The following is a 57,671-nucleotide window of genomic DNA, read 5'->3' as shown; positions in this document are numbered from 1 at the left end:
ACGTGGCGCCGGCGGCCACACCTCCCCCTTGAGCAGGGCTCGTCGCTCGTCGAGGTCAGACCCGTCCGTCGAACGGCGGCCCCAGCAGCACCTGGGCCCAGCGTGCCGGCCCCGGGCCGGGGCCGCTGACGCAGAACCAGAGCGTGCATTCACCCGCCGGGTCCTCAAGCGTGGTGAACTCACCGGCGCGGCCGTTCCTGGGGAGTCCGGGCCCGCGCCTCAGCTCGCTGACCACGACCGCCTCGGGCGTCGTCGGCGTGGTCGGGCCGAGGCGGTCGACCTTGCGGGGAAGGAGCCGCAATTGGGCTCCCTTCTCCGACTCGAACACCCCGCCATTGCCGGTCTCGGCGCCGAGACCGAAGACGCCGGGAGACCCTTCCCCGTGGACGCCGGTGGACCGCTCGCTCGTACCGCCCGTACCCCACCGTCGTCGCCCTTGCCACGAACGCCGATGCCTGTGGCGCGTCCGCACACGGCCGACGGGTCCGCCGTCTCCCAGGCGGCGTCCCTGGCCGCGTCCTGCGAGTAGCCGACCACGCCGGGAGCGCCGCGCCCGAAGACGCCGGGCGCGGCCGCGGTCCCCACACCCAGGACGCCCGCGTGCGCCTGCTGCTCCTGCGGCTTGTCACGGGGCGCGTCGTGTACGTAGCCGACTATGCCGTTCGCTCCCGTGGCGACAAGTCCGTTGCCCGGCGGGATGGTTCCTATCGCTCCGCCGGTGGGCAGGGCGACGGTGCCCGCCGCGTGAATCGCGTCGACGCCCTCCGCTGCTCGCTCTCGTTCGTCCGGCCCACGACCATGTCGTCACCGGCGCTGTCGGCTCCCGCACCCATGGGGTCCCCCTCCTCAGGATGGCCTGGACTCAGATGGTCCCACTCATCGCCGGGCGGGGCGGGCCCATCGAGCCGATCAGAGCTGAGCCGGCTATTTCGCTTTCCCCTGGTCCACGCCCGGCCAGTTGTCCGCCACCACCGACTTGCCGAACCCGGGCGTGTTCTCGTACTGCTCGGCGATGGCACCGGCCGGGATCGAGGGAACGCCGTCGAATCGCGCCACCCAGTAGTCCGGCTCGAAGACGCCCGGGCAGTGGCCGGACACCTTGGTTGTCCCGCGGCATCGCGGAGGCAGCCTGCCTCTTGGGTGTTCGCCCTCTGCTTCCAGGATCCGTCCTTGTCAGGGTCCTGCAACTTCCGGGCCGGTCCGGGCCGGTCCGGACCGGCCTACGACGACATCCGGGCACCCGGTGGTCATCGGGTGGCGGGGTCGTGGGGCGGCCGGTCGAGGATGATGCCGGCGGCACGGGCGATGACTTGATCGCGGGTGCGGCCGGGGTGGTCGGCGGCGAGGAAGGGGCTGCCGATGGCCAGGCAGAAGGCGAGCAGGGCGAGGGCCTCGACCTCGTCGGGGTCGGTGCGGAAGGAGCCGATCGTCTCGCGCGCCAGTCGCATCCGCTTGTTGTCCACGCGGCGCAGGCGCTCGGCGACGGCCGGGTCGCGGCGGGCCCAGTCGCGGAGCGCCAGGTCGACCGGGCGCACGCGGGCGGCGGACCGGAGGAACCGGTCGACCAGCTGATCCTTGTCCCGCGCGTCGCCGCCCACCCGCTCCGCCTGGTCGATCTCCGCGTCGACGTTCTCGCGCTCCCAGGTGTCCAGCATCTCCTCCAGCAGGGCCTCCCGGTCGGCGAAGTACCCGTAGAACCCGCCCTTGGTGACCCGCAGCGCCTTGGCCAGGGACTCGACGCGCACCGCGTCCACCCCGCCCTCGGCCAGCGCCCGCAGGCCCGCCTCGACCCACTTCTCGCGCGGTGTGCGCAACGCGCCCATGACGTTCCTCGCCTCGACCTCTCAACGGGTTGTACGGATCCGTACAACGGGCCTAGCCTCGCATGTATACGGCCTCGTATAACGCGAGGAACGGTGTCGGCGCGTAGCCAACTGCCGCACCGCCGATATGAAGGGGGAATCGAAATGATCAAGTGGGCCGGCTGGATCATCACGTTGTACGGAGCCGCGCACACGCTCGGCGCCCTGACGGTGGAGAAGGCCGGGAGCCACGTCGGCGCGTGGTTCGGCGGGGCGCTGTGGAGGGACGACCTCGCCGGCATGAGCCCGGCGAACAGCGCCTACTGGCTGAGCCTGGCCAGCTTCGGCCCGCCGCTCATCCTGCTGGGCCTGACCGTGCTGTGGATGGACCGCCGCGGCATCACCCCACCGTCGTTCATCGCCTGGGCGCTCCTGGCTCTGACCCTGGTCGGCGCCGTGGTCCTCTTCCTCACGCCCTGGCCGGTCATCCTGTTCGCGAGCGTCCTGTTGCTGGTCGGGGTCCGTCGCGCCGCCCGTCGCGGCGACCCGGTGCCACACGCCGGTACGACACAGACTCCGCGGGGGCCCGCGTACTGACCTGGCCTCCCGGCCCGTCGCCCGGCCCGTTCGGGCCCGCACGGGCCGGATGGGCAGGGTGGTCCGGATGTTCTTGTCGCCGCCGCCGGTGTCCGCGGCGCCGCTGACGGTGCCCCTCGATACTCTGTCTGCCGCACGGTCCCGCCGGCCGGGGCCTGCCCAGTGGCCGCGCTCACGGCTTATGCGGGCACGGCCAATACGTCATGTAGCGAATTGAAGAACTTTGCAATTTGCGTGCACGCCGCCTGTGACCTTGGGGAGCCGGGTCGGGCCGGGGAAGCGAGGCCGCGATGCCGGGTCACTGGTACTGCGGGCGCCATTCGAAGAGGAGGATGGTGACGTCGTCGCGTAGTTGGTTGCGCTGGTAGTCGAGGATGGCGTGGATGAGCAGCCGGAGGACCTCGGCCGGGCGCTGGCCGGCCGAGGAGGAGCGGATGATGAAGTCGGTGAACCGGTCGAGGCCGAATTCCGCGCCGTCCGCGTCGCGGGCCTCCACGACGCCGTCCGTGTAGAGCAGGACGCAGTCGCCCGGTTCCAGTGTCGTCTCGTGGACCTGCCGGACCGCCGGGGCGAGTTGGTCGGCCAGGCCGATCGGCGGCTGCGGGGAGCTGTCCAGCGCCCCCTCGAGGACCCGCTCGGCGCGGATCAGCAGCGGCGGGGGGTGGCCGCAGTTGACCCAGCGCAGTGTTCCGGTGATCGCGTCGAGCCGGCACAGCACGCCGGTGCAGAAGTGGTCGGGCAGCCACTGGGCGAGTGCCTGGTCGATGGAGCCGACGATGTCGGCCAGGCCGCCGCCGCCGCGGCGGGCGTTGCGCGCCGCCGCCATGGCGACGGACGTGGCGAGGCCGGCGGCCAGATCGTGTCCCATGGAGTCGAGGATCATGGTGTGGAGTACGTCTTTGACCACCGAGTGGTCGAAGGCGTCGCCGGCGATGTCGTACGCGGGTTCCAGGACCGCGGTAGAGACGCATCTGCGGGTGCCGATGGTGTGGGACGGCAGGAAGGCCCGCAGCATCTCGGTGGGCAGGCGCATGGTCGCGGTGCGGGCGCGGGCGGCGAGCCAGTCGCTGTAGGCGCGCTTGGAAGTGATCAGCATGGCGAACAGGTAGGCCAGCATGCGGCTGCGGCGCATCCGCACCCCGTCGAGCGAGGCGGTCCGTACCGCCATCACGCCCAGCCGCTCCGCGCCGTCGACCAGAGGCATCCAGACGATCACGTCGTCGCCGGCGTCCTCCACGCGCGGGGTGACCGTGCGGTATGCCCAGCCGGCCAGCGAGCGGTCCACCGGCAGTGGCTTCAGGGCCTCGTCGAGGGGGATGAGCAGCTGTTGTTGCAGGTCGACGAGGTAGATCAGCGTGGTGCCCAGGCCGAGGGCCGCCGCGCACCGGTTCGCCAGGTCGGGCAGTTCGAACGGCAGGGCCGCCTGCGCCTCGATGATCAGCTCTTCCAGCTGATTCTCGTCGACGGCGCTGTCGGGACCGGCGGGCGCGTGCGGAGGGTCCGGCACGGGGATCACCCCTTCCGCTCCCAGTCTCACACCGATCCCGGCCTCTCTCATGTCGGGAACGATCGCGTGGGTGCGGCCGTCCGGCGCCTTCTCCGTCGCACGGGCGGAGGGTGTGCGTCCGCTGTGCCGGGCAGGGTGGAGCCCGCGCCGGGCGGTATCAGCCGGACCCGCCGCGCCGACCGTGGTCCGTGTCCCGGCGTGGATACGTCGCGCCACGGGTGACGTCTTCAGCCGCAGGGGCCGGCGTACAGACGGCGAGCTGGTCCGCCCCCGTGCGGCACGGGACGGACCAGCGGTGTTCATCGGCCTGCACGTTGGTCCGTGAACAGCTCCATGAACAGCTCCACGAGCAGCTCGACGGGCAGTCGGTGCTCTCCTCGAATTCCTCGTCCATCGGCAGCAGCTGCAGTGTGTCGACGTCGTTCGCCATGTCCGGTCACTTCCTCTTGGATTCGGCGGGCCCCCGCATGGGCGGGGAAGCGTGTTCACCGGTCGCGGCGCGGCCCGGTGAGAGTGGTGGGCAGCCACGGTCGCGGGCTGCTGTGCCGTAGGCGCAGCAGGAAGGCCAGTACGTCGGCGAGTCCCGTGTTGTAGTCGAGGGATACGGAGACGCCGGTCTCGTCCGGGGCGAGGACGCGGCCGTCGTGCACGGCGTGGCTGGCGTACACACTGGCGGCGAGCTCACCGGCCTACACCCGGTACTGGTCCTCTCCTGACGCCTCGGCGAGGTCGAGCAGGAACGCCCCGACCCCCGCGACGCCATGGGCGAAGCCGTAGTGCACGAGACCGGCCAGGTGGGAGGGTCAGCCGTGTGCGATCGGCCAGGCGGAGAGGTTCTCCCGGCGTTCGCGTGCCGCCGTGATCGCCTCGGCGGCCTCCTGGGTCCGGCGCGGGAAGTGGTCGCTGCCCGTGTCCTCCCAGAACCGCGGCTGGGTCATGCCCACTCCGGACATGCCGTGACAGACGTGGGGGTTGGGCCAGCGCAACGGTACGCGCTCGGCGAGTTCCCGTGCGTGGGCGACCAGTCCCTCGTCGCCAAGGGCACGGCCGGCGTCCAGTAGCGCCCATGCCGTGCCGGAGCGGCCGAACACGCCCGCGCCGGGTGCGACACCGTGCACCACATACACCCGTCGGGGTGCCTTGACCGCCGGAACGCCGGGTAGGACAGCCGAACCGGAACGCAGCCCTCACCACAAGGGGTCATCGATGGATCGAACGACCGCGCAGCGGCTCATCTTCACGATGCTGGACGCGGACGGGGACGGGACCGTCTCCAAGGACGAATACCTGGCACGCACGAGGAACGCCGCATCGGCGACGGGGCGCGAGGAGGACGACCCGCTGGTCGCCACCGCACGCACACTCGGCGAGCGGGCATGGGCGTCGATGGACGCCAACAGCGACGGAAAGCTGACGTTCGACGAGTACGCGGCATGGGCGGGCGCCGCAGCGTTCGACACCGTCTGCGCACCCGTCCTCGGCGCGCTCTTCGACCTCGCCGACACCGACCTGGACGGCACTCTCGACCTGCCCGAGTTCACGGCGCTGCGCACCGCACTGAACAACCCGGCCCACAACGCCGAAGCGGCGTTCGCTGCCCTGGACGCCGACGGCGACGGACGTGTCGACCGTGACGACTACATCGCGTCGATCCGGGCCCATGTCGTCGGGGAGAGTTCCCCCATGGGCGAGGCGCTGTACAGCGGTGTCGCGGTCTGACGGCGGGGGGCGGAGGTTCTGGTCCCGGTCGGGGATGCCCCGGATGCCGTTGGGCCGGGAGTGCCCGTTGCCGACGACCGGTAGGCCGACGAGTCTGCCCAGCTCGACGGTGAAGCCACCCACCGGCTCGAGGCGGAAGAGCCCCTCGCGGGCTGAGGGCTGTCCCTCGCACGGCGGCCGCGTGCCTCCGTGCGCGGTGGGTGTGCGCTCCACGCGCCCGCGACGGCGCGGGGCGGGGCGGGTTCACTAGGACCCATGGAGACACTTGCCGTCTGTGATGCGGCATCACGGAGCACGCCGGTGAGTGGGTGCGCGGGGGAGCCTTGCCAGGCCACTTCGATCGGCTCCGATGATGTCTTCACCGACCTCTGCGTCGCTCCGGCCGCCTGTCCGGCACCCGTGGCGTTCTGCCTGCCGGAGGGGGCCGAGTGCCTGCCCGGCATCGATGTCTGCTGCTCGGGGTTCTGCTTCAAAGCCCCCGGCGAGGTGACGGCGCACTGCCACGGGTGACAGGAGCAGGCGCCCCGGCGGTGCGGCTGCTCGCCGAAACCGCCCTGCGGCTGACGTCCGGCACCGTCCTGCTCGAGACCGGCGGCGACGGAATGCTGCTGAGCTGTCACGCGCCCATCGCCGCCTATGTTCCCCCGGCGGTGATGAACTGGGCAGCCCACGGTGCGACGGTACCGGCCGAGCACGAAGCGGCGTACGCGCGGTGTCTGGAGGCTTGGCGTTCGGCCGGTCTTCAGCGGGACGAAGCCCCGGAAAACGTCCCCCTCCCCGGGCAAGGTCCCACGGCCGAGATGGGCAGGAGCCGCCTCCGCCGGACCGTTGGCCGTCCCGTTCTGGTCATCGCGTCATCTCCCGGCTGCGGATACTGCCGGCACCTGCGAGCCGATCTTCAAGCCAACCGCAAAGCTCTCGCCCGCATGGACGCCTCAGTGCTCATCACGGGTGACGGCCGCCCCGAGGTGTGGGGTGGCCGGCCGGTCCCGGGGTATATCGAGGAACTGGCCGATGCCTGGGCGGACGTGGCGAGACTGGGCACACCCTCGGCCGTCCTGCTGACCCCCGATGACAGCCCCCGGTTCCTGCGTGGGTTCGACGCCGTGACCACGGCCTTGATCGAACTCGGTGGGGAAGAGCCCGGACAGGTGGTCTGCGAGACGCCCACGTCCTGCTCGGTCACAGTGGGCGCCGAACCCGTCGACGCAGTGGTGACGGCGCGTGCCCGGGGGAAGGCCGTGGGGATCGCCGCGCGAGGAGCCGAGCCCGTAAAAGTGGCCGGCCTGGTGGCCGGGAAACCCGCACCGAACGGGGACGCCGGCTACGTACCGGTCACCTTGCGCGTGAGGCGCCCCCGGAACCTGTGGTTGATCTTCCGCGGCGGCGAACTGCTGGCCCGCTCCCGCAGCGAAGAAGAGGCCCTGTCACTGCTGAAACGGGTCGTCGCCGGGTTCGGCCCGCCGGAGGCCCACCAGACGCGGCTGCTGTGCGGGGCACTCGTCCACACCCAGGGGCGGGCCATGCTCTTCCCACGGAGCTGGCTCACGTACTTCGTCGAACGGTCCTCCCTGCTGGCGCGGTCCGGCTGGCGACCGTCTCCCGACCCGTTCGTAATCCTGGAGACGAACCCGGTTGGCGCGCCCGTCCTCGTCCACCCGTCACCTGCCGGGATGCCACGGCATATGCCCGTCTCGGGGGTGCTGGCACAGCCTCCGGACCACGCGCGACCCGCGGCGCACATGAGGGGAAGGACGCTTGCCTCGATCGTCAACTGGCACACCCGTCCCGCGTCCCCGCAACAGCTTCACGCGGCGTGCACCTCGCTTTCCGCCCTGCCCATCCACCTCGGCACCCGGCAGGAGTCACTGACCTTCCTCGTACGGATGCCGACTCCCGGAGGGTGAGAGGGAACCGGAGATAACGCCTCAGGCCAGCGGCTCGCTGAAGCGGAAGGCCACGATGGCCATCCGCTCGCGCAGGTAGAAACAGTGGGCGTCGGTGCGGTGGGTGCCGGAGTGCTCGCCGCCGCCGTGGCCACTGGCACCCGGCAACTGGTGGTCCTCGGTGCCGGCCTGGGCACCCTCGCGTACCGCAACCCCCACGCCGGGCTGAGGGTGTTCGAAGTCGATCACCCGGCTACCCAGGCGTGGAAGCGGCAACGGCCGGCGGCGGCCGGGATCGGCATCCCCCGGTCGGTGACCTTCGCCCCCGTCGATTTCGAATACGACCTCCTGGCCGACGTGTGTGATCCTTCGTGCCCTGGCGGGCGAGGTCGGGCACCGGCGGGAGGAGGCGCTCATCACCGGCGCGGCAGCCGTCGGCCGGGGGATGCTGATCCTGCAGCTGGCGCATCTGGCGATGAACCAGGCCGGATGGGGTGCACTCGTGCAGTCGGCAGTCGTGGGCGCGCTGTCGGCGCTTACGCTCGGTCAGGCCGTCGGCATGGTGCGGCACGGCCCGACAACCGATCTCACCATCGCCTCCCTGCGGGAGGAGACCACCGCGTCGCCTGACGGACGTAGCCTGTCGCAGACCGGCCGTTATGCGATAAGAGCCTGATGGCTCTCCCAAAGGGACCTGTCATCGTTCGGCAACCGCCGTGACCACCACGCCGACCGGCCACTGCGGCCGAGCCCCCGGCCGGACGGCACCGCACGCGTCGGGCGCTGCTCCGCCGTCCGGTGGAGGGCCCTTCGTGGCGGCGGTACCCGGGCGTGACGCGAACGCCGCGTTCATGGGCACGAACCGCCGTCGTAGGCGCCGCGGCCGGCTGCCAGCTCGGCCGCCGGGTTTCCCCGCCAGCGTGTATGAGCCGGTACGTGTTCGCCTTTCATCAAGAAGGAGTCGGCGTCGACATGGGCGTTGTCGTCGATGACGACGCCGTAGTGGACGAACGCGCTGGTGCCGATGGCGCAGTCGTCGCCGATCGTGATGTGGCGGGACTTGAAGACACCGTCCTCCAGGGAGTGGCCCTGGAGGGTGCTGCCCGCGTTGAGTGCGCAGTTGTCGCCGACCCGGGTGAGGGTGCGCTCGATGATGTGGCATCCGTCGTCGAGGACCCGGTGGCCCATGCGGACACCGAGAAGCCGCCAGATGACCGGCTTGAGCGGCGTTCCGTTGAAGATGGCGAGGTAGACCGTGGCCGGTACCTTCCAGTACCGCTCGTGTCTCCAGAAGTCCTTCTCGTAGATGGAGCAGAAACGGGGCCGCAGTCCGTGCGGGCCCACCACAGCCCGTTCGACCAGCACGAACCAGCCGACGGTGAAGGCGAGTCCGAGCACGGTGGAGCCGGCCGTGCCCAGCCAGGGCGACACGTCGTCGTCTCCCGGGGGGAGCATGGCGATCAGCACCAGGCCGAAGACGTACAGACAACGGACGGTCAGGAACAGGGCGACGGTGACGGCGTTGTGGCGGTTCTTGGCCGCGATCCTCCTCCGGCGATCGGATCCTGTGCCCAGGTGGCCGAAGCGGTGGTCGCGTTCGACCGAGCGCGGGATCTCGAAGGGCGGTGAGCCCAGCAGCCCCGTGGCCTCCTTGACCGGGCCGCTGACCGGGATCATGGTCTTGGTCGCCAGCAGACAGCCGTCGCCGGTCCTGCCGCCGGCGGGGTAGGCGATGTTGTTGCCCAGGAAGTTGTTCCGGCCGATGACGGCCGGGACGGCACGGAAGGAGGTGCTGGAGAATTCGGCGTTCATGAAGGACAGCCCGTCCGAGACCATGGTCCCGGTGCCGACGCGGCTGAGGGTGGGGACTTCGTGCTTGACGACCATGCCGAAGTTGGACCCGGTCTGCTCGACCGGCTTCAGCCGGTAACCGAGGGCGCTCAGGTAGCGCACGACGGCCGAGCTGTCGCCGAACAAGGCGTTGTAGAAGCCGATGTTGGTGAGCCGGGCGGTGGCGTGTTGCAGTGCGAACTGTGCACCGTAGAGCGGATGGACCACGTTCGGCCTGATCAGACGGCACAGCAATCTCGACAGGAGTGCGATCAGGGTCGGTCCGAGGACGGCGAGGCCGAGCACCGCCGCCGCGGAGATCCGCAAGCCGTCGGCGTAGTACGCCCAGCTGTCCGGGCCGACCGCCCCGGTGACCGTACCGGCCAGCAGGGAGGGCCGGGACTCCAGCAGCGCGGCGACGGTCACACCGCCCACTCCGGTGGTGGCCACCACGGTCAGCAGCCGGACGATGCTGTGGCAGGCGCGACGGACATCGCCGCAACGGGCCGGCGGGACCGTGAGGTACCGGCATCCGGCCGGCGCCGGTACGGCCGGTGAGCCGTGCCAGCACTGCCCGGCCGGTACGGACTGGCCGGAGTGGAGCGAGGAGGCATGGCCGAGCTGGGCGGCGTCCCCGAGGCGTACGCCGATGTCGAGGGTGCTGTGCTCGCCGACGAACGCGCCGTCACCGATGGTGACGCGGCCGGTCTCGATGACACCGTCGTGGGCCCGGTAGCCGTTGAGATAGGTGTCCTTGCGGATCACACTGTCGGCTCCGATGGTGAGCAGGTCGGTGCACACCGGCACCCGGAGGGTGAGGATCAGGACGTGGGGTCCGATCCTGGCGCCCAGAGCCCTCAGGTAGAGCGTGTACAGCGGCGTGCCCACGGACAGCAGGGCGAGCGGGTTGGTGGTGACCAGGGTCTTGACGCACCAGAAGCGGGCGTAGGCCATGCTCCACAGGGGGATGCGCCGCTCCGACCACCGGCCGACGAGAATCCACTTCGCGGCGATCGGCACCAGACCCGTCGAGCCCAGCATCGCGGCGGCGAAGACGATCGCGCGCCCGTAGACGGCGGGCCACCCGACGCCCTGCCTCACCCAGGCGGTTCCGGCGTCCAGCGCCACCGAGCCCAGGCATACGTAGGTCAGGAACATCAGGAGTTGCGTCGCCGAGCACAAGGCGTACCGAGGAGTGCTCACCGCCGGCGTCGGTACCGGGCGCCCTGCCGGTGTGTGGTGCGGCGGTGGCACGGCGGGCGCCGTCCGGTCCAGGGTCGCGGCGAGGGCGCGTACGGTGGGGTGGAGGTAGACGTCCTTCATCGACACGTTGGGCAGGCCCGGGAGTTCGCGGACCGCCGCGTTGAAGCGCGCCATCAGCAGGGAGTTGGCGCCGAGTTCGTCGAAGAAGTGGCTGTCCGCGGAGACCCGTTCGACCCGCAGGGTGCGGGCCAGCAGCTCGGCCAGCGTCCGTTCGGTGCCGGTCGTCGGCGCCGCGAAGTCGCGCCGCGCCGTGATTCGGCGCGGTCCGGTCGGCGCGGGCAGACGGCCGCGGTCGGCCTTGCCGCTGGGCAGTACCGGTATCGACGCGATGGGTTCCAGATAGGCGGGGACCATGTAGGCCGGCAGTCGCTCCCGTAGCTGTACGACGACGTGGTCGGGGTCCACGACGGCGCCTTCCCGGGTGGTGTAGAACGCACACAGCTCCACGACGTTCGGGGCGGGCTCGTGCCGGGTCACCACGGCCTGGGCGATGCCGGGCACGCGGAGCAACACCGATTCGATCTCGGCCAGTTCCACACGGTAGCCGCGGATCTTGACCTGGGTGTCGATGCGGCCGTGGTGCTCGATCTCGCCGTGGGCGTTGATCCTTCCCAGATCCCCGGTGCGGTAGATCCTGCCGGAGGGGTTGCCGGGAATGCCGATGAAGTCCGGGACGAAAGCGCGTTCGGTCAGGTCCGGCCTGTTGAGGTAGCCGCTGGCGAGCCCCATGCCGGCGATGGCGATCTCGCCCATGGTGCCGGGTGGCGGAGTGGTGTTCGCCCCGGGGTCGAGCAGGACCACCGCGTACGTCGGCAGCGGGACGCCGATCGTCACCGGACGGTCCGGATCCAGCAGGGCCCAGGTCGCGGTGACGGTCGCCTCGGTCGGGCCGTAGACGTTGAGGAAACGGCGGCCGGGCCGGTGCCAGCGGCGAATGAGGTCCTGCGGGCACGACTCCCCGGACACCAGCAGGAACCGCAGCCCGGAACGGCTTGCGTCGAGCGTGGCCAGCAACGTGGGAACGCAGCACAGGGCGGTGACCCGCCGGTCCCGCAGGAAGGCGTCCAGCTCGGCCCCGAGCAGACCGGGGCCGGTCGGCCGGGGCACCAGCGTCGCACCGGCCGCCCAGGGCACCCACGTCTCCTCGACGGAGAAGTCGAAGGCGAGGGTCATCCCCTGGTACACCCGGTCCTCGGCGGTGATGCCGTAGACCTCCGCCGCCACGTGTACGAAGTTGCAGATGGCCGGGTGACCGATGGCCACACCCTTGGGGCGGCCGGTGGTGCCCGAGGTGTAGATGACGTAGCAGAGATCGTCGGTCGGCTGTGCCGCGGTGATGGTGCCGAGGCGGCGGTGGGGCCGCTTCGCTATTTCGGCGCGCATCCGGTCCAGGTACAACAGCTCGGGTCCGTCCGGTCCGTCAGGGAGGCGGTCCGCCTGGTCGCGGAGACGGGAGAGTGTCAGGACCGTCCGCACGGCGGCGTCGGAAACCATGTACGACAGCCGGTCCGCCGGGTAGCCGGTGTCCAGCGGGACGTACACGGCGTGCGCCTTGAGCACGCCCAGCATGCCGGTGTAGGCGTCCACCGCGTCGTCGAGCAGCAGCCCGACGCGGTCGCCGGGGCGTGTGCCCCGGTCCAGCAGGAGGCGGGCGAGCTGGTTGGCTCTGTCGTCGAGCTGCGCGTAGGTCAGCGTGACGGCACCGGCGTCGACCGCGAGGTGATTTTCCCGCCCTTGGGCCCGCAGCCGGTCGCACCGTTCTTCGAACAGATGCTCCAGTCGCTCGCCGTCCCGCCACCGGGCCGACCCGTCGTCCCCGGCGCAGGTCAACAGCCCGCCCGGTCGGCTCGACGACCGCGGCACCCACTGGCGCGGTGGATGCCGACCGGGGGCTCCTCTTTCTCTTCGCTTGTCGTCCGACGTCATCGTTCGCCACGCAAGCCCGCGCCCCGGCCTTCGGACACTGAGGCGGTGGAGCGGTGCTCCTGTGATTCGCGGGCGAAAGCCGAAGCATTTAAGGGAAATAAAGGGAAATAGTGGACCACTCAGGTCCCTACATTTTACCGCCCAACGCGCACCACCACTGTTCGCGGGCCCGATCGCCGCCCAACCGCTTGAGCCGTCCAGGTGAGCTGTCGCCGGGGACGGGGCTCTCGGCGTGCGCCGACAGGTGGCGAGCCCTTGACTGGGGAGGACGTCATCGAGGGCACGGCTGGAGGGAAAATGACTCGACGCTGGACACGCGCGACGGGCGCGGCGCTGGCCGGTCTCATCACATTCACAGGTGTCGGCTGCTCCAACAATCCGAGCAGTCCGTCCGGCCCGGGGAGCAAGGCGGCCTCCGTCGCCTCCCAGGCTTCCGCGGCGGCGTCGTCCCTCGGTTCGCAGGCTTCCGGCGCCCTCGCGTCGGCCAGCGCGGAGGCGAGGCGGAAGCTGGACGAGATCAAGGGCGGGGTCGACGTCAAGGGCGACGTGAAGCTCGGCAAAGTGACCACCGACGGTGACGGGAGTGCCTCGGCCCAGCTGACCGCCGACAACAAGGCGAGCTCGGCCAAGTCCTTCGCCGCCCAGGTCAACTTCACGGATCCGGGAGGCAACCTCCTGGACACCGCGGTCGTGACCGTGCCCGATGTCCCCGCCGGTAAGTCCGGCACGGCCACGGCGCGCAGCAACCGCAAGCTGTCCGGCGACGTGCGGGCGGAAGTCGCCAGGGCGGTGCGGCACTGAGCCCTGCGCGTCATGTGTCGGCAGTGTGATTCGGCAGTGTGATTCGGGCACCGGAGCGACGCTGAGGAACCACGCACCCCGTACACCCGTCAGGGGTGCAGGAATGCCGGGAGGCGCTGTCCGGTGTCGTAGTAGCGATGGAAAACGGGTGTGGCGGCGCCCGAGAGGGGCGGTACGATCCACGACCAGTCGGCCCCGACCTGCCGCCCGGTACGCTCCTCGCGCGCGATGCGGGGGTCCCAGTAGTACTCGCCGAAAAAACAACGAAGTAGCTCCTGACCTGGCCCGTCGCTGCGGAGCCGGTGGCTCGTTGGGCTGAACGAGTGAATCCGGTGGCGAGAGGGGCGGCAGATGGCAACGCGGGTGTTCTCCGATGAGGAGTTGGAGGCCCTGCGCTCGTTCCCGGCGATCGGGAAGGACGAGTTGATCCGCTGCTTCACCCTCACCTCGGCGAAGTCGCTGGAGCTGAAGGAGCTGGACGAGTTCTTGCTGGCCCGCGCGATGGAGCATGATTCGCCGTCGCTGTTGTTCCGTCTGGGGTGTGAATACCTGCGGTCGGCGAAGGTGATCCGGCCTGGCGTGGTCACGCTGCTGGAGAAGGTCGGCACCGCCCGTCAGGCCGCCGAGGGGGAGACCCACGCCCGTGTGGCCCACCTGCTGACCGGCGAGCGCGCGCCGGGCCTGGACGGGCTGCTGGTCTTCGATGCGAAGCTGAAGTCCTCGCGCCTGACTGGATGGTCACCGGGCCGGTGCAGGCATCGCCCAACAGCGTGGGCGGCGAGGTGGAGAAGCTGAAGTTCCTGCGCGGCCTGGACGCGCACACGCTCGACATGTCCGTGCTGCCCGCCGAACGGCGCCGTCACCTCGCCCAGATCGGACGCCGTCTGACCGCGCAGGCCCTGGTGCGGCGCGAGCCGAACCGGCGCCACCCGATCCTGCTCACCCTGCTGGCACAGTCCGCTGTCGAAGTCCTCGACTCTGTCGTGCAACTCTTCGACCAGACCCTGTCGGGTTCGGAGTCCCGGGCCCGGATCAAGCTGCGCGACGCGCTCGCGGAGCGGGCGAAGGCGTCGGAGGACCGGCTCGCGCTGCTGGACGAGATCCTGCCCGTCCTTGCAGACGTGGGGATCCCGGACGAGGACGTCGGGATGCTGCTGCGCGAGAAGATCGGCATGGACCGCATCCGGGGTGCGCACGCCAGCACGAACCTGCGGCTGCCGCGGGACCACGGGCACCTGCGCATGCTGGACGGCTCCTACACCTACATCCGCCAGTTCGCACCGAAGGTGCTGGAGACCGTGCGGTTTGCCGGCGGTACCGAGGCACAGCGGCTGATCGAGGCCCTGGGCATCTTGCGGGAGCTGAACGCGAGTGGCTCCCGCAACGTGCCGGGCAACGCTCCCACCACGTTCGTGCCGGCCCGCTGGCAGGGCTACCTCGATGAGGCTGCGGCGAAGGGGACGCGACCGCGTACCGGCACTACTGGGAGCTGTGCACGCTGCTCGCGCTGCGCGAGGGGCTGCGCTCGGGGGACGTGTACGTGCCGGGCTCACGCCGCTACGACAACCCGGCCGCTTACCTGTTCAAGCCCGCCCAATGGGAGGACCACAGGGCGGAGTTCTGCCGCCTGGTCGGCAAGAGCTCGGACTTCTCCGAGGCCCTGCCACTGGTCATGGACGAACTCGACGACGCCCTCGGCGATCTGGAGGACACCCTCAAGTCCGGGGACGGGCCGGTCCGCCTCAACGACGACGGCGAGCTGGTCATCTCCCCGCTGACCGCGGAGGACATCCCCGCCGAGGCCGAGGACCTGCACGCCGAGCTGGAGCGGATGCTGCCGAACGTGCCGATCGCCTCGCTGCTGGTAGAGATGGACCGGCACACCGGATTCCTGGACTGCTTCACCCATGCCGGGGGTAAGCAGGCCCGCTCCCCGGCGCTGAAGAGGAACTTGATCGCCTGCCTGATCGGGCTCTCCACGAATCTGGGGTTGCACGGTATGGCCGCCTCCTGCGGCATCCCGTACGACGTGCTGGCCCGGACCGCGGAGTGGTACATCCGGGAGGAGACGTTGCGGGAGGCGAACATCTGCCTGGTCAGCTACCACCACCAGTTGCCCATGACGAGCATGTTCGGCTCGGGCGCGCTGTCGTCCTCGGACGGGCAGAGGTTCCCTACCCGGGGCAAGTCGATCACCGCGAGGCACCTGAACAAGTACTTCGTCTCCGAGGGCATCTCTACCTACACCCACGTGAGCGATCAGCACTCGACGTTCGGCACGAAGGTCATCGTCGCCACCCACCGCGAGGCGCACTATGTGCTGGACGAGATCCTGGGCAACGCCACCGATCTGCCGATCACCGAACACGCTACCGACACGCATGGCGTGACCTTGGTCAACTTCGGTCTGTTCGCCCTCGTGGGCAAGCAGCTTTCGCCCCGCATCCGCGACCTGGGCAAGATCACTCTGTACCGGATGGGGGCCAAGGCCGACAACGAACTCGCCCAGCTGGATGAGCAGGGCCACCGCCCGCTGCGGCTGCTGGCCGTGGACGAGCCCGGAACCGGGCAGTGACGGCAGGCGGCCCCTGTCGAGCAGCCGACGATATGGGAGAGAAGGGAAGACCAGCATGACCGACGGCAGCGACACCGAGCAGTGGTACTGCCCGCAAGACGAGCACTGGTCCGAGGCGACGGCCTGGGAGATCGAGGTCGAGGACGAGCCCGGTTTCAAGCAGACATGGCACACCTGCCCGAACGGGCACGGCTTCCCCGGGCGCGCCCCGTACGCCTTCCGCGACTCCGAGACCAAGGCCCGCACCGCCGACGGCACACCGATCGAGCACCAGCAGTGACCGAGCACGACGCCGGAGGCATACGACCCCAAGCTCGACGTCGACTTCACCCAGCTCCGCGAACAGGAACCGGCCGCCTGAGCACCGAAGGACCCACACCATGCCCGCTGAACAGCACGGGGCGAACCTGGTGACGGCGGCGGGAGATTCCCCGTACCGAGGCGCACACCGGTGGTGTGGTGCGGTTCCTTCTCATCGTCCAATACCGTAGGTTCGGCGAGCAGTACCGGCGAAGAGGGATTCACGCTCGGCGATCGAGTAGGGTGCAGCGATCAATTTGAACGCGTTCCATAGGGTGGCGTAGTCACACAGCCTTCTGTCTACCGGGAAGTTACTTTCGAACATGCACCGTTCGGGGCTCAGGGTCTCGATGCAGTAGCGGATTTGCAGGCCCCAGTAGTCGGCGACCCTGGTGGATGTCATGGGGGTCGACTCGATGAATTCAACCGGGGTAAATGCGGGCATGCCGATCCCGCCGAGCTTCATTACCACATTAGGAACGCGTGCCAGCGACTTAATGCCGGCGCGCCATTCTTCGAGCACTTCGTTTCTCTGCTGGGCGTACGGGCCGGTCGCTGCGGGGCCGCCGAGATGGTTCAGTACCACCACGAGGCTCGGGTGCGATCGTGCGAAGTCGCACAGCTCCGGGAGTTGGTGAAAGTACGTCCAGGTCTCATAAACGAGCCCGCGGCGCGCAAGTTCGGATGCCCCTCTCCTGAAGATGCTGTCGAGAAGGAGCCCCGAGGGCGGTCTGCGGATGGAAGTAAACACACCCGGATTCGCATCCCAGGCCACTGTGTGGCGGACCCCTTTGAATATGCCGTTCCCTGCTCCGGTATGCGCATCCAGGGTTTCGGCGATTTCAGACGGTTCCCCCATCAGGTTTGCGTAGCCGACGATGCCGCTGAGTAATCCGTCGGAGACGGACTGGCTCGCGACCCAGTCCGTCTCTCCCACGGGCCGTAGATGTTGCGGCCCCTCGGTGTAGTAGTTGGTGGAGCACTCCACGAAAACGGTGGCAACGACGTTGTGCCCGGACCCGGTATCGGCACGCAGGTCCTGCACCGAGTAGGGCGTGGCGTTGGCGTTCCGCTCTCCGGGGACGGCCGCGAAGCTCGTCGGGCTGTCCGGCCACAGGTGATGGTGCGGGTCCACAATCGGTAGATCCGGATCCTGAATCGGCTCGGACCTGATCTCACCGCAGGCCGGTGTCCTCCGGCTCCGTCCGCTCAAGGTCGCTCGGCGGGCGTCCAGAACCGCTGGTAGGCGGATGGTATCGCCAGTGCCGGAGGTTCGTCGTGGTGCACGTACAGGGAATCCCGCATGGAATTGACATCACCTCGTGAGTCAATCCAGTATACGGGGACGCCCGCTTCCTCCATAGTTCGCCGCGACAGTACAGCAAGCGGCGAATAATATATCTCCTCCTCGAAGACACACTTGTCGCCGGGGAACGGCACGTAGAAAGCCACCGCGTCGTACGAGGATGCAATATCGCCAGGCTCAAGCGCCGGGACCGATACGATCCATTCCTGACCGGCGGCTGAAATGGCCTCAGCCACTGCCGTGCCGTCAGATACAGCTACACGGGCTTCCGGATTGTCCTGCACGATATCAAGAAGCAGCTCGCTCTTACTTGCCGGCAGCTCGCCCGGCACAACCAAGAGCCGCGTCCGGGGCAACTTCCGAATGTTCCACACGTAGGGAATGAGACTCTGCCCGACGAGTGCGTCTGTCTTGTCGGTGAAGAGCCGATCCCCGATGACGATCGCATCGAGTTCAGAATTCACATAGAGCCGAAGTGCCTGCTCGCATGTCTGGACGAGCGGTTCGCCCCGGCCATTGAGTGAGGTGTTCAAGAGCACTCCGATTCCAGTCCGGCTCTTGAACTCCTGCAGTAATCGATAGAAGAGAGGATTACTCTTTTCCGTCACCGTTTGAACACGCGCCGTGCCATCGATGTGACCGATCGAGTCCAGGGGGTGGCGCCACTCATCCCTGATGCGTGCGACCGTAGTCATGTACGGCAGATCGCAGTCGGCCTCGAAGTAGGTGCTCACGTCCTCTCGAAGGACGGACGGCGCGAAGGGGCGCCACGGCTCTCGGTGCTTGACGCCATTGACCTTGTCTTTGATGCCGGGCACGAGGGGGTTTGCCAGGATCGAGCGATTCCCGAGCGCCCTCGGACCGATTTCAGACCTGCCTTGTACCCATCCCGTGACATGGCCGGCTGCCAGTGTTTCTGCCGCGTCCGCGGCAATGTCGCCTGATTGGCTGCCGCGTACCTGGTAGGTCTTGCTCGCTGCGTCCAGGTTCTCCAGGTCGATGCCCTGTCCCCAGTATGCGTGCGTCATGTGCCACCGGCGGGGCTGCTCGGGTGCGCTGATGTTGTGATATGCATACATTGCTCCGCCGAGCGCGGTCCCCGCATCGCTTGCCTGTGGATAAGCGATGACGTCGTCGAATCCGCTTTCGGCCGCAAGGATTCCGTTGGTCACCGAGTTGAGACCCACGCCGCCCGCGAGAAGGAGAGTCTTCGAGCCGGTTTCTCGTTTGAGAAATCTTGCCTGCTTCAGCATGATCTCTTCGCATATCGCCTGGACGGCCGCCGCGACGTCCCGGTGCGTCTGCGATATTTCCTCGCCGTCCTGCCGGCCCGGCCCGACCAGCTGCGGCAGGACGATGCGCCCGATTTCCGTCGACGCATACCGAAGTGGTCCAGGGCGAAGGGCCGGGAGGTAGCGAAACTGACCATCGTCGTCAACATGAATGAACGAGTCCAACTGTCGCCTGAAACGTTGAGGGTCACCGTAGGCCGCAAGGGCCATCGTCTTCCCTTCCTCGCCGTATCCCCACCCGAGCCAGATCGTGACACCTTGATAGAGGTGCCCGAGCGAGTGCGGGTGCGGAGTGGTCCCGAGGATGGAGATCCGGCCGTCTCGACCGTGCGCGAGCATCGAGGTCTCCGCCTCGCCGCTGCCGTCGACGCTGAGGATTGCCGCGTCAGTACTCGGCCCCGAGTAGTAGACGCCGGACACATGGCACAGATGGTGGCGAATGTTTACGATCCGGCCGACCGGAAAGCCCCCCTCGCGTAGCAGCAAGTACCACGACGGAAGATGCCAGTCGAGAAAGCGATGTATACTGCCGACTTTGTCTGGAGTGATGTATTCCGACATCTGCGCCTTGCGTTTCCCCAGTTCGCCGGGGTCCATGCAGTTTGTTACGAGGTCTACGTCAGCAGGGGATATCGAGTACTCCGCGAGCCCTTCGAACAACACCGAGAGATCTATGGAGGTCGCGCGCTTAACCCGATTGAAACGCTCTACCTCGTAGACAAAGAGAGGTTCCCCGTCCCGTATCAGTGCGAAGCACGCATCATGCTGGCCCGGCTTGGTTCCCAGAACAATCATTTGGCGCCTGCCTCGTATCCGGAGGGAATGTCGCCCTCAGTGGTCGTGCGATGCATCACCCGGACCAGTGGAGCAGTGAAATCCGATCGATGGAGAGCCCTGGCGTTGTCCCAGACCACCACGTCACCGGGCGCCCATTGATGGCGGTACACGAACTGGTTTTGGGTGGCGTGAGCGATCAGGTCCGCCACACTCAGTTCAACAGGGGATCCGTCTCCGGACTCGATCCGGGCAAGGCAGAGTTCGTTCACGAAGAGAACGGGGGCCCCGGTATCGGGGTGCGCTCTGATGATCGGGTGACGGACCGGTGCGGGGGTTGAACCAGCTGCCAGCACTGCCGGGTTGTTATGAGCTTCGGCCCGCTTGGCCGCAATGCGATCGTAGGTGTGCAAGCCCATCGCGCCAGCGAGCGCATCTCGCCACTGCGAGGGCATCCTTTCGTACGCGGTCTGCAAGTCGGCGTACAAGGTGTCGCCGCCTGACGGCGGCAGCGAAACCGCTCTCAGCATGGTGTACCTGACGGGCTGGCGTAAAAATGAGCCATCGGTGTGCCAGTCGTTATTGCCGACCACCGGCGTGTCACCGAAGTTGTCCACGACAAAGAGTTCGGGATTGTCTGGGTGCCTGTTGTACGTGTCCGGGTCCACCTGTGGTTCACCCAGGCCGCGTGTCAGCTCGACCTGCTCAACTGGAGTCAGCATCATCTCCCGCAAAACAACCACTGCGAACGTCCGCAACAACGTCAGAAGCGCCTTGGGGTCGTACCGTCTGTCGTCATCAGCTGAAAGTTCTGCCACAAAGCCCGGGGAGTCCGGTAGGACCGTCATTCGGCATCCTCTCTCGCTGGCATCACTCAGGGGCATGCACGCTGACACCGCTGCCGGGCATCAGGGCGAGGCGCCAGGCCGGCCCTCCTCGGCACTGGTAGCCCGGGCTCGCCACGACGAGGTGATCAGAGGGTTCTGTCCGGCACATACCCGGCGGCCGGGCGGGGCGGAAGGCTTGCTGTGGTGGTGCGGTGCAGGACGCGCGGCAGCTTCCACAGCCGCAGGTCCGCCCGGTGCATCACCCTGGCGTTGTCCCAGATCACGACGTCGCCCACACGCCAGCGATGCCGGTAGACGAACCTGTCCTCGGTGGCATGCGCGTGGAGCTTGTCCAGCGGAACGACGACGGGGCCCCCGTTTGCGGATTCGATGTGGGTCAGGCACAAGTCGCTCAGATAAAGCGCAGGAGTACCGCTTTCCGGATGGGCCCGCACCACAGGATGGCGCACCGGCGGATACAGCTTCTCGTAACCCTCTTCGATGGGCTTGCGGTGGATCTCTGAGCGCAGCTGGGCAATCTTGTCGTAGGAGTGCACGCCGACCGCGTCGGAGAGCGATTCCTTCCAGGATGCCGGGGACTGGGCATAAGCCTCCACCATGTCGGCGAACAGAGTGTCCCCGCCTTGCGGCGGAACAACTTCCGCTCGCAACATCGTGTAGCGCGTCGGTTCGGGCAAGAAGGATCGGTCCGAGTGCCAACACCGGTTTCCGACCACGGGGGTGGCGCTCGAATTATTGACCACCAAGATGTCCCGGCTTTCGGGGTGATGGTTGCGCAGGTCCGTGACTTCCTCGGGTTTCCCGAGCAACCGGGTCAGCGCCACCTGCTCCGCCGGGACCAACTCCAGACCTCGGATCACGACGACCGAATAGGTGATGAGCGCCTCTTTGATGGCATCTCCGTCGCGACCGGTCAGAAACTTACCGGTCCCCCCAGTAACCTCCATCACAAATTGTCCGCGGAGGGATGCAAATTCCAGCGCCACGTTCTCTCCTTACGCCGTCGGCCGAACCAATGTCGCACTGAGACCAGTGAACGTTAACGTGGTGAACTGGTAGAGGCAGAAAAGTCGATTGCGCGAACCATGTCAATGGTCGCTCGGTGGCAGCGGCAGTTCCTGGCCAAGGCCAGCAGCGCCGGGAGCATGGGCGAGGTCTTCGGCGCGCCGACGCCCCTGGCACGATCGCCCCTGTGGTCACCCGGGCAGCGCGGAACCCTGGGCGAGATCACCGAGCTGGTGCGCGCGGATCTCCCCCCGTAACAGTCGCCGGGTTCGACGAGTCCGGATTTAGGGTCGGGGGCACGCTTGTAGTGGGGGCTGGCCTGTTCAGTGACGCTGCCCTCGCGGCGCGGGACCCTGGCCATGGACATGATGGGGATCCTGCTGTGCATCGGTCACTGCAAGCGGCACCGCCGGGCTCCGGGGCACAGGGCTACAGCGAGCCGGCCATCGACGGACACGCCAACGCCCTGCTCGCCGAGCACCACTGTTCACCCGGATCCACCTGCGGTTCGTCCAGGGCTCCGGGTGTCGTTCGACGACAGTGGTCATCGAGCCAACTACCGGGAACCGCCACCGTCATGCGCCTGCCGCGCCGGCTCGATCAGGTCCCCGACCTGGCAGTCCAAGATGTCGCACAGCGCCACCAGGAGGTTGGGGTTGAGTCGTTCCGGGACTCCGGTGAACAGCCGATGGACCTGCTCACGGGACAACATCACGCCCCGCTCGGCCAACAGCGGCGCCAACTCGGTGGTCTCGAACATCTTCCGTCCGGCCATCACCCTGCGCAGATGCCACCGGTACCCGAGGGTGGCAGGCATCGCCGCTCTCTCGGCCAGCACCTCATCGAGTCGAGCAGCGCTGCGTGCTCCGACCCACATGTCGTCGCCGATGAACCGAGAGGCCGGGTAACGGGCCAGCGGGGGGTGATAGTGCGGGTGCCGGGCATCGTGCAGCATGACAACTGTGTCGGTTTCCATGAAGTCCGCAGCCGCCAGTAGGCAGCGGCACCGCTTGCGCCCGTCCACGAGAATTACGTCGAAGCCGTGGCCCGTTGCGGCGGGATAATTCACATAGTCATCGAGATCTGCCTCACGGTCCGCTGATCGCTCCGATGGGCGCAATGCGGTTCTGTTCCAGCACACCGCTTCGATATGAGCGCGTCCGTCTCCGACCGGTCCGTGCAGGCTCCTGTCGTCGTCTGGATAGCGCAGAACGGTATCGGCCCGATAAAGCAGCGTGGGCGCCAAAAATGTGTCGAAGTACTCGCGGTCGTATTCAAGACTGAGCCAGTGAAAGGGAAGGTCGTGTGCGGCCAGAATTTGGGCAAAGGATAATGTGCTTTGCCCCGAACCCCATTCCAGAACGCGCAGCCGCCGCGCCGATCCCTCGGCTGCGTTGAGCAGGACCGTCTTGATTAAGTCTCCATCGCGCGGACTCATCCAAGCGTACGGGCTCTCTATTTCCCTGACCATTCGGCTGCCTCGCTAAGAGATCGTCACCTAGTGGAAAATGCAGGAGAGCATGAGAATCGCTCTAGGGCCATACCATCCCGCACGGGCAACGCGTCCGCAACAGCCCCGGGCCTGCTCAAGCGCCCGCCCGTGCCGTGCCCCCTCCGCGCTGGGAGCCGGTCAGATCCCCCAGCGCCGCGCGGCCGGCGGCCGGTGTCGCCATGTCCACCAGCGTGCCGCCTGGCCGGGGCGCCCCTCACCGGCGCCGAGCGCGCAAAACCAGCGCCTGCCAACTCCCCGCCCCCACATAGGGTTCCGCGGCCCCCGGCTTCCCCACACCGCTGGATGGTGTTCGCAAACGAACCTTTGCCGACAGACGTGGCGGGCGTCCAATGAACCCGGATTTTTCGGGGCCTCGCGGCGACGCGAATCCCATCGGATCCGATGGCCAATGATGACAGGGTTTGCTGACAGCTAGGGTCGAATGCGACCACCGACACGGGGAGCGGCATGGCCAACCTGGTCTACAAACGGGTGTCGACCGACCAGCAGTCGACCGACCGTCAGAACCTCGTCCTGGGCGAGGCCGGGATCGAGGACCCGGTCGTCTTCGAGGAGACCGCGGGCACTTCCAGCCGTCTCCACCCGCTGGAGCGGCCGAAGTTCGGCGAACTGCTCGCCTACGCGCGGCCGGGCGACACGGTGCACATCTCCGAGATGTTCCGCCTGGTGCGCGGCACCGGGCACATCCTCGACGTCCTCCACCGTGACCGCCTCGCCCTCCGTATCCACGACGGCGCGTTCTCCGCCATGGACCTCCCTGCCCGCCACCCGCGCACCGGAGAGCTGCTGTCCACCGTGAAGTTCATGGTGCAGACCCTCGCAGCCGCCGGCCAACTCCAACGCGACCTCCAGCGCGAGTTGACCTACGACGGGCTGCGGGCCGCCGAGGCCAAGGGCAACAAGGGCGGACGCCGCCCCGCAGTCCCGGCCGACAAGACCGACGCCGTGCGCACCGCATACCTGGAAGGCCGGTCAATCGCCGCCCTCGCCCGCGACCACGACGTCAGCCGCGGCGCCATCCGCACCGCCGTCGCCGACCTCCTGCCCGAGCACACGGCCGCCGACCCGGGCACCCTGGCCCCTGAGCTGCCGGTCGTCCTCGACATGGCGGGCAAGGTCGCCGACTTCCTCCGCACCGCCGAGCTGGACGACGCCGAACGCGCCACGCTCGACCAGGGCATCACCGTACGGCGCGGCCAGGGCTACACCCTGCGCGTTACCGCCGTGCCCACGGTCCACCGCCAGCTCCTCGACCGCTGCCAGCCCCTCACCGGCACTGCATCGGTCCCGGCCCAGCGCAAGGACTGCCGCGAGTACGCAAACCCCGTCAACACCCTCGGCAGCGACATCTGAAGGGGAGTGGGTAGTACCCGCAGGTCAGGGGCTACTCCGTTGCTTTTCGGCGAGTACTGCTGGGACCCCGACTCCTCGCACAGGCCGACGCCGAGGCCGTCGCCATCGAACAGCGGATCGCCGACGGCTTCAGCCCCGGGGAACGCGCGCTACTGATCGACCTGCTGGCCCGCGCATCGGGCCAACTGGCCGTCACGCCGGAGCAGGACTGACACCGCTGCCCACCGTGGCGCCGCTATGACGTGGCCGCGACTTTGATGAGGGTGCGGTAGTAGTCGGCCGGGAAAGGCTCTCCGACCGGGCGGCCTTCCGCTTCGACCCACGCATGGGCGCGGAACGGCGCGGTACGCACACCGGTACACCAGTCGGGCCAGGTGCCGCGCGTCCTGCACAGCAGGGCGGTCGCCACCGACCGTTGCAGGCATGCTTCCCCGGCACACCGCGCGCTCATGGCGACGACTGCTCGGCGGGCGGTGAGAGCCTGCTCGCCGGTGGCGGGAGCAGCGCCCCGGCGGGCCAGTGAGAGCACTTGGCGGATACGGCGCGGGGGGAGCAGGGCGATCAGCCGGGCAGCGGTGATGGCCAGCAGGACGGCTGGGCGCCGGACGAGAGGGGCGGCTTGCCGGTTGGATGGGACGTGGGACTGGTTCATGCGACCGTTGCCCCGAGGTGAGCGGCCGACAGCGCGCGGATGACGGACGCCACGTCGCCGGCTGCCTGCTCGGTGGGGAGGGTGGGGTGGCGTTCGCGGAGCCGGTGGGCGGCTTCCTGGGTGCTGGCACCCTCGATGAGGGTGTTCAGAATGAAGGCCGCCGTGGTGTTGAGCTGCCAGTAGCGGCCGGTGGTCTCATCGAGCAGGACGGTTCCGTTCTCGGTCCGTGCCGTGGAGACGTGGGGGCGGAGAGCGAAGGTCACGGTGCTCCTTTGGCGGAAGAACAGCCGCGCAACCACATCTCGCAGGCCACGGTGTTGTCCAGAGCGCGCATCGCCTCGGGAAGGAGTTCGGGTCTTGCGAGATGGGCCCGCAGGGTGGTGGTGTCCACGAGTCCGGCGCGGGCGAGGTGGGAGTCGTCGAGGAGGCGGTGGAGGGCGGCCTTGTTGAGGCGGAGCGCCTGATGGAAATCGGCGGTGTACTCGCCTTTCGTGGCCCGGGCGAGGAGCTTGCCGGGCACGACGGGGCGCACTGCCGTGGTGAGAAGGGGCTTGCAGCGATCGAGTGCGCCGCGCTCGGTGATGCGCACCGACAGCGCCGCTTCGAGGACGTCATCGTCGAGGTAAGGGGCGGCCGAGGGCAGTCCCAGGGCGGCGGTCACCTGCTCTGTCACACGGAAAGCGCGGCCGCAGGTGCGGGCCGCGGAGAGGGCGGCGTGCTGGCCGCGTTGGGCGGCAAGTGGCTCATGCGTGCCGGATGATTCCTCCCGCAAGAGGGTTCGCACGGCGTCCACGGCTTCCGGGCGGGCCCATGGGGGTACCTGGGGAATCGTGTCCCATGCCGTGGACGGAACCCGGCCGGCTCGGGGGCGCGCCGGGGGCGGGGGGTCGGTGGCGCGGTGCGCTGTGGTGGCCAGCCAGGCCGAATATGAGGTGCGGTCCGACAGCTCGGCCAGTAGTGGCCGCAGAGGCCAGCGTTGCATGGATCGTGTCCTGTTCACCTGGCGCAGGGCCGAAAGCGATCGGCTGCGAACGTGAGCGTGCAGGTACGGGGGCAGGAAGCCGAACAGCTCGTCTCCGCCACCGCCTGTCAGATGCAATCGTGAGCCGCGCCGGGTCATGAGGCGAGTGAGAAGGAGCAGCCGCGCGCTGTCGCGGGCCCACAAGCCCGGCTCGTCGGTCGCCGTCGGCACCTCGCCCAAGCCGCTGAACCACAGTGCCGCGTCGGAGGGTTGAGGTGCCACGTGCTCGGCGTGGGGTAGCAGGGCGGCCGCTTTCCGGGCCCAGGCGGTGTCGTCGTTCCCGGGGTCCAGGCTCCCCCAGTGGAAGGTGATCAGCTGGGCCGGGCCGCGAGCGGCGAGGAAGCACAGACTGGTGGAGTCCAGGCCGCCGGAGAGGTCCGCGCTGATGACTGTGCGGTCGGACGTGCGGTCGACCGTACATGAGGACACTGCCAGTGACAGCGCCTGCCGCACGTTTTCCACTCCTTCGGCAAGGGGCAGGGCCGGCTCCGGGGGTTTCCACCAGGGCCGGACGATTGCCCTGCCGTCCGGACCGATCAGCAGGGCGTGTCCGGGCCGGACGGCCTGGACACCGCGCCACAACGAACGGTGTTCACCGAACGGGTACGCGGGAGGCGACGACAGCAGATGAAGCGCCAGCTGCTCTTCATCCACTGCGGCACCGAGGGCGTGCGCCAACGTATCGGCACGGCTTGCCGCCACCGTTACGCCGTCCGACTCGGCGTAGAACACCCGCCGTACGGTGGAAGCGGTGCCGCGTACCCGGAGTCGGCCACCGACGGAGGCCACTACGTGGAAACTCCCCGGTAGCCCAGCGACCACCTGTTCGGTATCGCCGAGTTCCCGCATCCCTCGCAGTCGGACGGCGAGTTCCTCGGCGTTGACCGGACAGCGTCCGATCAACGCCAGGAGCGAACTCCCCGCCTTCGCGACGACCACCTCGCCGGTCGGCCATTCACCCAGCAGCCACGGACGACCGGAGGGGTACCGCACCACGTCAACCGGCCGGGGACAGACCTTCCGCGCGAAGCCGACAGCCGCTTCGGAATCGGGGAAGACAGCGAACCATGGACCGCCGGTCAAGAAGAGTCGGACTGCGGCCGGACGTACCAGGGAGCGTAGCCCCCCTCGAAGTAGGTGCCTTCACGCCCGCCCCGCGTCAGCTCGGCGAAGGCTCCCACCTCCTCCACGACGGGCGGCTCGTAAGTCTCCTGCTGCTCCATGGTCTTCCCCTTCCTGCGGTACCGGGTGACAGGTCCCTATGAGGAGGTGCTCCTCTTTTGCTCGGTTATGCACGAGGGATGCATCATTCACCCGAACGTGGTTGTCTCCGCTGGGTGGCGGTCACCGCCTGACGCACCGCATCGAAGGCCCGTTCGTTCGGGCCGATCCCGCACGTGGTCTTCCACGGGGTTTCTAGTGGCGGCCGGTTCCCCGAGGAGCGGTACTCGAAGCGCCGAGATATCTGGCGATGGGGAGTACATGGGCGCCGATGACCAGCGGTCTGCCCGTTGGGGTGGTGGTTTCGATCCTCAGCCTTCCACCGTCGAAGTCGGCCTTGTTGGTGACGCCGTCGCCGGTCGGAACGAAGAACGGCCACAGACCGGCAGCCGCTTTGGCCTTGATGACCTGCTGGTCCTCGGGGGAGAACGCGGCGTCCGAGGTGACCACACTCGTCAGCCTTTCCACCATGATCAGTGAGGCGATCGCCCGCTGGAGCTTCCCGGACTTCTCGCCGAAGGCCATGTCCCAGTGCAGGCGAGGATTCGAGGCCCAGGGGGGAATCGTCTGCTTCGTGTATGCCACGTGAAGTTGACTCGAATCGTACCAACAGGGGTCAGGATTGACCGTCCAGAGCGCATACGCACCCAGATCGGCCTTGACCGTCACCACACTCCGAGCAAATCTGGCGGTCGTTGTGTCGAGCTGACCGGCGCCGGCCCACAGGCCCGAGAAGTCCTTGTTCACGCCTCTGGTCCAAGTGCCGGAAACATCACCGCTCGTTGTCGTGCTGTCAAAGGAAATCGTCGTGGACGAGGAGTTCTTGAGCACGCTCAGCAACCCCCTGATACCGCCCAGATACTCGGCGATTTTCGGGGGAGGCCCCTGATATGAGCGGAGAAGCCTCTGCAGGGCCCTCAGGCGTGTGATGTCCCGCAGCGCGGACACGCCCTCGTCGGCGATATCCGGGTGATGTGACATGGCCCAGGCGTAGAAGACATCGGGCAGCCTGTCCTCGTCCGGCTGGGGCGTCAGCCCTCTCACGTACACGAGCCATTCCTGATGGACACCCGAGCCGATCACTGCCACGAAGGTGCTCTCCGGGACGGACAGTGCCTGAATCACGGTGGTGTACTCGTCGAAGAAGGTCGTGCTCTCCACCAGTTGACGGTTGAACGTGAGAGATGCGGGCGGAACGACGTTCTCCCGGGCCCACAGCGCGGTGTCGGACAGTTCCACCGGGGGCGCGGGCTGGATGAGCTGGGTGGTCGAGGGGGAAGCGGGCAAGCTCCTCAATACGGCGTTGTACCAGCGGTTCTGGAGCTCGGCCATCGGGTCGGGCGGCGGCACGGTTGGCATGGCGCTGACCTTCCGTCGGTTTTCCCTGGGCATTCCTGAACGGCCAGTGAGCCGGCGGTCGGCCGCCGGCTCACTGGCCGGCCCGGTCACCGGCGTCGACGCTGACCCGGGGTGCTACTGCTCGCGCGCTGCCGACGTGTAGCCGAGGAAACGGCCGATCGGCAGGACGTTGACCCCGATCAGCACCGGGACGCCCGGAGAGGACGCGGTGGTGATCGTGGTCCCGCCTGACTCGCTGAACTGTATGTTCGTCGTTATTCCGTACTCTCCGCGGCCGTTGTAGAACGGCCAGAGCCCGAAGCCCGCGTTTCCCCGGATGATCTGCTGGTCCTGCTGGCTGAATGAACTTCTGGCCACCACAGTGATTTCCATGGTGTCGGCCACCATCAGATTGATCGCGACCCGCTGGATGTTTCCCGAGGTCCCGAACGTGTTGTCCCATGCGATCGCGCTGCCGCTCCGCCACGGCGGGTCGCCCTTCTTGGTGTAGGCGGTTCCGAGGGCGGACGAGCCGTACCAAGCCCCTGCGTTGGTCTGGAAGTTCAGCAGGTGCCCGAAGGAGGCTCTGACGGTGAGCTCGCTCTGCGAGAAGTGCTCACTCAGACGCTCGGTGCTCTCGCTGCTTCTCCACAGGCCGAACAGCACGGAGCGGCGCCCGGAGCACCATGTCCTGCTCACGTCCGAGCTCGTGGTGGTGCTGCGCATCTCGAAAGCCCGCCGGGGCGCTTGCGAAAGGTCCTGCACCAGGGCGTCATAGCCCCGGACCCAGTCCGGGGGCGCGGGCGGTCTTTGCATGTAGGGCATCAGAGCCTGCTGCGCGCCGCCGATCGGGTCGAGGATGATCGCCGCGTACGCCGACGCTCCCTGCTGCGCGACGTCGGGCGCGTTCACCATCGCCCAGTTGAAGAATATGTCAGGGAACTGGTTCGCCGGAGGTATCGGCCTCAGTGACTGCAGGTATCTCACGAAGTTTTCGAAGTTCTCCTGGCCGATCTCCTGCTTGATGTCGACCCTGGTCGCCGGCCGCAGTGCGGACAGGACCCCCTTGTAGTCGGAGAAGAGTTGATTTCCGCCGCTCTGCGTGTAGTTCTGGTCCAGTGAAAGCGGTGGGATGTTGTTGAGGAAGGACCAGAGGAATCTGTCCCCGCCCTCCGAAGTGATAGGGGCCGCCGGCTGGAGGAGCTGGAAGGTTTGATTCGACTGGCCCAGTCCTTCGAGCAGCGCGTTGTAGAGCTGGTTCTGAACCGTGATGAACGGCATGGGGCAACTCCCTTTGATGGGTGCCGGAAGGGCCGATGGGCGGAAAAGTTCCTTTTGCTGACCATGGTCGGTTCTTTGCCGCCGTGAGAATCGGCTCGGACATGATGCTCGCGCGCGTGACGGATAACAACCATTGGTTTTCGGGATCAGTGCATACTGGCCATGACCGCTTGATACCGCAACAGCAGTTGGTGTGTGGTCCTTTCGCCGGTGGGCGCCCTCGCACGCGAGGGCGCCCTGTCTTTGAGGCGGTGGTTCTTCGCGCGTTCGAGGGATCAGCTGATCTCGCAGTTCAGGGGCGGATTGCCGCTGACGTGACAGGTGTCGGTCCCGGCACCGCCGTCGACGGTTCCCTTGTTGTGCGCGACGGTGATCGTGTCGTCGCCGTCGTCGCCGTGCACCCTGCCGTCGGAGCCCACGGTGTCGATCGTGATCGTGTCGTTGGCCTCGTTGCCCTCGACCAGGCCCTCGACGTCGACCCCGGCGTCGATCGTGATCTTGTCGGCCTCCTTGGCGCCCCGGATGTCGCCGCTCTGCGACAGGGCCGCGCCCCGGTACAGGTGGATGTCGTCCTGCCCCTGGCCGCCTCGGACGGCACCGGCAACGGAACCGCTGACGTCAAAGGTGTCGATGCCCGCCTGCCCGTCGAGTGAACCGGTCCCGCCCACCGATCCGGTGCTCTCGACCGTGAAGTGGTCGTCCCCATCGCCGCCGCGGATACTGCCGTTCACCGGGCCGTTGATGGTGATGGCGTCGTTTCCCCCGAGCGCGTCGACGACACTGCCGGCGTCGACGGACGTGCAGACGATGGTGTCGGCGCCGTCCGTTCCCTTGATGTCCGGGCCCGTCATGGCAACGCCGTTGACCGTGCAGGAAGTCTCCGCGTAGGCGGGAGCGGCGAGGCCGAGAGAGGCCAGGAAGAGGGCCGCCGTGAGGGCGGTGCCGGTGAGATGTCTGGGCGTGCGGCGTGTCACGATTGCACTCCTTCGTGATTTTCGCTAATGAATCAGGACTCCTTCGGGTTCTTCCAGAACTGCGACATGCGAAACGGGGCAAAGGTGACACGAACGGGTGAACCGGCGACGCGGCGGTCTCCTGCTCGGTATGTGAGCACGCACCGCGGCGCGCGACAGCGGTGGCGCGCTTGACCAGGCCCTCTCGGCTGGACCCGGCCGGTCTTCTGGATGAGGCCCTGGTCCGGGCTGTGCACCGCGCGGGGGCGGCATGCGGCGGCATCTACCTGCTGGACGAGCAGGAGCAGGTGCTGAGCCTGGCGGTGATGTGCGGTGTGCCCAAAGAGGTCACCGAACCATGGTGGCGGGTGCCCGTTGCCCGGCGCGGTCCGCCGTCGACAGCGGTGCGCGAGGACCGCTTGGTGTGGGTGGGCTCTCAAGAGGACATGGCCCGCTTGTCCCCAGCCAGCGCGGCGGCTCTTCCCCACAGGATGGCGGTGGCAACCGTCCCGATCCGAGGTGCGCACCGCTGCTGGGGCGCACTGAATCTGGTGTGGGCGGCCAGGCGGTCGCCGCAGCTCAGCCGGCGTGAGCGCGCGCAGGTCCTGTTCGGCGCCCGTGACGTCGCCCGTGTCCTGGACACGGCCGTCCACCTTCCGGACCCGCCGGAGACGCCGCGAGTCGTCCCGGTGCACCCCGGCGCCGCGAGGCCGGGGCAGCCCGCGCTCGCGGCCGCTGACCTGGTCGAACGGCTGCCCGCAGGTGCCTTGGCCCTGGACCGCGAAGGGCACGTCACCTTCGTCGACAACGCCGCCGTCGAGCTGCTGGGCCGCACTCCCGGGCAACTACTGGGCTCCGTGCTGTGGGAAACGGTTCCCTGGCTGTGGAATGCCTCCTGCGCGGAGTCGTACCGTGCCGCCTGGCTCGGCGGCGCGCCCGCAGCCCTCGGCGTGGTGCGTCCACCGGACCGGCCGCTGAACCTTCGGCTGTACCCCGACGCCGGCGGCATCAGCGTCCTCATCACCCCCGGCCGCGCGGCTGAACAGCACCCCCAGCCGCACGACGCGAACACGCCAGGCCCGGCCTCAGCGGTCTCCGCCGCAGCCGCGGGCCGGATCCACCAGCTGATGCACCTGGCGGCCTCGCTGACCGAGACCGTCGGCGTCCAGGACGTCGTCGACCTGATCGCCGAGCTGATCATGCCCACCTTCGGAGCCGACAGCATGGTCGTGTCCACCGCCGAAGCCGGCCGACTGAAAGCGATCGGACACCGCGGCTACGACCCGGACGTCATCGAACGCCTGGAAGGACTGCCGGTGGACGCCGACCTGACCCCCGTCGGCCGCGCCCTGGCCACCGGCATTCCCTCGTTCTTCGCCGACCGCCCCGAACTGGCCCGCAGCCACCCCGAAAGCCCGCTCAGCGACAACCAGGCATGGGCGTTCCTGCCGCTGATCGCCTCCGGGCGGCCCGTCGGCTGCTGCGTCCTCGCCTACAGCCGTCCCCACGTCTTCACCGTCGACGAACGCGCCACCCTCATCCCGCTCGCGAGCCTCATCGCACAGGCCCTGGACCGTGCCCTCCTCTACGATGCCAAACACACCCTCAACCACGCCCTCCAGCAGCGGCTCCTGCCCCGTGCCCTGCCCGGCGTGAACGGGTTGAACGTTGCCGCCCGCTACCTGCCGGCCAGCTTCGGCATGGACATCGGCGGCGATTTTTACGACCTCATCCGCCTCACCGACACCACCGTCGCCGCCGTCATCGGCGACGTCCAGGGCCACGACGTGACAGCAGCCGCCCTCATGGGCCAGGTCCGCACCGCCATCCACTCCCACGCCACCGCCGGCGCATCTCCCGACAAGGTCCTCACGCAGACCAACCGCGACCTCGCCGACCTGGACCCGGGCCGTTTCATCACCTGCCTCTACGCCCACCTCGATCTTGCCCGTCAGCAGGTCACCATCGCCAGCGCCGGACACCCGCCCCCGTTGCTGTACCACCCGGACCGCCATGTACGGGTCGTGGACGTCGACCCCGGCCCCCCTTTGGGCATCGGCATCGAGGTCCCTCAACCGCTCACCACCCTGCCCCTGCCGACCGGCGCCATCCTCACGCTCTACACCGACGGACTCGTCGAAACCCCTGGCGCCGACATCGGCCAGACCACCGACGACCTCGCGCGGCACCTTGCGAGATCAAGCGACCTCCCCCTGCACCACATGATCGACAGCCTTGTCCAGCACGCCTGCCCCACCGGCCAACGCACCGACGACATCGCCCTGCTCCTTCTCCAGCCCACCACCTGAAGGGCCGGCACCACCCGAGCAGGTACGTTCCACCGAAGCCATGCGCGCCGGCGTAGACCGAGGACGATGGAACCGCCGCGCTGTTGGGGCGTGCCCGTGGGCCCGGCCGTGGCCGACGCGGTCGTGGTGGCGAACAAGCCGTCGTGACGTTCGCATGTCGTTCCCCTCTGCTCGGCGCCTGGGCGGCGACGTGATGGGTGCAGAGCGGACACGCGTGTACGGCCGGTTCGCCGTGCCCCCTAGCAGAGCGTTCCGGCGGAGGTGATCTCCAGGGCCGGTCGGGAGTCGATGCCCGTACGGGGCATCAGGATGAGTGATCCGCCCCTGTACACGATCCGTGCGGAGCGGTCGGTGTTGTTCTCGACCACGCTCACAGCGAAGTACGGGACGAAGTCCATCACCTTGCACTCGGGAATCAACGTCGGCTCGGGAATGCCGATACCGGCGCCACTGAGGCAGAGGTACCCGGTGTCGCACAGAGGCGAAGCGGGAGCGACCGCCGCGGTGGCCGGGCCCGAGCAGACGCCCACGAGGGAACCCGCGAGGGCGGCCGCTGTGGCAAGGGCCACCGCGGTGGGCCGTCTGCGCCGACCGGGACGGTTGAGGCGACGGTGACGCTGCCAGTCCATTGCGGCCTCCAGAAGAGTCACGAGGTCGGCGTCTGCCGCGCGGCACACGCGCCCACGGCGCACCGCCCTTCAAGGACGATTCAGCGGGCCACCCCGCCTACGTGTAAAGCCCTGGTCCCGCCACTTCCACCGCACGCACACGCCCAAAACCTGGCCCGAATACGTCCGTTCCCGTGTGGACGAGAGGCAGTCGACCACCCGCCCACGGCCGGGCCCGTCACTCGTTCCGGCGATTGCGGGCCGTGCTCCCGTTGACCGAACCTGGAATACCGGCCGGGCGCACCGCCCCCGGCCGGGGCAGCCCAGTCGGAGGAGCAGGGGGAGAGGCCATGCCGGAGATCGTGCCGTCGACCGTCAGCGAGCCTGCCACGGGCGTTCCCGGTGACCCGCACCAGGATGTGCGGGACCCTGCCGTCGGTTCGCGGCCCTGGACGCCGCCCGCTTTCAGTGAAGTGGAGCTCGCCGCCGAGGTCACCGCCTACGCCGGCCGCTGGTAGACCCCACCATGACCGCCCCGGAGGCCCGCAGCACCGCGGAGTTCACCGCCGCCCTCCGCGCGCACGAGGAACGGTACTGGCACACCCACCCCCTCCACCTCCGGCTGCACGAGGGGCGTCTCGCGCCGGACGAGCTGCGGCAGTGGATCGCCAACCGCTGGTACTACCAGAAATGGCTGCCCCAGAAGGACGCCGCCATCATCGCCAACTGCCCCCTCGCCGAAGTGCGCCGACGCTGGGTGCGGCGCATCGCCGACCAGGACGGCAGCGGCGGACGGGCCGGCGGGCACGTACAGTGGCTCGACCTCGCCGAAGCCGCCGGGCTCACCCGTGCCGAGGTGCTGGACGAACGCCATGTCCTGCCCGGGGTGCGCTTCGCCACCGACGCGTACGTCTCCTTCGCCCGCACCCGGCCCTGGACCGAGGCCGTCGCCGCCTCCCTCACCGAGCTCTTCTCACCCGCCCTCATGCGCACCCGCCTCACCGCCCTGCGCACCCACTACCCCTGGATCGCCCCCTCAGGCCACCGCTACCACGAGGCCCGCCCCGACACCGCCGCCGACGACGCCGGCCACGCCCTCACCCTCGTCACCACGCACTGCGTCACCCGCGAACAACAGGACGCCGCCCTCGCCGCGCTCGGCTTCAAATGCGAGGTGCTGTGGAGCATTCTCGATTCCCTTGAGCACGAACACGCGGGGCAGGGAAGGTGACTTACTGGCGCCTGCGGCCGGGTGTGCGGCTGGCCCATGATTCGGTCCGGGACACCGGCGTTCTGCTGCACCCCGAGGGCGTGTTACTCCTCAACGAGACGGGTGCCCGCGTGCTCGCCCTCTGCGACGGGAGTACCGACGTGGCCGCGATCGCCGCCGTGATGTGCCGCACGTACACCGTCGTCCCCCTGCACGACCTGCGGAGCTTTCTCGACGCGCTGGCCCGGCGGCGGCTGATCGAGCCCACAGGGGAAGTGACCTCCCATGGATAGGCCGCTCGGCATGCTCGCCGAGCTCACCTACCGCTGCCCCCTCCGCTGCGGCTACTGCTCCAACCCCGTCGGCCCCCACTCGCGCACCGGCGAGCTCACCACCGAACAGTGGTGCCGGGTACTCGACCAAGCCCGTGCTCTCGGAGTGCTCCAGGTCCATCTCTCCGGCGGAGAGCCCCTCCTACGCCGCGACCTGCCCGGTCTCGTCGCCCACGCGCATCGCATCGGGCTCTATACGAGCCTTGTCACCGGCGGGCAGGGTCTGAGCGACGACCGGCTGGCCGGCCTTCTCGCTTCCGGCCTCGACCACATCCAGATCAGCCTCCAGGACGCCGGCACCGCAGCCGCCGACGCCATCGCCGGCCACCCCGCGCACCAGCGCAAACTCGCCGCCGCCCGGCTGGTCAAGGAAGCCGGCCTACCCCTCACCCTCAACGTCGTTCTGCACCGCGCCAACATCGGCCGCACCGGCGAACTCATCGACCTGGCCGTACGGCTGCGTGCCGACCGGCTCGAACTCGCCAACGCCCAGTACTACGGCTCCGCCCTGCTCAACCTCCGCTCCCTGCTGCCCACCCGGGCGCAGCTCGACGCGGCGGAACGCCTCGTCCGCGAAGCCCGTCCGGACGGCCGACCGGAGATCGTCTACGTGCGGTCGGACCTCCACGACGGCGTCCCCAAACCCTGTATGCACGGCTGGGGCAGCCGCCAGTTCACCGTCACACCCAGCGGCGACGTCCTGCCCTGCCCCGCCGCCGCGCGCATCCCCGGCCTCGACGTACCCAACGTCCAGGGGGCGCCACTCGCCGACATCTGGTTCCATTCCCCCGCCTTCAACCGCTTCCGGGGCACGGAATGGATGCCGGAGCCATGCCGTGGCTGCCCGCTCAAGGAGACCGACCACGGCGGCTGCCGCTGCCAGGCCTTCCAGCTCACCGGCGACCCCGCCGCCACCGACCCGGCCTGCCGGCTCTCCCCGCACCACACCCTCGTACGCACCCTCGTGCAGGACGCTGAAACCGTCCCCGACACGCTTCCGTACCGGGCATGAGGCTGCGGATTCCGGGCACCGCGGCCGGCGGCGGTCTGCCGCAGTGGAACTGCGCCTGCCCCGGCTGCTCCCGGGCCCGCGCCGCCGGGCCCCACGCCTGGCGCACCCAGGAATGCCTGGCAGTCTCCGTCTCCCCGGACGCCTGGTACCTCGTCAACGCCTCACCCGACGTCCGCGCCCAGATCCTCGCCGCCCCCGGCCTCGCCCCGCCCGACGGCACCCGGCACACCCCGCTGCGCGGCGTCCTCCTCACCGACGGCGAACTCGACCACACCGCCGGCCTGCTGGCCCTGCGCGAGGGCGCCGCCCTCGACCTGTACGCCCCGCCCGCCGTCCTGGCCGCGCTGGACGGGCCGTTCCCGCTCCGTACCCTGCTCGCCCCCTACGGTTCCGCCCGCTGGCACGCGGTGGGCTCCGGGCCTCTGCTCCTGGACGGCGGGCGGCTACGGGTGACCGCCGTCCCCGTCAGCGACAAACGGCCCCGGTACGCCTCCGGGTGCGACGCCCCCGGACCCTGGGCCGTCGCCTACCGGTTCGACGACACCGCCACCGGCGCCGCAGCCGTCTACGCGCCCTCCCTCGCCCGCTGGCCGGACGCCCTCGACGACGCCCTCGCCGGGGTGGGCTGTCTGATCCTCGACGGCACGTTCTGGAGCGAGGACGAGATGGCCCGGGCGACCGGCAGCCGGGGGAGCGGTGCCCGCGCGATGGGCCACCTGCCTGTCGACGGGCCCGACGGCACGCTCGTACGGCTTCGTGGCCGCGGTGGTGTCCGCTGCCTTTACACGCACCTCAACAACACCAACCCGCTTGCCGATCCGGCGTCCCCCGAGCGTGCGGCCCTTGGCGGGTTGCCGGTGGAGATTCCCTCCGACGGGAGGGAGATCGAGTTGTGAGTGCCTTCTCAACGCTCCGCCGGGATCGCGATCCGGTTGCCGCGGGCCGGTGGGGGCCGGTCGCGCGGTTCCTCGGGCCCCTTACGGGGCGCGGTATCGCTTAGGCGGTCGTGTTCATCGCGCGCAGCACCGCGGGCAGTTCCCGCGCCGTCGGCCCCGGGCCGCCGCCCGGCGCGAACTCCACCGCCGCCACCCGCCCCCGCGACACCCGGTCCAGCAGCACCACCGACGCCGCCTCCGGCAGCGAGCCCCCGGACAGTTCGCTCAACAAACGGTCCAGCCCCCTGCGGTGCTTGTCGAAGACGCGCCGGGGTGCCCACCGGCCGCGGGCGTCCTGCCCGGCCAAGGCCTCCGTCGCGGTCACGTCCAGCAGGATCAGATGCAGCTCGTGCCCCTGCCGTGCCGCCTCCCGCGCCAGCCACCGGCGCATCCACGCCCGGCTGCCGCAGTCGTGCACCAGGAACGGCCGGCCCCCGCGCACCTCCGCGCGCAGCCACCGGAAGTACTCCACACGGGCCCAGGGCCGGTACACGGCGTACGGCAGCCAGGCGGGCATCACGGCCTCGCACGCCTCGTGGACCGTGCGCGGGTCCACGGCCGGGGCGGCCCCGGACAGGCGCCGCAGCAGGGTGCTCTTGCCGCTGCCGGGCAGACCAGAGACGACCAGTGCGGCGCCCGCCGGGTAGGACAGGGTGACCGGGATGCCGTCCCGCCCCCGTAGGTCCATCAGTCCTCGCGGGGTCGTCGTCGGCCGGGGCGGCCGGTGCGGTGCCGCCTCCGTCACCCCGGCCGACCCGCGTATGTCGTCCACGTTCATCCCCTGTCTGCGATCCAGCATCCCGAGCCCCTCAGCCTCGCACGGCCCGGGGGTAGTGGTGGAGACGCCGTCGCGATCCGGCCGGTTGCCCGCGGCAGCGCGTGCGTGTGACCTGTGGGTGCGCCGATGCCCATGAGGCTGTTTATCCGGGATTGAGCGGGCGTTTAGCGCGTGGCGATCGCAGGCTTCCAAGCTCTCGTCCGTTCCGCCGGCCGACCCGGCCGGCAGCGAGAGGGAAGAGAACCATGACAACGATGCGCACCGTGCTCAAGGGCGCCTGGGTCGCCACCGCCATGGCCGCCGCGTTCGTGACGGCGGCCGGCACGGCGTCGGCCGCGACCACCGACGTGGTCACCGCCACCGCCTCCGGGGCGGGCAGCCGCTCGTTCGCCCTGACCATCGACGACGGCCCCAGCCCCACCTGGACCAACCAGGTCCTGGACCTGCTCAAGGAGCGCGAGGTGAAGGCCACCTTCTGCGTCATCGGGGATCACGCGCGCCAGTACCCGGACCTGATCCGGCGGATCGTGGACGAAGGGCACGGCCTGTGCAACCACTCCATGCACCATGTGAACCCCACGACGCAGAGCCCGGACCAGCAGCGGGCCGACATCCAAGAGGCGTCGGACGCCATCCGCGCCGCCGCGCCGGGTGCGTCGATCGACTTCTACCGGGCGCCGGAGGGCGGCTGGACGGAGGACGCCAAGCAGTACGCCGCGAGCCAGGGCATGCAGCCGATCGGCTGGTCGGTCGACACCGAGGACTGGCGGCGGCCCGGCGCCGACGCGATCTTCCAGAACTACAAGCGGGCGTTCCAGGACGGCGGAGTGATCCTCATGCACGACGGCTCGCAGGAGAACGACCGCAGCCAGAGCGTCGAGGCCATGGGACGGATTCTCGAGGACCTCTCCAACAACGGCTACTACGACGACCGTCCGGCCGTCCTGGGCTGACGGCCTGCCGGGCCGTTTCGTTCCCCGCCGTCATCACGACCACCACTCAGATGGGATGAACACTCCGATGTCCACTTCCGTACGCTCCCTGTTCGGCCGTACGCTCGCCGTCGCCGCGCTGGCCGCCGGTCTCACCACCGTCGTCTCCGTGCCGGCGCACGCCGACAGCGAGCCGCAGACCTGCACCGCCTCCTGGTACGGGGCGCCGGGCGAGATTCCGCCGGGCTGGCCCACCGCCAGCGGTGAGCCCTTCGACTCCGAGGCGATGGCCGCCGCGAGCCGCGATCTGCCGTTCGGCACCGAGGTCCGCGTCACCAACGCCGAGAACGGCGAGTCCGTCACCGTGAGAATCAACGACCGCGGTCCCACGGACACCAGCCGCTGCATCGACCTGACGCGAGGGGCCTTCGCCCGGATCGCCGACACGGACCGGGGCCTCACCGAGGTCACGCTGGAGGTCCTCGGCGACTGACGTCGCAGGACCTGATCGCATGCCCGGGGCGGGCGGCCACCATCACGTCGGTGGGGCCGTCCGCCCCTGCTCCTTTCCGAAGTCTCGGAAATTCCTTAGCCCCATGCGTGATTCCGTGACCCTGCCGAGCACTGCGAAAGGGGACTGTATGTCCAAGCGCGCGCTGATAACCGGAATCACGGGGCAGGACGGGTCGTACCTGGCCCAGCACCTGCTCTCCGAGGGGTACCAGGTCTGGGGGCTGAACCGGGGGCAGGCCAACCCCCGGAAGGACCGGGTGAGCAAGCTGATCCCGGACCTCCAGTTCGTCCACGGGGACCTGATGGACCAGGCCAGCCTGGTGTCCGCCGTGGATCTCGTCCAGCCCGACGAGGTCTACAACCTCGGCGCGATCTCCTTCGTGCCCATGTCCTGGCAGCAGGCCGAGCTCGTCACCGAGGTCAACGGCACCGGCGTGCTGCGGATGCTCGAGGCCATCAGGATGGTCAGCGGGCTGAGCGGGTCGTCCGCGAGGGCGGACGGGTCCGGGCAGATCCGGTTCTACCAGGCGTCCTCCTCGGAGATGTTCGGCAAGGTCGTCGAGAGCCCGCAGAACGAGCGGACCCCCTTCCACCCCCGCAGCCCCTACGGCGTCGCCAAGACCTACGGGCACTACATCACCCAGAACTACCGCGAGTCCTTCGGGATGTACGGCGTCTCCGGCATCCTCTTCAACCATGAATCGCCGCGTCGTGGCGCGGAGTTCGTCACCCGGAAGATCTCGCTGGCCGTCGCCCAGATCAAGCTCGGGCTCCAGGACAAGCTGTCGCTCGGCAACCTCGACGCCGTGCGCGACTGGGGCTTCGCCGGGGACTATGTGCGCGCCATGCACCTGATGCTCCAGCAGGACGAGCCCGGCGACTACGTCATCGGCACCGGACAGATGCACTCCGTGCGCGAGGCGGCACGCATCGCCTTCGAGTGCGTGGGCCTGGACTGGGAGGAGCACGTCGTCGTCGACCCCGCGCTGGTGCGGCCCGCCGAGGTCGAGACGCTCTGTGCCGACCACAGCAACGCCCGTGAACGGCTGGGCTGGGAGCCCTCGGTGGACTTCCCGGAGCTGATGCGGATGATGGTCGAGTCCGACGTCCGCCAGGCCGGCCGCGAGCGCGAATACGGCGATCTGCTCGCCGCGGCGAACTGGTAGGCCCGCCGGGGCTCGTCGCCAGTACCCCGCCAACACCCCTGCTCACACCCGTCGCACTGCCCGGAGCGGACCGAGTCGGCCGACTCTAGGGAATTCCATGGCCACGCCCGCCGACACTGAGCGCGTGGCGTGCGGGAAGTCGAGCAGGCGCCCCGTCGAACGCGGGGCGCCCAGATGACTCACGTCGACTGTGGATCAGCCATCCCGAGTGCCGGATGCCCACAGCGAATTCCTCTGCTGTCCGCCGGTCTTGAGATGGGTTGAGTTGAGATGGACAAGGAACAGAAGCTCCGGGACTACCTCAAGCGGGCGAGCGCGGATCTCAAGCGCACGCGGCAGCGGGTGGGCGAGCTGGAGGCGGCCGCCCGGGAGCCCATCGCGATCGTGGGCATGAGCTGCCGCTTCCCCGGGGGCGTGACCAGCCCCGAGGAGCTCTGGTCCATGCTCGTGGCCGGCGAGGACGGCATCACCGGCTTCCCCGGCGACCGCGGCTGGGAGCTGATGACCGACGGAACCGAGGAGTTCTTCGGCGGGTTCCTGCACGACGCGCCCCGGTTCGACGCCGGGTTCTTCGGCATCTCGCCGCGCGAGGCCCTCTCCATGGACCCCCAGCAGCGGGTGCTGCTGGAGTCCTCCTGGGAGGCCTTCGAGCGGGCCGGCATCGATCCGGCGTCGGTCCGGGGCACCCGGACCGGTGTGTTCGTCGGGTCCATGCCCCAGGACTACCGCACCGGCCCCGACGACGATGTGCAGGGCTTCACCCTCACGGGCAACGCCACCAGCATCCTCTCGGGCCGGCTGTCCTACTTCTTCGGGGCCGTCGGGCCCGCGGTGACCGTGGACACCGCCTGCTCGTCGTCCCTGGTGGCGCTGCACCTGGCCGCCCACTCCCTGCGCCAGGGCGAGTGCTCCCTGGCACTGGCCGCGGGCGTCACGGTGATGTCCAGCCCCACCACCTTCGTGGAGTTCAGCCGCCAGGGCGGGCTCGCCGCCGACGGCCGCTGCCGCTCCTTCGCCGACGCAGCCAGCGGTACCGGCTGGTCCGAGGGCGTCGGCGTGCTCGTCCTGGAGCGGCTGTCCGAGGCCCGCCGCAACGGGCACCAGGTGCTCGCCGTCATCCGGGGCTCCGCCGTCAACCAGGACGGCGCCTCCAACGGCCTCACCGCCCCCAACGGGCCCTCCCAGCAGCGCGTCATCGAGCAGGCCCTGACCAGCGCCCGCCTCTCGGCCGACGAGATCGACGTCGTCGAGGCGCACGGCACGGGCACCACCCTCGGCGACCCCGTCGAGGCCCAGGCGCTCCTGGCCACCTACGGGCAGGGCCGTCCCGAGGACCGCCCGCTGCTGCTGGGGTCGGTCAAGTCGAACATCAGCCACACCCAGGCGGCCGCCGGCATGGCCGGCGTCATCAAGATGGTCATGGCGATGCGCCACGGCCTGCTGCCCAAGACCCTCCACGTCGACGCCCCGTCCTCGCACGTCGACTGGACGGAGGGCGCCGTACGGCTCCTCACCGAGGCCACCCCCTGGCCCAAGGGCGACCAGCCGCGCCGCGCGGGCGTCTCCTCCTTCGGCCTCAGTGGCACCAACGCCCACACGATCCTGGAAGAGGCACCGGAGTACGCCGAGGAGGCCGCGGAGAGCCGCGCCGACGTCGACGTCCTGCCCTGGCTCGTCTCCGGCCGCACCCGTGAGGCCCTGCGCGCCCAGGCCGACCGTCTCCTCGCCTTCCTCGCCGCCGCCCCCGCCCTCGACCCCGCCGACGTCGCCCGGTCCCTGGCCACCTCCCGTTCCGGCTTCGAGCACCGCGCCGTGGTGACCGCCGCCAACCGTGACGAGGCGATCGCCGCGCTCACCGCGCTGGCCGCCGGCGAACCGTCCGCCGCCCTCACCCAGGGCGCCACCCAGAGCGGCCGCGGCAAGCTGGCCTTCCTCTTCACCGGCCAGGGCTCCCAGCGCCCCGGCATGGGCCGCGAGCTCTACACCCGTTTCCCCGTGTTCGCCCAGGCCCTCGACGAGGTCCTCACCCACCTCGACCCCGGCCTCGACCGGCCCCTGCGCGAGCTCCTGTTCGCCGCCGAGGGCACCCCCGAGGCCGGGCTCCTCAACGAGACCGGCTACGCGCAGCCCGCCCTCTTCGCCCTTGAGGTCGCGCTGTTCCGGCTGGCCGAATCGTGGGGCGTCAAGCCCGACTTCCTCGCCGGGCACTCCGTCGGCGAGATCGCCGCCGCCCACGTGGCCGGAGTGTTCTCGCTGGCCGACGCCGCGACGCTGGTCCTCGCGCGCGGCCGGCTGATGCAGGCCCTGCCCACCGGCGGCGCGATGGTCTCCCTCCAGGCGAGCGAGGACGAGGTCCTGCCGCTGCTCGCCGACCGGAGCGAGAGCGTCTCCCTCGCCGCCGTCAACGGCCCCCGCGCCGTCGTCGTCGCGGGCGAGGCGGCCGCCGTCGCCGCCGTCGCCGAGCACTTCACCGCCCAGGGCCGCAAGGCCAAGGAACTGCGCGTCTCGCACGCCTTCCACTCGCCGCTGATGCGGCCGATGCTGGAGGAGTTCCGCGCCGTCGTCGCCGGACTCGACCCGCAGGCGCCGGTGATCCCCGTCGTCTCCTCCGTGACCGGCGCGCTCGCCACCGTCGAGCAGCTCACCTCGCCCGACCACTGGGCCGGCCACGCGCGCGACACCGTCCGCTTCGCCGACACGATCGCCTGGCTCGACACCCACGGCACCGGCACCTACCTCGAACTCGGCCCCGACGGCGTCCTGTCCGCCATGGCCCGCGACTGCCTCGACACCGACGAGCGGGCCGAGGGCACCGCGCCCGCCACCGTCGCGCTGCTGCGCGCCGGCCGCCCCGAGACCCGGGCCGTGACCGCGGCCGCCGCCGAACTCCACGTCCGGGGTATAACCCCGCGCTGGGAGGGCTACTTCACCGGCACCGGCGCCCGCCGCGTCGACCTGCCCACGTACGCCTTCCAGCGCCGCCGCTACTGGCCCAAGGGCGTCACCCAGGGCGGGGACGTCCGCGCCGCCGGGCTCGGCGCCGCCCACCACCCGCTGCTCGCGGCGGCCGTGACCATAGCCAACTCCGACGGGCTGCTGCTCACCGGCCGGCTCTCCCTCCAGTCCCACCCGTGGCTGACCGAGCACGCCGTGCGCGGCACCGTGCTGCTGCCCGGCACCGCCTTCCTGGAGCTGGCCGTCCGCGCGGGCGACGAGGTCGGCTGCGCGCGCGTCGAGGAACTCACCCTGGCCGCGCCCCTGGTCCTGCCCGAGCAGGGCGGCGTCCAGGTCCAGGTGTGGGTCGGCAGCCCCGACGTGACCGGCCGCCGCGAACTGAGCCTCCACTCGCGCCCCGACGGCGCCGAGGAACTTCCCTGGACCCAGCACGCCACCGGCGTCCTCGCCCCCGACGAGCACCGGACCGGCCTCGACGCCGCCTGGCCGCCCGCCGGCGCCCGGCCGCTGGACCTCGACGGCTTCTACGACGAACTCGCCGCCACCGGCTTCGGCTACGGCCCGCTGTTCCAGGGCCTGCGGGCCGCGTGGCGCACGGGCGACGACATCTGCGCCGAGGTGGCCCTGCCCGAGGACTCCGGAGCCGACGCCGGCTCTTTCGGCATCCACCCCGCGCTGCTCGACGCCGCCCTCCACGCCTCGGCCTTCCTCGGCCTCGGCGAGCAGGGGCGCGGCGGCCTGCCCTTCTCCTGGCAGGACGTGTCCCTGCACGCCTCCGGCGCGACCACGGTCCGCGTCCGGCTGTCCCGGGCCGGGGACGACGCCGTCTCCATCGCCGTCGCCGACACCACGGGCGCCCCCGTCGCCTCCGTCGGCTCGCTCGTCCTGCGCGCCCTGCCCGACGAGCAGTCGGCCGCCGCCGCGCCCATCGTCCGCGACGCGCTGTTCGAGCTGCGCTGGTCCCCGCTGCGGGACCGGGCGGCCGCCGCGCCCGCGCCGGCCGCCGTCCTCGGGCCGGACGTGTTCGGCCTCGCCGAGGCCGCGGGCGCGGCTGCGCTCGCGTCGCTGGACGCCGCCGATGATGTGCCCGCGCTCGTCCTCGTGCCCATCGTGAGTGGCCTCGGCGACGCGGCCGCCGCCGCGCACACCCTCACCGCTACCGCGCTGAAGCTGCTTCAGACGTGGCTCGCGGAGGAGCGGTACGAGCAGTCCCGGCTGGTGTTCGTCACCCGGGGCGCGGTGGCCACCGACGGGCAGGAGGTCGTCGACCCGGCGGCCGCCGCCGTCTGGGGCCTGGTGCGTTCCGCACAGACCGAGCACCCGGGCCGCTTCGGGCTCCTCGACCTCGACCCGGCGGAGCCCGACGTCTCTGCCGGGGCCGGTGCCCCCGCCGAGGCTGGCGCTCCCTCCGGGGCCGGTGCCCCCGCCCACGCCGGCGTCTCCGCCGACCCCGCCGCCCTCCTCCCCGAAGGCGCCCTCGGTGTCACCGAGCCCCAGGCCGCCGTCCGCGCCGGTACGCTCCTCGGCGCCCGGCTCGCCCGGGCCCAGGCACCCCGCGCGCGGGAGAACGCCTGGCACCCCGACGGCACCGTCCTCCTCACCGGCGCCACCGGCGGCCTGGGCCGCGTCCTCGCCCGGCACCTGGTCGCCGAACGCGGCGTCACCCGGCTGCTGCTGGTCAGCCGCCGGGGCGCCGACGCCCCCGGCGCCGAGGAGCTCCGCGCCGAACTGGCCGGACTCGGCGCCCACGTCACCCTGGAGGCCTGCGACCTCGCCGACGCGGACGCCGTCGGACGCCTGCTGGCCGCCGTCCCCGCCGAGCACCCCGTCACCGCCGTCGTGCACAGCGCCGGCGCCCTCGACGACGGCGTCATCGAGTCGCTGACCCCCGAGCGCCTCGACGCGGTCCTGCGGCCCAAGGCCGACGCCGTCTGGAACCTCCACGAGGCGACGAAGGCCCTCGACCTCGACGCCTTCGTCGTCTTCTCCTCCCTCTCCGGCACCGTCGGCGCGCCCGGCCAGGGCAACTACGCCGCCGCCAACGCCTTCCTCGACGCCGTCGCCCGGCTCCGCCACGCCCAGGGCCTGCCCGCCCTGTCCCTCGCGTGGGGCCCGTGGGCGCCCGCCGCCGGCATGACCGGCGGCCTGTCCGGCGCCGAGCTGGAGCGGATGGCCCGCCGGGGCACGCCCGCGCTCACCGAGGAACAGGGCGTCGCGCTCTTCGACGCCGCGCTCTCCTCCCGTACGCCCGTCCTCCTGCCCGTCCGCCTCGACCTGTCCGTGCTGCGCCTCCAGGGCGACGTGCCGCCGCTGCTGCGCGGCCTGATCCGCACCCCCGTGCGCCGCTCCGCGGTCTCCGGAGCGGAGACCGCCGTGGGCCTCGTCCAGCGGCTGTCCGTCCTGGACGAGGAGGGCCGTACCGCGCTGGTGCGCGACCTCGTCCGGACTCAGGTCGCCGCCGTGCTCGGGCACGACAGCGCCCACGACGTCGACCCCGACCGCCCGTTCCAGGAGCTGGGCTTCGACTCGCTCACCGCCGTCGAGATGCGCAACCGCCTCGGCGCCGTCACCGGGCTGCGCACCGCCGCCACCGTCGTCTTCGACTACCCGACCGTCACCGCGCTGACCGGTCACGTCCTCGCCGAGCTCATGGGCACGGACACCGCCGCCCCCGCGGCCGCCCCCAAGGCCGCCGCCGACCACGACCCCATCGTCATCGTGGGCATGAGCTGCCGCTACCCCGGCGGCGTCGCCTCGCCCGAGGACCTGTGGCGGCTGGTGAGCGAGGGCACCGACGCGATCTCGGGCCTGCCCACCGACCGCGGCTGGGACCTCGACGCCCTCTACCACCCGGACCCCGACCACCTCGGCACCACCTACACCCGCTTCGGCGGCTTCCTGCACGACGCCGCCGACTTCGACCCCGCGTTCTTCGGCATGAGCCCCCGCGAGGCCCTCGCCACCGACTCCCAGCAGCGCCTGCTGCTGGAGGCGTCCTGGGAGGCGATCGAGCGCGCCGGCATCGACCCGGTGGGGCTGCGCGGCAGCCGCACCGGCGTGTTCGCGGGCGTCATGTACAACGACTACGCGGCCCACCTCGCCGACGAGCGCTTCGAGGGCTTCCAGGGCAGCGGCACCTCGCCCAGCATCGCCTCCGGCCGCGTGTCCTACGTCCTGGGCCTGGAGGGTCCGGCCGTCACCGTCGACACCGCCTGCTCGTCCTCGCTGGTGGCCATGCACTGGGCCATGCAGGCCCTGCGCGCGGGGGAGTGCTCGCTGGCGCTGGCCGGTGGTGTGACGGTGATGTCCACGCCGACGTCCCTCATCGAGTTCTCCCGCCAGCGCGGCCTGTCCCCGGACGGCCGCTCCAAGGCCTACTCGGACGCGGCCGACGGCGTCGGCTGGTCCGAGGGCGTCGGCATGCTCGTCCTGGAGCGGCTCTCCGACGCCCGCCGCAACGGCCACCGCGTCCTCGCGGTCGTCCGCGGCTCGGCCGTCAACCAGGACGGCGCCTCCAACGGCCTGACCGCCCCCAACGGACCGTCCCAGCAGCGCGTCATCCACCAGGCCCTGGCCGGCGCCGGTCTGGGCACCGCCGACGTCGACGCCGTCGAGGGCCACGGCACCGGCACCACCCTCGGCGACCCCATCGAGGCCCAGGCCCTGCTCGCGACCTACGGCCAGGACCGGCCGGAGGAACTGCCGCTGCTCCTGGGCTCGGTGAAGTCCAACATCGGCCACACCCAGGCCGCCGCGGGCGTGGCCGGCATCATCAAGATGGTCATGGCCATGCGCCACGGCGTCCTGCCCCGCACCCTCCACGCCGATGTGCCGTCCACCCACGTGGACTGGGAGGCCGGCGCCGTCCGGCTGCTCGCCGAGGAGACGCCGTGGCCCGACGCGGGCCGGGCCCGCCGCGCCGGCGTGTCGTCCTTCGGTATCAGCGGCACCAACGCCCACGTCATCCTCGAAGAGGCTCCCAGGGTCGCTGTCGCCCCGGACCCCGCCGTCGCCCCGGCCGTCGTGCCGTGGACGCTCTCCGCCAAGAGCCGCGCCGCGCTGCGCGAACAGGCCGCCCGCCTGTACGCCTTCGCCGATTCCGACCCCGCCCTGGACCCGGCCGCGACCGCCCTCGCGCTCACCACGACCCGCTCCGCATTCGACCAGCGGGCCGTCGTCGTCGGCGACCGGGACGAGCTGCTGCGCGCGCTCGCCGCGCTCGCCAACGACCGGCCCGACGCCGCCCTCGTCGAGGGCGAGACCGGCTCCGCCGGCGAACTCGCCCTGCTGTTCTCCGGCCAGGGCAGCCAGCGCCCCGGCGCCGGCCGCGAGCTGTACGCCCGTTTCCCCGCCTTCGCCGAGGCCCTGGACGAGGTCACCGCAGCCCTGGACCCGCACCTGGACCGCCCGCTGCGGGACGTCCTCTTCGCCGAGGAAGGCAGCCCCGAGGCGGAGCTGCTGGAGCGCACCGGCTGGACCCAGCCCGCCCTGTTCGCCCTCGAAGTCGCTCTCCACCGGCTGCTGCGCTCCTGGGGCGTACGCCCGCACGTCCTGCTCGGCCACTCCGTCGGCGAGATCGCGGCGGCGCACGCCGCCGGGGTGTTCTCCCTGGAGGACGCCTGCAAGCTCGTCGCCGCCCGCGCCCGCCTGATGGAGGCGCTGCCGGAAGGTGGCGCGATGGTCTCCCTGCGGGCGGGCGAGGACGAGGTCGCCGCGCTGCTCGCCGGGCGCGAGCACGAGCTGTCCCTCGCCGCCGTCAACGGCCCCGACGCCGTCGTCATCGCCGGTGACACCGGCGCGGTCCACTCGGTCGAGCGGCACTTCGCCGCGCTGGGGCGCAAGACCCGGCGACTGCGGGTGAGCCATGCCTTCCACTCGCCGCTCATGGAGCCGATGCTGGAGGACTTCCGGCGGGTCGCCGCCGAGATCACCTACACCGCCCCGGCCGTCACCGTCGTCTCCAACCTGACCGGCCGTCCCGCGACCGCCGACGAGCTGTGCTCCCCGGACCACTGGGTCCGCCACGTCCGTGAGACCGTCCGCTTCGCCGACGGCGTCCGCGCCGCCCGCGCCCTGGGCGCGGCCACCTTCCTCGAGGTCGGCCCCGACGGGGTGCTGGCCGCCCTCGCCCAGGACGTCCTGGGCGACGAGACGGACACCGGCGTCGACGTCGTACCGCTGCTGCGCGCCGGCCGGGACGAGGAGCGGGCCGCCACGACCGCCCTGGCCCGCCTCCACGTTCGCGGCGCCGCCGTGGACTGGACCGCCGTCCTCGCCGGCACCACCGCGCCCGCCGCCGAGGCCGTGGACCTGCCCACGTACGCCTTCCAGCACGAGCGCTACTGGCCCGAGGCCGCCCCCGAGGCCCTCGCGGCCGCCGTGGCCGCCGACCCGGCCGACGCCGAGCTGTGGGGCGCCGTCGAACGCGGCGACGCCTCCGGGATCGCCGGGCTCCTCGGCCTGCGCGACGAACAGCACGCCTCCCTCTACGCCCTGCTGCCCGCCCTGTCGTCCTGGCGCCAGCAGCGCCAGGAGAAGGCGCTGCTGGACGCCACGCGCTACCGCGTCGAGTGGCGGCCCGTCCAGGCGGCCGCCGCCCCCGTCCTGGACGGCACCTGGCTGGTCGTCACCACCGACGGCGTGGACACCGACGAGATCGTGGACGCGCTGCGCGGCCACGGCGCCCAGTTCGAGCGCCTCGGCCTCGACCCGGCGGGGGAGGAGCGGGAAGCCCTCGCCGACCGCCTGCGCGAGTCCGGCGACATCGCCGGCGTGCTCTCCCTCCTGCCGCTGGCCGACCGGCCCGGCCGCCCCCTCGGCGACCGGCTGCCCACGGGCCTCGCCCTGGGCGTCGTCCTCACCCAGGCGCTGGGCGACGCCGCCCTGACCGCGCCCGTGTGGACCCTCACCCGCGGCGCCGTCACCACCGGCCCCGACGACCCGCTCGCCGCCCCCCTCCAGGCCGCCTCCTGGGGCCTGGGCCGGGTGGCCGCCCTGGAGGACCCGCGCCGCTGGAGCGGCACGATCGACCTGCCGCCCGTCCTGGACGCGCCCGTGGTCCAGCGGCTCGTCAGCGCGCTCGCCGCGCGCGGCGGCGAGGACCAGCTGGCCCTGCGCGCCACCGGCACGCTCGGCCGGCGGCTCGTCCGCCGCCCGGCGGCCGACCTGCCGCCCGCCGACGCCTTCACCGCCGAGGGCACCGTCCTCGTCACCGGCGGCACCGGCGCGCTCGGCGCCGACGTCGCCCGCTGGCTCGCCCGCAGCGGCGCCGGACACCTCCTGCTCACCAGCCGCCGCGGCCCCGACGCCCCCGGCGCCGACGCCCTGCGCGCCGAACTGGAGGAACTGGGCGCCCGCGTCACCCTCGCCGCCTGCGACATCGCCGACCGCGACGCGCTGGCCGCCCTGCTGGCCACTGTCCCGGACGAGCACCCCCTGACCGGCGTCGTGCACGCCGCCGGCGTCGGCCAGGCCGCGCCCCTGACGGCCACCTCCCTGGCCGACGCCACCGCCCTCATGGCCGCCAAGCTCCTGGGCGCCGCCCACCTGGACGCCCTGCTCGCCGACCACGACCTGGACTTCTTCGTCCTCTTCTCCTCCGTCGCCGGAGTGTGGGGCAGCGCCGGGCAGAGCGCCTACGGCGCCGCCAACGCCTACCTCGACGCCCTCGCCGAGAACCGGTGGGCCCGCGGCCTGCCCGCCACCTCCATCGCCTGGGGCCCCTGGGCCGAGGCCGGCATGGCCACCCACGAGGCCGTCGCCGACCGCCTCCGGCAGAGCGGCCTGCGCTTCCTGGACCCCGCCGCCGCCCTCGCCGAGCTGCGCCGCGCCGTCGTCCAGCAGGACGTCACGGTGACCGTCGCCGACATCGACTGGGAGCGCTACCACCCCGTCTTCACCTCCGTCCGCCCCAGCGTCCTCTTCGACGAACTCCCCGACGTCCGCGCCCTGTCCACCCCGGACCGGGCCGCCGACGCCGCCGCGCCCGAGTTCGCCGGGCGGCTGCACGGCCTGGACGAGGCCGCGCAGGAGCGGCTGCTCACCGACCTGGTGCGCGCCGAGGCCGCCGTCGTCCTCGGCCACGCCTCCGCAGAGGCCGTCGACGGGCGCCGGGCCTTCCGCGACGCCGGCTTCGACTCGCTGACCGCCGTCGAGCTGCGCAAGCGCCTGGCCGGCGTCACCGGTCTGGCCCTGCCCGCGACCATGGCCTTCGACTACCCGACACCGCTGGCCCTCGCCCGCTTCCTGCGCGGCGAACTCCTGGGCGCCGGGCGGGCGGCGGCCGCCCCGGCCGCCGCGCCCGCCGGGGGCTTCGACGAGCCCGTCGCCATTGTCGGCATGAGCTGCCGCTTCCCCGGCGGCGTCCGCTCCGCCCAGCAGTTCTGGGAATTGATCGAGGGCGGCGTCGACGCCATCTCCGACTTCCCCGTCAACCGCGGCTGGGACACCGGCCTCCACCACCCCGACCCCGACCACCCCGGCACCACCTACTCCACCCAGGGCGGCTTCCTCCACGACGCGGGCGAGTTCGACGCGGGCTTCTTCGGCATCTCGCCGCGCGAGGCCGTGTCCATGGACCCGCAGCAGCGCCTGCTGCTGGAGACCACCTGGGAGGCCTTCGAACAGGCCGGCATCGACCCCGCCACCGTCCACGGCAGCGTCACCGGCACGTTCATCGGCTCCACCTACCAGGAGTACGGCCTCGGCCTCGACGACGGCGCCGCCGCCGGGCACGCCGTCACCGGCACCAGCCCCAGCGTCCTCTCCGGCCGCCTCGCCTACCTCTTCGGTCTCGAAGGCCCCGCCGTCACCGTCGACACGGCCTGCTCCTCCTCGCTGGTGGCCCTGCATCTGGCCTGCCAGTCGCTGCGCAACGGCGAGAGCACCCTCGCCCTCGCGGGCGGCGCGACCGTCATGACCACCCCCGCCCCCTTCATCGCCTTCAGCAAGCAACGCGCCCTCGCGGGCGACGGCCGCTGCAAGGCGTTCTCGGAGGCCGCCGACGGCATGACCCTCGCCGAGGGCGTCGGCGTGCTCGTCCTGGAGCGGCTCTCCGACGCCCGGAAGAACGGCCACGAGATCCTCGCCGTCATCCGCGGCTCGGCCATCAACCAGGACGGCGCCTCCAACGGCCTGACCGCCCCCAACGGACCGGCCCAGCAGCGCGTCATCCGCCAGGCCCTCGCCAACGCCGGGCTCTCGGCAGGGGACGTCGACGCCGTCGAGGCGCACGGCACCGGCACCGCCCTCGGCGACCCCATCGAGGCCCAGGCCCTCCACGCCGCCTACGGCCAGGACCGTGACCCCGCACGGCCGCTGCTGCTCGGCTCGGTGAAGTCCAACATCGGCCACACCCAGTCGGCCGCCGGTGTCGCCGCTGTCATCAAGATGGTCATGGCGCTGCGCAACGGCGTCCTGCCGCGCACCCTTCACGCCGACGAGCCGACCACGCATGTCGACTGGAGCCCCGGCACGGTCTCCCTGCTCGGCGAGGGCGTGGACTGGTCGCGCGGCGAGCGCGTCCGCCGCGCCGGCGTGTCGTCCTTCGGTATCAGCGGCACCAACGCCCACGCGATCCTCGAAGAGGCGCCCCCCTCCGGCGCCGAGGTGCCGGAGGAGGCCCCCCAGGACCCGGCCGTCGTGCCGTGGGTGCTCTCCGCCCGTACCCCGGGCGCGCTGCGCGGCCAGGCCGCCCGGCTCGCCGAGCTCCGGGACCTCGCCCAGGCACGTCCCGCCGACGTCGCCCACAGCCTCCTCACCTCCCGCGCCCTGTTCGACCACCGCGCCGTCGTCCTCGCCGGCCCCGGCCAGGACCCGGCGGCCGCGCTGCGCGCCCTCGCCGAGGGCCAGTCGGCGCCCGGCGCGGTCCAGGGCGTCGCCGACGCCGACGGCAAGACCGTGTTCGTCTTCCCCGGCCAGGGCTCCCAGTGGGCCGGCATGGGTGCCCGGCTGCTGGAGGAGTCCCCGGTCTTCGCCGAGCGCCTCGCCGAGTGCGCCGCCGCCCTGTCGGACTTCACCGACTGGTCGCTGCTCGACGTCCTCCGGCAGACCGAGGGCGCCCCCTCCCTGGACCGCGTCGACGTCGTCCAGCCCGCCTCCTGGGCCGTGATGGTCTCGCTCGCCGAGCTGTGGCGCGCCCACGGCGTCGTCCCCGACGCCGTCGTCGGCCACTCGCAGGGCGAGATCGCCGCGGCCGCCGTCTCCGGCGCGCTCTCCCTGACCGACGCCGCCCGCGTCGTGGCCCTGCGCAGCCAGGCCATCGCCCGGGTCCTCGCGGGCACCGGCGGCATGGTCTCCGTGCCGCTGCCCGCCGCCGATGTCGAGGACCGTCTCGCCGCCCTCGGCGACGAGGTGTCCATCGCCGCCGTCAACGGCCCGCGCTCCGTCGTGGTCGCCGGACCCGCCGCCCCGCTCGACGCCCTCATGGACCGGCTCACGGCCGAGGACGTCCGCGCCAAGCGCATCGCCGTCGACTACGGCTCCCACTCCGCCCAGGTGGAGCTGCTGGAGGACGAGCTCCTCGCCGCGCTCGCCCCCGTCCGCCCGAACGCCCCCCAGGTGCCGTTCCTCTCCACCGTCACCGGCGACTGGCTGACAGGGGACACCCCCCTCGACGCCGCCTACTGGTACCGAAACCTGCGCCGGACCGTGCGCTTCGACCCCGCCGTCCGCACCCTCCTGGGCACCGGGCACGGCGTGTTCGTCGAGGTCAGCTCCCACCCCGTGCTGGCCATGGCCGTCCAGGAGACCGCCGAGGACACCGGCGCCCGCGCCACCGCCCTCGGCACCCTCCGCCGCGACCAGGGCGGCACCGACCGGTTCCTGACCTCCCTCGCCGAGGCGTACGTCCGGGGCGTCCGCGCCGACTGGACGCCCGTCCTCGCCGGCGGCGGCGCCCGCCGCGTCGAGTTGCCCACGTACGCCTTCCAGCGCGAACACCTGTGGGCGATCCGCGAGCAGCAGCGCGCGGGCGCCGAGGCGGACCCGGCCGACAGCGCCTTCTGGGCGGCCGTCGAGGACGAGGACGTCGACGCCCTCGCCGCCGGCCTGCGCCTGGACGGGGCCGCCCTGGCCCCGGTGCTGCCCGCCCTCGCCACCTGGCGCAAGCGCCGCCGCGAGGAGTCCACCGTCGACTCCTGGCGCTACCGCGCCACCTGGAAGCCGCTGACCGGCCTGCCCACGGCCGCGCTCACCGGCACCTGGCTCGTCGTCACCGCGGAGGGCCTGCCCGGCGACGACGTCACCGAGGCGCTCGCCGCGCACGGCGCCGACGTCCGCACGCTCGTCCTCGACGACGCCTGCCTCGACCGCGCCACCCTCACCGAGCGCCTCACCGGCCTCGACGGTGCCACGGACCTGACGGGCGTGGTGTCCCTGCTCGCCGCCGCCGAGGAGCCCAGCTCCGGCCACCCGGCGCTCACGTCCGGGCTCGCCCTGACCGTCACCCTCGTCCAGGCCCTCGGCGACGCCGCGATCGACGCGCCCCTGTGGTGCCTGACCCGGGGTGCGGTCGCCACCGGCCGCTCCGACCGGCTCACCCGGCCCGTCCAGGCCCAGATCCTGGGCCTGGGCTGGACCGCCGCCCTCGAACACCCCCAGCGCTGGGGCGGTCTCGTCGACCTGCCCGAGACCCTCGACCGGCGCGCCGGCGAACGGCTCGCCGCCGTCCTCACCGGCCGCACCGGCGAGGACCAGCTGGCCGTCCGCGCCTCCGGCGTCCTCGTCCGCCGCGTCACGCGCGCCACGTCCGGGACGTCCCCCGCCCGCACCTGGACGCCGCGCGGCACCACCCTCGTCACCGGCGGCACGGGCACCCTCGCCCCGCACCTGGCCCGCTGGCTGGCCGAGCAGGGCGCCGAACGCGTCGTCCTCACCAGCCGCCGGGGCATGGCCGCGCCCGGCGCCGCCGAACTCGTCCAGGAGCTCACCGACGCGGGCTGCGACGCCTCCGTCGTCGCCTGCGACCTGACGGACCGCGACGCCGTCGCCGCGATGCTCGACGGCCTCAAGGCCGACGGGCACACCGTGCGCACCGTCGTCCACACCGCCGTCGTCATCGAGCTCGCCTCCATCGAGGAGACGAGCCTGGAGGCCTTCGCCAAGGTCGTCGACGCCAAGGTGTCCGGCGCCCGCCACCTCGACGAATTCCTCGACGACGACGAGCTCGACGCGTTCGTCCTCTACTCCTCCACCGCCGGCATGTGGGGCAGCGGCCGGCACGCCGCCTACGTCGCGGGCAACGCCTACCTCAACGCGCTCGCCGAGCACCGCCGCGCCCGGGGCGCCACCGCCACCGCCGTCTCGTGGGGCATCTGGGCCGACGACCTCAAACTCGGCCGCGTCGACCCCGGCGCCATCCGCCGCAGCGGCCTGGAGTTCATGGACCCGCGCGCGGCCCTCACCGGCCTGCGCCGGGCCCTCGACGACGACGAGAGCGTCCTCTGCGTCGCCGACGTCGACTGGGAGCGCTACCACCCCGTCTTCACCTCCGGCCGGCCCACCGACCTCTTCGAGGACGTGCCCGAGGTCCGGAAGCTGACGGAGGAGAGCACCACCACCTCCACCGGCGACAGCGAGTTCACCGCCCGGCTCCTCGCCCTGCCCGCCGTCGAGCAGGACCGGGTGCTGCTGGACCTGGTGCGCGGCGAGGCCGCCACCGTCCTCGGCCACGCCTCGCCCGACGTCCTCTCCGAGCAGCGTGCCTTCCGCGAGGTCGGCTTCGACTCGCTGACCGCCGTCGACCTGCGCAACCGGCTGTCGAACGTCACCGGGCTCACCCTGCCCAGCACCATGGTCTTCGACTACCCGACCCCGCTCGCGCTCGTCGCGTTCCTCCGCGGCCGAATCGCGGGCGCCCGCACCGAGACGGCCGCCGTCGTCCGGGCGGCCGCCGACGACGAGCCCATCGCCATCGTCGGCATGAGCTGCCGCTACCCCGGCGGCATCGGCACCCCCGAACAGCTGTGGGACCTCGTCGCCGCGGGCGGCGACGCCATCACCGAGTTCCCCGTCGACCGAGGCTGGGACGCCGAGGGCCTCTACGACCCCGACCCCGACCGGCCCGGCCGCACCTACTCCACGCGCGGCGGCTTCCTCCACGACGTCGCCGACTTCGACGCCTCCTTCTTCGGCATCTCCCCGCGCGAGGCCCTCGCGATGGACCCGCAGCAGCGACTGCTGCTGGAGACCGCCTGGGAGGCCCTGGAGCGCTCCGGCATCGACCCCGCCACCCTGCGCGGCAGCAGCACCGGCACCTTCATCGGCGCCAGCTACCAGGACTACAGCAGCCCGGCGTCCCCCGAGGGCAACGAGGGCCACCTGATCACCGGCACCATCTCCAGCGTCCTGTCCGGCCGCCTGTCCTACACCTTCGGCTTCGAGGGCCCGGCCGTCACCCTCGACACCGCCTGCTCCTCCTCCCTCGTCGCCCTGCACCTGGCCTGCCAGTCGCTGCGCAACGGCGAGAGCACCCTCGCCCTCGCCGGCGGCGTCAGCATCATGGCCACCCCCAACGCCTTCGTCGGCTTCAGCCGCCAGCGCGCCATGGCCGCCGACGGCCGCTGCAAGGCCTACGCGGAGGCCGCCGACGGCATGAGCCTCGCCGAAGGCGTCGGCCTCGTCCTCGTCGAGCGGCTCTCCGACGCCCGGAAGAACGGCCACCAGGTGCTGGCCGTCATCCGTGGCTCCGCCGTCAACCAGGACGGCGCCTCCAACGGCCTGACCGCGCCCAACGGCCCGTCCCAGCAGCGCGTCATCGCCCAGGCCCTCGCCAACGCGGGCGTGGCCGCCGCAGACGTCGACGTCGTCGACGGCCACGGCACCGGCACCAAGCTCGGCGACCCCATCGAGGCCCAGGCACTGCTGGCCACCTACGGCCACGACCGCCCGGCCGACCGCCCGCTGCTGCTCGGCTCGGTGAAGTCCAACATCGGCCACACCCAGATGGCGTCCGGCGTCGCCAGCGTCATCAAGATGGTCATGGCCATGCGCCACGGCAGCGTCCCCCGCACCCTCCACATCGACCGGCCCTCCACCCACGTCGACTGGACCTCGGGCGGCATCCAGCTGCTCACCGAGGAGCGGGAGTGGCCGACGACCGGCCGCCCGCGCCGCGCCGGCGTCTCCTCCTTCGGCCTCAGCGGCACCAACGTCCACACCGTCCTCGAACTGCCCGTCGAGGACGAGCCGCAGGAGCCGGCCGAGGTCACCGAGGCCGGTCCCACGAACGTGCCGCTGGTGCTCTCCGGCCGTACGGACGAGGGCCTGCGCGCCCAGGCCGGGCGCCTGCTGTCCCTCCTGGACGAGCGGCCCGCCCTGCCGCTCGCCGACCTCGCCCACGCGCTCGCCACCTCACGGACCGCCCTCGACCACCGCGCGGCCGTCGTCGCCGACGACCGTGACACGCTCCACCGGGCCCTCGCCGCCCTCCGGGACGGCACGCCCGACGGCGCCCTGCTCACCGGCCGGTCCGGGCGCGGCCGCCTCGCGTTCCTCTTCACCGGCCAGGGCAGCCAGCGCCCCGGCACCGGACGCGAGCTCCACGACCGCCACCCCGTCTTCGCCGAGGCCCTCGACGCCGTCCTCGCCCGCTTCGACCTCGAACTCGACCGGCCGCTGCGCGAGATCCTCCTCGCCGAGCCGGGCACCGACGAGGCCGCCCTGCTCGACGACACCGCCTACACCCAGCCCGCCCTCTTCGCCCTCGAAGTCGCCCTCTTCCGGCTCGCCGAGTCCTGGGGCCTGCGCCCCGACTACCTCGCCGGGCACTCCATCGGCGAACTCGCCGCCGCCCACGTCGCGGGCGTGCTCTCCCTGGAGGACGCCTGCACGCTCGTAGCGGCACGCGGCCGGCTGATGGCCGCCCTGCCCCAGGGCGGCGCGATGTGCTCCCTCCAGGCGAGCGAGGAGGAGGTGCTGCCGCTGCTCGACGGGCAGGACGACCGCGTCTCCCTCGCCGCCGTCAACACCCCCGCCTCCGTCGGGGGGGGCGGGGGCGGCCGGCGCGGGGGGGGGGTGGAGGCGCCCGTCGCCGGCCGCGGCCGGCGGGCCCACCCCCGGCGCCGCAGCCCCCCCCACCACCCCCCCCCCGAAAAAAATGGGGGAACCGGAGCAGCAGGGCGGGGGGGGGGGGGACGGCGCCGCGGCCGCCCCCCCCCCG

Annotated in this window: 45 protein-coding genes and 1 pseudogene (1 of these 46 running past the window's edge); 22 read left to right on the top strand and 24 right to left on the bottom strand. The window is 71.0% G+C overall.

Annotated elements, in window-relative coordinates:
• On the top strand, positions 1-32 hold the end of the coding sequence (locus tag AB0E98_RS14730; protein ID WP_361702209.1) for an NACHT domain-containing protein. It extends 1,942 nt beyond the left edge of the window; only the last 32 of its 1,974 coding nucleotides appear in the window; the start codon falls outside the window, past its left edge; it ends in the stop codon at positions 30-32.
• Positions 33-55: 23 nt separating this feature from the next.
• Here the strand turns inward: AB0E98_RS14730 and AB0E98_RS14725 are convergent, their stop codons facing one another.
• The 3 genes from AB0E98_RS14725 to AB0E98_RS14715 all read right to left on the bottom strand — a co-directional run bounded on the left by AB0E98_RS14725 (position 56) and on the right by AB0E98_RS14715 (position 1,823).
• A complete protein-coding gene (locus tag AB0E98_RS14725) occupies positions 56-301 on the bottom strand; it encodes a hypothetical protein (protein ID WP_361702207.1) in 246 nt (81 codons plus the stop codon).
• A 623-nt stretch (positions 302-924) separates the two neighbouring features.
• Positions 925-1,098 (bottom strand): hypothetical protein, encoded by a 174-nt coding sequence (locus AB0E98_RS14720; RefSeq protein ID WP_361702206.1) that lies wholly within the window; start codon positions 1,096-1,098, stop codon positions 925-927.
• Positions 1,099-1,247: 149 nt separating this feature from the next.
• Positions 1,248-1,823 (bottom strand): helix-turn-helix domain-containing protein, encoded by a 576-nt coding sequence (locus AB0E98_RS14715; protein ID WP_361702204.1) that lies wholly within the window; start codon positions 1,821-1,823, stop codon positions 1,248-1,250.
• A 144-nt stretch (positions 1,824-1,967) separates the two neighbouring features.
• Between AB0E98_RS14715 and AB0E98_RS14710 the strand changes: the two genes are divergently transcribed.
• Positions 1,968-2,399 carry a DUF6463 family protein gene (locus AB0E98_RS14710; protein WP_361702202.1) on the top strand — a complete coding sequence of 144 codons (432 nt, stop codon included), beginning with the start codon at positions 1,968-1,970 and terminating at the stop codon, positions 2,397-2,399.
• 298 nt (positions 2,400-2,697) lie between these two features.
• Here AB0E98_RS14710 and AB0E98_RS14705 read toward each other — a convergent pair whose 3' ends face one another.
• The 4 genes from AB0E98_RS14705 to AB0E98_RS14690 form a co-directional block, all read right to left on the bottom strand.
• Complete coding sequence (locus AB0E98_RS14705) at positions 2,698-3,957, bottom strand: PP2C family protein-serine/threonine phosphatase (RefSeq protein WP_361702201.1); 1,260 nt, start codon at positions 3,955-3,957, stop codon at positions 2,698-2,700.
• A 106-nt stretch (positions 3,958-4,063) separates the two neighbouring features.
• Positions 4,064-4,336, bottom strand: a complete 273-nt coding sequence (locus tag AB0E98_RS14700) for a hypothetical protein (protein WP_361702200.1) — start codon at positions 4,334-4,336, stop codon at positions 4,064-4,066.
• A gap of 55 nt (positions 4,337-4,391) precedes the next feature.
• Positions 4,392-4,574 carry a hypothetical protein gene (locus tag AB0E98_RS14695; protein WP_361702199.1) on the bottom strand — a complete coding sequence of 61 codons (183 nt, stop codon included), beginning with the start codon at positions 4,572-4,574 and terminating at the stop codon, positions 4,392-4,394.
• A 135-nt stretch (positions 4,575-4,709) separates the two neighbouring features.
• Positions 4,710-5,024, bottom strand: a complete 315-nt coding sequence (locus tag AB0E98_RS14690) for a hypothetical protein (RefSeq protein WP_361702198.1) — start codon at positions 5,022-5,024, stop codon at positions 4,710-4,712.
• Between the two features lie 88 nt (positions 5,025-5,112).
• On the opposite strand from AB0E98_RS14690, the gene AB0E98_RS14685 reads away from it, so the two are divergent.
• Together AB0E98_RS14685 and AB0E98_RS14680 are read left to right on the top strand one after the other, a co-directional pair.
• Entirely contained in the window at positions 5,113-5,625 is a 513-nt protein-coding gene (locus AB0E98_RS14685; protein ID WP_361702196.1) for an EF-hand domain-containing protein, read from the top strand.
• A 506-nt stretch (positions 5,626-6,131) separates the two neighbouring features.
• Positions 6,132-7,532 (top strand): hypothetical protein, encoded by a 1,401-nt coding sequence (locus tag AB0E98_RS14680; RefSeq protein WP_361702194.1) that lies wholly within the window; start codon positions 6,132-6,134, stop codon positions 7,530-7,532.
• Positions 7,533-7,553: 21 nt separating this feature from the next.
• Here the strand turns inward: AB0E98_RS14680 and AB0E98_RS14675 are convergent, their stop codons facing one another.
• Positions 7,554-7,760, bottom strand: coding sequence for a hypothetical protein (locus tag AB0E98_RS14675; protein ID WP_361702809.1), 207 nt, complete (start codon positions 7,758-7,760; stop codon positions 7,554-7,556).
• Here AB0E98_RS14675 and AB0E98_RS14670 point away from each other — a divergent pair.
• Positions 7,683-8,141 (top strand): class I SAM-dependent methyltransferase, encoded by a 459-nt coding sequence (locus AB0E98_RS14670; RefSeq protein WP_361702192.1) that lies wholly within the window; start codon positions 7,683-7,685, stop codon positions 8,139-8,141. The two genes, AB0E98_RS14675 and AB0E98_RS14670, sit on opposite strands and share 78 nt — an antisense overlap.
• Positions 8,142-8,360: 219 nt before the next feature.
• On the opposite strand, the gene AB0E98_RS14665 is transcribed toward AB0E98_RS14670, so the two are convergent.
• Positions 8,361-12,434 carry a Pls/PosA family non-ribosomal peptide synthetase gene (locus AB0E98_RS14665; protein WP_361702191.1) on the bottom strand — a complete coding sequence of 1,358 codons (4,074 nt, stop codon included), beginning with the start codon at positions 12,432-12,434 and terminating at the stop codon, positions 8,361-8,363.
• A gap of 393 nt (positions 12,435-12,827) precedes the next feature.
• Here AB0E98_RS14665 and AB0E98_RS14660 point away from each other — a divergent pair, with 393 nt between their 5' ends.
• Positions 12,828-13,331 (top strand): hypothetical protein, encoded by a 504-nt coding sequence (locus tag AB0E98_RS14660; protein WP_361702190.1) that lies wholly within the window; start codon positions 12,828-12,830, stop codon positions 13,329-13,331.
• Positions 13,332-13,420: 89 nt separating this feature from the next.
• On the opposite strand, the pseudogene AB0E98_RS14655 reads toward AB0E98_RS14660, so the two are convergent.
• Positions 13,421-13,561, bottom strand: a pseudogene (locus AB0E98_RS14655) (nitric oxide synthase oxygenase); the annotation flags it as partial.
• Positions 13,562-13,682: 121 nt separating this feature from the next.
• Here AB0E98_RS14655 and AB0E98_RS14650 point away from each other — a divergent pair.
• From AB0E98_RS14650 to AB0E98_RS14635, 4 genes are read left to right on the top strand one after another with little or no spacing between them, the layout of a single operon-like run.
• Positions 13,683-14,126, top strand: coding sequence for a DUF4158 domain-containing protein (locus tag AB0E98_RS14650; RefSeq protein ID WP_361702188.1), 444 nt, complete (start codon positions 13,683-13,685; stop codon positions 14,124-14,126).
• Positions 14,081-15,109 (top strand): hypothetical protein, encoded by a 1,029-nt coding sequence (locus AB0E98_RS14645; protein ID WP_361702186.1) that lies wholly within the window; start codon positions 14,081-14,083, stop codon positions 15,107-15,109. Before AB0E98_RS14650 ends, AB0E98_RS14645 begins: the two co-directional genes overlap by 46 nt.
• Entirely contained in the window at positions 15,004-15,906 is a 903-nt protein-coding gene (locus tag AB0E98_RS14640; protein WP_361702184.1) for a Tn3 family transposase, read from the top strand. Before AB0E98_RS14645 ends, AB0E98_RS14640 begins: the two co-directional genes overlap by 106 nt.
• Positions 15,907-15,961: 55 nt before the next feature.
• Positions 15,962-16,186 carry a hypothetical protein gene (locus AB0E98_RS14635; protein WP_361702182.1) on the top strand — a complete coding sequence of 75 codons (225 nt, stop codon included), beginning with the start codon at positions 15,962-15,964 and terminating at the stop codon, positions 16,184-16,186.
• A gap of 192 nt (positions 16,187-16,378) precedes the next feature.
• Here AB0E98_RS14635 and AB0E98_RS14630 read toward each other — a convergent pair whose 3' ends face one another.
• From AB0E98_RS14630 to AB0E98_RS14615, 4 genes are all read right to left on the bottom strand, one after another.
• On the bottom strand, positions 16,379-17,341 hold the full coding sequence (locus tag AB0E98_RS14630) for an amidohydrolase family protein (RefSeq protein WP_361702181.1): 963 nt from the start codon (positions 17,339-17,341) through the stop codon (positions 16,379-16,381).
• Positions 17,342-17,415: 74 nt separating this feature from the next.
• On the bottom strand, positions 17,416-19,599 hold the full coding sequence (locus AB0E98_RS14625; protein WP_361702180.1) for a carbamoyltransferase C-terminal domain-containing protein: 2,184 nt from the start codon (positions 19,597-19,599) through the stop codon (positions 17,416-17,418).
• Positions 19,596-20,426, bottom strand: a complete 831-nt coding sequence (locus AB0E98_RS14620) for a TauD/TfdA family dioxygenase (protein ID WP_361702179.1) — start codon at positions 20,424-20,426, stop codon at positions 19,596-19,598. Before AB0E98_RS14620 ends, AB0E98_RS14625 begins: the two co-directional genes overlap by 4 nt.
• A gap of 125 nt (positions 20,427-20,551) precedes the next feature.
• Positions 20,552-21,412 carry a TauD/TfdA family dioxygenase gene (locus AB0E98_RS14615; RefSeq protein WP_361702177.1) on the bottom strand — a complete coding sequence of 287 codons (861 nt, stop codon included), beginning with the start codon at positions 21,410-21,412 and terminating at the stop codon, positions 20,552-20,554.
• A 99-nt stretch (positions 21,413-21,511) separates the two neighbouring features.
• Between AB0E98_RS14615 and AB0E98_RS14610 the strand changes: the two genes are divergently transcribed.
• Positions 21,512-21,688 (top strand): hypothetical protein, encoded by a 177-nt coding sequence (locus AB0E98_RS14610; RefSeq protein WP_361702175.1) that lies wholly within the window; start codon positions 21,512-21,514, stop codon positions 21,686-21,688.
• A 299-nt stretch (positions 21,689-21,987) separates the two neighbouring features.
• Here the strand turns inward: AB0E98_RS14610 and AB0E98_RS14605 are convergent, their stop codons facing one another.
• Positions 21,988-22,869 (bottom strand): helix-turn-helix transcriptional regulator, encoded by an 882-nt coding sequence (locus AB0E98_RS14605; protein WP_361702173.1) that lies wholly within the window; start codon positions 22,867-22,869, stop codon positions 21,988-21,990.
• A 522-nt stretch (positions 22,870-23,391) separates the two neighbouring features.
• On the opposite strand from AB0E98_RS14605, the gene AB0E98_RS14600 reads away from it, so the two are divergent.
• Positions 23,392-24,297 carry a recombinase family protein gene (locus AB0E98_RS14600; protein ID WP_361702171.1) on the top strand — a complete coding sequence of 302 codons (906 nt, stop codon included), beginning with the start codon at positions 23,392-23,394 and terminating at the stop codon, positions 24,295-24,297.
• Between the two features lie 235 nt (positions 24,298-24,532).
• Here the strand turns inward: AB0E98_RS14600 and AB0E98_RS14595 are convergent, their stop codons facing one another.
• The 7 genes from AB0E98_RS14595 to AB0E98_RS14565 all read right to left on the bottom strand — a co-directional run bounded on the left by AB0E98_RS14595 (position 24,533) and on the right by AB0E98_RS14565 (position 30,784).
• The gene (locus AB0E98_RS14595; protein ID WP_361702169.1) at positions 24,533-24,949 is read right to left on the bottom strand and encodes a lasso peptide biosynthesis B2 protein; all 417 of its coding nucleotides are present in this window, start codon (positions 24,947-24,949) and stop codon (positions 24,533-24,535) included.
• Positions 24,946-25,212, bottom strand: coding sequence for a lasso peptide biosynthesis PqqD family chaperone (locus tag AB0E98_RS14590; RefSeq protein WP_361702168.1), 267 nt, complete (start codon positions 25,210-25,212; stop codon positions 24,946-24,948). Before AB0E98_RS14590 ends, AB0E98_RS14595 begins: the two co-directional genes overlap by 4 nt.
• Positions 25,209-26,702 carry an asparagine synthase-related protein gene (locus AB0E98_RS14585; protein WP_361702167.1) on the bottom strand — a complete coding sequence of 498 codons (1,494 nt, stop codon included), beginning with the start codon at positions 26,700-26,702 and terminating at the stop codon, positions 25,209-25,211. The genes AB0E98_RS14590 and AB0E98_RS14585 overlap by 4 nt, the downstream gene beginning before the upstream one ends.
• Before the next feature lie 347 nt (positions 26,703-27,049).
• Positions 27,050-27,193: a lasso RiPP family leader peptide-containing protein gene (locus tag AB0E98_RS14580; RefSeq protein WP_361702166.1), complete on the bottom strand. Its 144-nt coding sequence runs from the start codon at positions 27,191-27,193 to the stop codon at positions 27,050-27,052.
• Between the two features lie 193 nt (positions 27,194-27,386).
• Positions 27,387-28,550, bottom strand: a complete 1,164-nt coding sequence (locus AB0E98_RS14575; RefSeq protein WP_361702165.1) for a hypothetical protein — start codon at positions 28,548-28,550, stop codon at positions 27,387-27,389.
• A 114-nt stretch (positions 28,551-28,664) separates the two neighbouring features.
• Positions 28,665-29,810, bottom strand: coding sequence for a hypothetical protein (locus tag AB0E98_RS14570; RefSeq protein WP_361702163.1), 1,146 nt, complete (start codon positions 29,808-29,810; stop codon positions 28,665-28,667).
• A gap of 275 nt (positions 29,811-30,085) precedes the next feature.
• Complete coding sequence (locus AB0E98_RS14565) at positions 30,086-30,784, bottom strand: hypothetical protein (RefSeq protein WP_361702162.1); 699 nt, start codon at positions 30,782-30,784, stop codon at positions 30,086-30,088.
• Between the two features lie 170 nt (positions 30,785-30,954).
• Between AB0E98_RS14565 and AB0E98_RS14560 the strand changes: the two genes are divergently transcribed.
• Positions 30,955-33,072, top strand: a complete 2,118-nt coding sequence (locus AB0E98_RS14560; protein ID WP_361702160.1) for a SpoIIE family protein phosphatase — start codon at positions 30,955-30,957, stop codon at positions 33,070-33,072.
• Between the two features lie 239 nt (positions 33,073-33,311).
• Here the strand turns inward: AB0E98_RS14560 and AB0E98_RS14555 are convergent, their stop codons facing one another.
• The gene (locus AB0E98_RS14555) at positions 33,312-33,701 is read right to left on the bottom strand and encodes a hypothetical protein (RefSeq protein ID WP_361702158.1); all 390 of its coding nucleotides are present in this window, start codon (positions 33,699-33,701) and stop codon (positions 33,312-33,314) included.
• Between the two features lie 329 nt (positions 33,702-34,030).
• Between AB0E98_RS14555 and pqqA the strand changes: the two genes are divergently transcribed.
• Genes pqqA through pqqB form a run of 5 tightly spaced genes read left to right on the top strand, consistent with a single transcriptional unit; the run spans position 34,031 to position 37,130 of the window.
• Positions 34,031-34,198: a pyrroloquinoline quinone precursor peptide PqqA gene (gene pqqA, locus AB0E98_RS14550; protein WP_361702157.1), complete on the top strand. Its 168-nt coding sequence runs from the start codon at positions 34,031-34,033 to the stop codon at positions 34,196-34,198.
• Between the two features lie 8 nt (positions 34,199-34,206).
• Positions 34,207-34,911 (top strand): pyrroloquinoline-quinone synthase PqqC, encoded by a 705-nt coding sequence (pqqC, locus tag AB0E98_RS14545; RefSeq protein WP_361702155.1) that lies wholly within the window; start codon positions 34,207-34,209, stop codon positions 34,909-34,911.
• Positions 34,908-35,183 carry a pyrroloquinoline quinone biosynthesis peptide chaperone PqqD gene (pqqD, locus tag AB0E98_RS14540; RefSeq protein ID WP_361702153.1) on the top strand — a complete coding sequence of 92 codons (276 nt, stop codon included), beginning with the start codon at positions 34,908-34,910 and terminating at the stop codon, positions 35,181-35,183. Before pqqC ends, pqqD begins: the two co-directional genes overlap by 4 nt.
• The gene (gene pqqE / locus AB0E98_RS14535) at positions 35,176-36,234 is read left to right on the top strand and encodes a pyrroloquinoline quinone biosynthesis protein PqqE (protein WP_361702152.1); all 1,059 of its coding nucleotides are present in this window, start codon (positions 35,176-35,178) and stop codon (positions 36,232-36,234) included. Before pqqD ends, pqqE begins: the two co-directional genes overlap by 8 nt.
• Entirely contained in the window at positions 36,231-37,130 is a 900-nt protein-coding gene (pqqB, locus tag AB0E98_RS14530) for a pyrroloquinoline quinone biosynthesis protein PqqB (protein ID WP_361702151.1), read from the top strand. The genes pqqE and pqqB overlap by 4 nt, the downstream gene beginning before the upstream one ends.
• Before the next feature lie 100 nt (positions 37,131-37,230).
• Here the strand turns inward: pqqB and AB0E98_RS14525 are convergent, their stop codons facing one another.
• The gene (locus tag AB0E98_RS14525; RefSeq protein ID WP_361702149.1) at positions 37,231-37,968 is read right to left on the bottom strand and encodes an AAA family ATPase; all 738 of its coding nucleotides are present in this window, start codon (positions 37,966-37,968) and stop codon (positions 37,231-37,233) included.
• A gap of 224 nt (positions 37,969-38,192) precedes the next feature.
• Between AB0E98_RS14525 and AB0E98_RS14520 the strand changes: the two genes are divergently transcribed.
• The 4 genes from AB0E98_RS14520 to AB0E98_RS14505 all read left to right on the top strand — a co-directional run.
• Complete coding sequence (locus tag AB0E98_RS14520) at positions 38,193-38,900, top strand: polysaccharide deacetylase family protein (protein ID WP_361702147.1); 708 nt, start codon at positions 38,193-38,195, stop codon at positions 38,898-38,900.
• A gap of 67 nt (positions 38,901-38,967) precedes the next feature.
• Complete coding sequence (locus AB0E98_RS14515; protein WP_361702145.1) at positions 38,968-39,372, top strand: septal ring lytic transglycosylase RlpA family protein; 405 nt, start codon at positions 38,968-38,970, stop codon at positions 39,370-39,372.
• Positions 39,373-39,520: 148 nt separating this feature from the next.
• Entirely contained in the window at positions 39,521-40,558 is a 1,038-nt protein-coding gene (locus AB0E98_RS14510; RefSeq protein ID WP_361702143.1) for a GDP-mannose 4,6-dehydratase, read from the top strand.
• Positions 40,559-40,828: 270 nt separating this feature from the next.
• Positions 40,829-57,671, top strand: a 16,843-nt coding sequence (locus AB0E98_RS14505; protein ID WP_361702141.1) for a type I polyketide synthase, incomplete at its 3' end; no start/stop codon positions are given.

This window comes from Streptomyces sp. NPDC037389, assembly GCF_040636475.1.
Classification (GTDB): domain Bacteria; phylum Actinomycetota; class Actinomycetes; order Streptomycetales; family Streptomycetaceae; genus Streptomyces; species Streptomyces hesseae.
Note: the sequence above shows the minus strand (reverse complement) of the source record. Positions and strands in the feature narration are given on the sequence as shown.

Excerpts from the sequence above, each read along its gene's own strand:
- AB0E98_RS14715 (WP_361702204.1), bottom strand. The coding sequence starts at position 1,823 with ATGGGCGCGTTGCGCACACCGCGCGAGAAGTGGGTCGAGGCGGGCCTG.
- AB0E98_RS14710 (WP_361702202.1), top strand. The coding sequence starts at position 1,968 with ATGATCAAGTGGGCCGGCTGGATCATCACGTTGTACGGAGCCGCGCAC.
- AB0E98_RS14705 (WP_361702201.1), bottom strand. The coding sequence starts at position 3,957 with ATGAGAGAGGCCGGGATCGGTGTGAGACTGGGAGCGGAAGGGGTGATC.
- AB0E98_RS14700 (WP_361702200.1), bottom strand. The coding sequence starts at position 4,336 with ATGGCGAACGACGTCGACACACTGCAGCTGCTGCCGATGGACGAGGAA.
- AB0E98_RS14685 (WP_361702196.1), top strand. The coding sequence starts at position 5,113 with ATGGATCGAACGACCGCGCAGCGGCTCATCTTCACGATGCTGGACGCG.
- AB0E98_RS14660 (WP_361702190.1), top strand. The coding sequence starts at position 12,828 with ATGACTCGACGCTGGACACGCGCGACGGGCGCGGCGCTGGCCGGTCTC.
- AB0E98_RS14650 (WP_361702188.1), top strand. The coding sequence starts at position 13,683 with ATGGCAACGCGGGTGTTCTCCGATGAGGAGTTGGAGGCCCTGCGCTCG.
- AB0E98_RS14640 (WP_361702184.1), top strand. The coding sequence starts at position 15,004 with ATGGACGAACTCGACGACGCCCTCGGCGATCTGGAGGACACCCTCAAG.
- AB0E98_RS14635 (WP_361702182.1), top strand. The coding sequence starts at position 15,962 with ATGACCGACGGCAGCGACACCGAGCAGTGGTACTGCCCGCAAGACGAG.
- AB0E98_RS14625 (WP_361702180.1), bottom strand. The coding sequence starts at position 19,599 with ATGATTGTTCTGGGAACCAAGCCGGGCCAGCATGATGCGTGCTTCGCA.
- AB0E98_RS14620 (WP_361702179.1), bottom strand. The coding sequence starts at position 20,426 with ATGACGGTCCTACCGGACTCCCCGGGCTTTGTGGCAGAACTTTCAGCT.
- AB0E98_RS14610 (WP_361702175.1), top strand. The coding sequence starts at position 21,512 with ATGTCAATGGTCGCTCGGTGGCAGCGGCAGTTCCTGGCCAAGGCCAGC.
- AB0E98_RS14605 (WP_361702173.1), bottom strand. The coding sequence starts at position 22,869 with ATGAGTCCGCGCGATGGAGACTTAATCAAGACGGTCCTGCTCAACGCA.
- AB0E98_RS14600 (WP_361702171.1), top strand. The coding sequence starts at position 23,392 with ATGGCCAACCTGGTCTACAAACGGGTGTCGACCGACCAGCAGTCGACC.
- AB0E98_RS14595 (WP_361702169.1), bottom strand. The coding sequence starts at position 24,949 with ATGAACCAGTCCCACGTCCCATCCAACCGGCAAGCCGCCCCTCTCGTC.
- AB0E98_RS14580 (WP_361702166.1), bottom strand. The coding sequence starts at position 27,193 with ATGGAGCAGCAGGAGACTTACGAGCCGCCCGTCGTGGAGGAGGTGGGA.
- AB0E98_RS14575 (WP_361702165.1), bottom strand. The coding sequence starts at position 28,550 with ATGCCAACCGTGCCGCCGCCCGACCCGATGGCCGAGCTCCAGAACCGC.
- AB0E98_RS14570 (WP_361702163.1), bottom strand. The coding sequence starts at position 29,810 with ATGCCGTTCATCACGGTTCAGAACCAGCTCTACAACGCGCTGCTCGAA.
- AB0E98_RS14555 (WP_361702158.1), bottom strand. The coding sequence starts at position 33,701 with ATGGACTGGCAGCGTCACCGTCGCCTCAACCGTCCCGGTCGGCGCAGA.
- pqqA (WP_361702157.1), top strand. The coding sequence starts at position 34,031 with ATGCCGGAGATCGTGCCGTCGACCGTCAGCGAGCCTGCCACGGGCGTT.
- pqqC (WP_361702155.1), top strand. The coding sequence starts at position 34,207 with ATGACCGCCCCGGAGGCCCGCAGCACCGCGGAGTTCACCGCCGCCCTC.
- pqqE (WP_361702152.1), top strand. The coding sequence starts at position 35,176 with ATGGATAGGCCGCTCGGCATGCTCGCCGAGCTCACCTACCGCTGCCCC.
- pqqB (WP_361702151.1), top strand. The coding sequence starts at position 36,231 with ATGAGGCTGCGGATTCCGGGCACCGCGGCCGGCGGCGGTCTGCCGCAG.
- AB0E98_RS14525 (WP_361702149.1), bottom strand. The coding sequence starts at position 37,968 with ATGCTGGATCGCAGACAGGGGATGAACGTGGACGACATACGCGGGTCG.
- AB0E98_RS14520 (WP_361702147.1), top strand. The coding sequence starts at position 38,193 with ATGACAACGATGCGCACCGTGCTCAAGGGCGCCTGGGTCGCCACCGCC.
- AB0E98_RS14515 (WP_361702145.1), top strand. The coding sequence starts at position 38,968 with ATGTCCACTTCCGTACGCTCCCTGTTCGGCCGTACGCTCGCCGTCGCC.
- AB0E98_RS14510 (WP_361702143.1), top strand. The coding sequence starts at position 39,521 with ATGTCCAAGCGCGCGCTGATAACCGGAATCACGGGGCAGGACGGGTCG.